Below are 55,420 nucleotides of genomic sequence, written 5' to 3'. Positions count from 1 at the left end.
GCCTCGACGCGGCGCATGACTCCACGCGACACACGCCTCGCCCGCGGCGCCTTCCTTCACGCGACCTTTCTCGAACGGGGAGTTCAACCATGCAGGCTATGCAAGCCATGCGGGATATGCGCGACATGCGCGAGGAAACCGGTGGCCACCTCAAGTCGCCGCGCGACACCTGGCAGCACCGGACCCACCGCGATATCCCGCCCCGAAATGCCGAAGGGCGGCGGGGCCCAGAGCCCCGCCGCCCTCGGACAGGCGGGCTGTTACGCGTCGCCCCCGGCCGCGCCCGGGTCGGCGGACGCGACGTCGAGCAACTGGTAGTGGTCGATGGCCTGCTTGAGGACCGAGCGGTCGACCTTGCCCTCCCGCGCCAGTTCCGTGAGGACGGCGACGACGATCGACTGGGCGTCGATGTGGAAGAAGCGGCGCGCGGCGCCCCGGGTGTCCGCGAAGCCGAACCCATCGGCACCGAGCGACTGGTAGGTACCGGGAACCCAGCGGGAGATCTGGTCGGGCACGGACCGCATCCAGTCGGAGACCGCGACGAACGGGCCTTGCGCGCCGGACAGCTTCTGTGTGACGTAGGGCGTGCGCTGCTCCTCTTCGGGGTGCAGCAGATTGTGGCGCTCTACTTCCACTGCCTCGCGGCGCAGTTCGTTCCACGAGGTCGCGGACCACACATCGGCCCGTACGTCCCACTCCTGCGCCAGGATCCGCTGGGCCTCCAGCGCCCAGGGGACGCCGACGCCCGAGGCCATGATCTGCGCCGGGAACGTGCCCGACGTCCCGGTGCTGATGCGGTGGATGCCCTTGAGGATGCCCTCGACGTCGACGTCGGCCGGCTCCGCGGGGTGCTGGATGGGCTCGTTGTAGACGGTGAGGTAGTAGAAGACGTTCTCGCCGGGCTTGCCGTCGTCGGTGGGGCCGTACATCCGGCGCAGGCCGTCCTTGACGATGTGCGCGATCTCGTAGGCGTAGGCCGGGTCGTAGGCGACGCAGCCGGGGTTCGTCGAGGCCAGCAGCTGCGAGTGGCCGTCGGCGTGCTGGAGACCCTCACCGGTCAGGGTGGTGCGGCCGGCGGTCGCGCCGAGGACGAAGCCCCGGGCCAACTGGTCGGCCATCTGCCAGAACTGGTCGCCGGTGCGCTGGAAACCGAACATCGAATAGAAGACGTAGACCGGGATCAGCGGCTCGCCGTGCGTCGCGTAAGCGGAACCCGCGGCGATCAGCGACGCCGTGCACCCGGCCTCCGAGATGCCGTCGTGCAGCATCTGGCCGGTCGGCGACTCCTTGTAGGCGAGCAGGAGTTCACGGTCGACGGACTCGTACTGCTGGCCGAGCGGGTTGTAGATCTTCGCACTCGGGAAGAAGGAGTCCATGCCGAAGGTGCGGTACTCGTCGGGGGCGATCAGCACGAAGCGCTTGCCGATCTCCTTGTCCCGCATGAGGTCCTTGAGGAGCCGGACGAACGCCATGGTGGTGGCGATCGACTGCTGACCGGAGCCCCGCTTCACACCCGCGTACGCCTTGTCGTCCGGGAGTTGCAGCGGCTTCGCGCGCACGACACGGGTGGGGACGTAACCGCCGAGCGACTTGCGGCGGTCGTGCATGTACTGGATCTCTTCGGAGTCGCGGCCGGGGTGGTAGTACGGCGGGGCGCCGCCCTCCAGCTGCGCGTCGGAGATCGGGATGTGCAGCCGGTCGCGGAAGCCCTTCAGGTCGTCGACCGTCAGCTTCTTCATCTGGTGCGTGGCGTTGCGGCCCTCGAAGTTCGGGCCGAGGGTCCAGCCCTTGACCGTCTGCGCGAGGATGACCGTCGGCTGGCCCTTGTGCTCCTTGGCCGCCGTGAACGCCGCGAAGATCTTCTTGTGGTCGTGACCGCCGCGTCCCAGGTGCAGGATCTGGTCGTCGGTCATGTTCTCGACCATGGCGCGCAGGCGGTGGTCGTCGCCGAAGAAGTGCTGACGGATGTACGAGCCGGGCTCGGTGGCGTAGGTCTGGAACTGGCCGTCGGGCGTGGTGTTCAACCTGTTGACCAGGACGCCGTCGCGGTCCTGCGCGAGCAGCGGGTCCCAACTGCGGTCCCAGACAAGCTTGATGACGTTCCAGCCGGCGCCGCGGAACTGGGACTCCAGCTCCTGGATGATCTTGCCGTTGCCGCGCACCGGGCCGTCGAGGCGCTGCAGGTTGCAGTTGACGACGAAGGTGAGGTTGTCGAGGCCTTCCCGGGCGGCGATGGAGAGCTGGCCGAGGGACTCGGGCTCGTCCATCTCGCCGTCGCCGAGAAAGGCCCACACGTGCGACTTGGAGGTCTCCGCGATGCTGCGGGCCTCCATGTAGCGGTTCATCCGGGCCTGGAAGATCGCGCCGAGAGGACCGAGCCCCATGGAGACGGTGGGGAACTCCCAGAAGTCCGGCATGAGGCGCGGATGCGGGTACGAGGAAAGGCCGTTGGGCGCCTTCGACTTCTCCTGGCGGAAGGCGTCGAGCTGGCCCTCGCTGAGGCGGTCCAGGAGGTACGCGCGGGCGTAGATGCCGGGCGAGGCGTGCCCCTGGAAGAAGATCTGGTCGCCGCCGTCGCCCTCGTCCTTGCCGCGGAAGAAGTGGTTGAAGCCCACGTCGTAGAGCGACGCGGAGGAGGCGAACGTGGCGATGTGCCCGCCGACGCCGATGCCGGGGCGCTGGGCGCGGGACACCATCACCGCGGCGTTCCACCGCGTGGCGTTGAGGACCTTGCGCTCGATCTCCTCGTTGCCGGGGAAGAACGGTTCGTCCTTGGTGGCGATCGTGTTGATGTAGTCCGTGCTGCGCATCTCGGGCACGGCCACGCGCTTCTCGCGGGCCCGCTCGATCAGTCGGAGCATCAGGTAGCGGGCTCGCTCACGGCCGCGTTCGTCGACTGCGGCGTCAAGGGAGTCGAGCCATTCCTGGGTCTCTTCTGGATCGAAGTCCGGGACCTGACTGGGAAGACCGCCAATGATGATCGGGTTGCGATCGGATCCGGAAGCCACGCTGTTCCTTCACTGTCGGTGATGCCACTGTTCCACTGTCGGATACGCCGTCGGGTACGCCGTTGTCCATCGTGTACCTCGGAATCGGAATCGTCATCTCTACCGAGAGGTAAACCGGAGGACCGGCGCGTGACCCTTTGGGCAGCGGTGAACGAATCGCAACGATACGCGCAGGTCGTTCACGTGTTCCGTGGGGCGGTGTGCGGGGCTGTTCGGCCCTGGTTACGCTCTGTGTCGGGGCAGGGCGGGCAAACCCGGCACAATGCTGTGGCGTACATCACCGGCCTGCGGGAATCCTTGACAGGAGTTGTGGTGGCACGGCCTGGAACGTCACCGTTTCGGCGGTCTCGACGGCCGGGTACTTGCGCGATCCGTCGCGCACGTGTGGACTACGGCCAACGCTTCGCGCGTGCGCGATGCTGCAGACAACTTCGTAAACATGATCAGGAGGCAATCCGTGAGCGCGACCGCGGACCACGCGGAGACGAACCTTGCCGTAAGGCTTGGTTTCCAGACCGACATGGTGGTCCAGGAGATCGGCTACGACGAGGACGTCGATCAGGAGCTCCGTGAGGCCATCGAGGCCACAACCACCACAGAGCTCGTCGACGAGGACTATGACGACGTGGCTGATGCCGTGGTGCTCTGGTTCCGTGAGGACGACGGGGACCTTACTGATGCGCTGGTGGACACCACCACGTACATCGAAGACGGCGGTTACATCCTGCTTCTGACGCCGAAGACCGGGCGGGACGGGTACGTCGAGCCGAGTGAGATCGGTGAGGCCGCCACGACCGCCGGGCTCTCGCAGACCAAGGGCGTCAGCGTGGGCAAGGACTGGACCGGGAGCAGGCTGGTGACGCCGAAGACGGCAGCCAAGAAGCGGTAGCCGTCCGGAGGATCGGGAACCCCACGTGAGGCCCCGCGGGCACGAGAGTGCGCCCGCGGGGCCTCACGCATGGGCCCGGCCGACGGGCGGTGGCCGGCGCTTTCACGCCGCCAACTAGGCTGAAGCCACCCGAACAGCCCCACCGAAGGGAAGCTTCACCATGGCGATCGAGGTCGGCACCAAGGCTCCGGAGTTCGAGCTCAAGAATCAGCACGGTGAGACCGTGAAGCTCTCGGACTACCGCGGTGAGAAGAACGTGGTGCTGCTCTTCTACCCGTTCGCTTTCACCGGGGTCTGCACCGGCGAGCTGTGCGCGCTCCGCGACGAGCTCCCGAAGTTCGTCAACGACGATGTGCAGCTGCTCGCCGTCTCGAACGATTCGCCGTTCACGCTGCGCGTATTCGCCGAGCAGGAGGGTCTTGAGTACCCGCTGCTGAGCGACTTCTGGCCGCATGGCGAGGCGTCGCGCGCGTACGGCGTCTTTGATGAGGAGAAGGGCTGCGCGGTGCGCGGCACCTTCATCATCGACAAGGAGGGCGTGGTCCGCTGGACTGTCGTCAACGGTCTGCCGGACGCCCGTGACCTGAACGAGTACGCCAAGGCGCTCGACGCCCTGTAAGCACTCCTCAGGGACGACACCCTGCTGGAAGCCTCGCGGGGGGCGGGAACCCCTCACTAGGATCCAGACGTTGATCCGGTACCAGACGCACTACGGGGCTCCCCGCCCCCAGACCATAGGGAGGACTCGTGGGAGTCAGCCTCAGCAAGGGCGGCAACGTATCGCTGAGCAAGGAGGCCCCTGGCCTCACGGCGGTCGTCGTGGGCCTGGGTTGGGACGTCCGTACCACCACCGGTACGGACTTCGACCTCGATGCCAGCGCCATCCTGACCAACGCGGAGGGCAAGGTCCGCAACGACCAGGACTTCGTGTTCTTCAACAATCTGAAGAGCGCGGACGGCTCGGTCGAGCACACCGGTGACAACACCACCGGTGAGGGCGAGGGCGACGACGAGCAGGTCAAGGTCAACCTCGCGACGGTTCCGGCCGACGTCGACAAGATCGTGTTCCCGGTCTCGATCTACGACGCCGAGAACCGCCAGCAGTCCTTCGGCCAGGTGCGCAACGCGTTCATTCGCGTCGTGAACCAGACGGGCGGCACGGAGATCGCCCGCTACGACCTCTCCGAGGACGCCTCCACCGAGACCGCCATGGTCTTCGGTGAGCTGTACCGGAACGGGGCGGAGTGGAAGTTCCGCGCCGTCGGTCAGGGCTACGCGTCGGGCCTGCGCGGCATCGCGCAGGACTTCGGCGTCAACGTCTGACCGCAGTACAGCACTACGTTCACCCGTCCGGCGCCGCACTCCCAGTGCGGCGCCGGACGCGCTCGATCACAGAAAACGCCGTACACGCCGTACACCGGGGAGGACCAGGATCATGGGCGTCACGCTCGCCAAGGGAGGCAATGTCTCCCTCTCCAAGGCCGCACCGAACCTCACGCAGGTCCTAGTCGGGCTCGGCTGGGACGCACGCTCCACCACCGGAGCCGACTTCGACCTGGACGCCAGCGCGCTGCTGTGCAGCGGCGGCCGGGTCATGGGCGACGAGTGGTTCATCTTCTACAACCAGCTGACGAGCCCCGACGGCTCGGTCGAGCACACCGGTGACAACCTCACCGGTGAGGGCGAAGGTGACGACGAGTCGCTCATCGTCGACCTCTCCAAGGTGCCGGCCACCTGCGACAAGATCATCTTCCCGGTGTCGATCCACGACGCGGACAACCGCGGCCAGACCTTCGGCCAGGTCAGCAACGCGTTCATCCGGGTGGTGAACCAGGCCGACGGCCAGGAGCTCGCTCGCTACGACCTCTCCGAGGATGCCTCCACCGAGACCGCGATGATCTTCGGGGAGCTTTACAGGTATGGCGGGGAGTGGAAGTTCCGTGCCGTCGGGCAGGGGTACGCGTCCGGACTCCGCGGCATCGCTCTAGACTTCGGAGTCAACGTTTCTTAAAGCGTTGCTAAAGCCGTGCACGGAGCGGGGGAGCCCCGTACAACCAGCACGGGGAAACCCGTACACACAATGGGGTAGCCAGTGGTTCTGAAAACCTTCGGCTGGTCGTTCGCGATCACCGTGCTCGGATTGATCGCGGCGGTGTTCTACGACGGATGGACCGCGCTCGGGGTCGTCGCGATCCTCGCCATCATGGAGATCTCGCTGTCGTTCGACAACGCGGTGGTCAACGCCGGGATCCTGAAGAAGATGAATGCCTTCTGGCAGAAGATCTTCCTCACGATCGGCGTGCTGATCGCCGTGTTCGGTATGCGCCTGGTCTTTCCTGTCGTGATCGTCGCGATCAGCGCCAAGATGGGGCCGGTCGAGGCGGTGGACCTCGCGTTCAACCAGCCCGACCGCTACCAGCAACTGGTCACGGACGCGCACCCGTCCATCGCCGCCTTCGGTGGCATGTTCCTGTTGATGATCTTCCTCGACTTCATTTTCGAGGACCGGGACATCAAGTGGCTCGGCTGGCTGGAGCGCCCGCTCGCCAAGCTCGGCAAGGTCGACATGCTGTCGGTCTGCATCGCGCTGATCGTGCTCCTCGTCTGCGCCCTCACCTTCGCCGTCCACGCGCACCAGCACGGTGGTGTGCACGCGGACAAGCAGTCGACGGTGCTCATCTCCGGCGTCGCGGGTCTGATCACGTACCTCGTGGTCGGCGGGCTCTCCGGCTTCTTCGAGAACCGTCTCGAAGAAGAGGAGGAACGCGAGCACGAGGCCGAGGAGAAGGCCGCCCGCGAGGGCAAGCCGAAGTCGGCCGTGGTGCTGGCCGGGCAGGCCGCGTTCTTCATGTTCCTCTACCTCGAGGTCCTGGACGCGTCGTTCTCCTTCGACGGTGTGATCGGCGCCTTCGCCATCACCAACGACATCGTCCTGATGGCGCTCGGCCTCGGTATCGGCGCCATGTACGTCAGGTCGCTCACGGTCTACCTGGTCCGCCAGGGCACCCTGGACGACTACGTGTACCTGGAGCACGGCGCGCACTACGCGATCGGCGCGCTCGCCGTGATCCTGCTGGTCACCATTCGCTACGAGATCAACGAGATCATCACGGGTCTCATCGGCGTCGTCCTGATCGCCTGGTCGTTCTGGTCGTCGGTGCGCCGCAACAAGCGGATCGCGGCCGAAGAGGGCAACTCGGGAAGCCCGGACAAGAGTGAGGTCACGTCCGGGGTCTGACCGGAACATGGGACCCGGTGTTTGACCCGGGGCCCATTTTTGGAACCCTCTGAACGGGGCGGTCGTGCGAGGAAGACTCCTCCCGCGGCCGCCCCGTTCGGCATGAGCGGGGACGAGCGGGGACAAACGCGCAGGAACGCGCAGTACGGGAACAGCACTTGGGGGCGGCATGTCCTTCTGGGACAACTTCTGGCACGGGCGCTCCGCGCAGTCCGAGTTCGATTCGGGCAGCGCGGCGACCAACTCCATCGAACTCACCAAGCGACATCCGGTCGTCTCGCTCTCCAAGCAGGGAGCGGCCACCGGGAACCTGCGGGTCAATCTGTCGTGGCGGATGCGGACTTCGGACATAGGCGGGTTCGAGAAGAGCAGCCTGGTGCGGCATCCGTTCAGCATGTTCAAACCGGACGTCGTCCAGGCGCACACCCAGTCCATGGTCAATGTCGACCTGGACCTCGGCTGCCTGTACGAGCTGGCGGACGGCGAGAAGGGCGTCGTGCAGCCGCTCGGCAGCTTCCTCGGCGCGCTCAACGAGCCGCCGTACGTGAAGCTCAGCGGTGACGACCGCTTCGGTTCGGCCTCCGGCGAGACCATATACATCAATCTCGACCATCGCGATGCCATCAAGCGGCTGCTGGTGTTCGTCTACATCTACGACCAGACGCCGGCGTTCGACCGCACGCACGCGATCGTGACGCTGTACCCGAGCAATGGCCCGCGGATCGAGATCAGTTTGGACGAGCGCGCACCGCAGGCACGCTCCTGCGCCGTCATCTCCATCGAGAACATCAAGGGCGACCTGGTGGTGCGGCGCGAGGTGAAGTTCGTCTACGGGTTCCAGGCCGAGCTGGACCGGTTGTACGGCTGGGGGCTGCAGTGGGGCCGGGGCTACAAGACCAAGGTGGGCGAGGGGTAGCCGCCGGCGGGCCTCATCGTCCGATGAACTGCGGCCCCTGCGGCGGGAGCCGGAACGTCGGGTCGGGGTACACCGTGGCCGCCACCGGCTGCGGATAGCCGTACGCGGGCTGGGACGGCGGGGCCGGCTGCGTCGCGGGCTGCGGCGGGTAGCCGTACGACGGCGGCTGCTGGGGCGGCAGCGGGAACGACGGGGCCGGGACCGGGACGGGCGGCGCCGCCGCCGCGGGCTCCGCCGAGGCGGAGTCGTCGACGGAGATGCCGAAGTCCATGGCGAGGCCGACCAGGCCGTTCGAGTAGCCCTCGCCGACCGCGCGCAGCCGCCAGCCGTCGCCGCGCCGGTACAGCTCGCCGCAGATCAACGCGGTCTCGGCGCCGGTCTCCGGCTTGATGTCGAAGTGCGCGATCGGCTCGGCGGCGTCCGACGTGGCGTCGTAGACGAACATGCGCAGTGCCTGCACGTGCTCGAAGGCGACCTCGTCGGCGGAGGCCGTGAACAGGATCCGGGTGATCTCCTGCGGGACGCCCGCCAGATCCGCCTGGAGCGTGTCCGTCATGCCCTCGGCCACCCGCTTCTGGCCGAGCCGCCAGACCTTGCCCGACGGGTGCCGGGGCTGGTTGTAGAAGACGAAGTCCTCGTCGGAGCGGACCTTGCCGTCCGCGCCGAGCAGCAGTGCGGAGGCGTCCACCGCCGGCACACCCTGCCCCGGGGACCAGCGGAGCACGGCGCGCACCGCCGTGGCGTCGAGCGGGACGTTCGCCCCCTTGAGCATCGCGTGCGTCATGCGGTCATCCTGCCTTCCCGCCATGGCCCGGGACAACGCGGGTCGGATCAGGGGCCGGAACGCATCTCCCGACATCCATGGGTTACCAGGATTTCATTGCGGCCGGGAACTCTTGACACAGGTTTGTACGTACTATTACCGGCCACATCATGTCGGACGGCCTGGCAGTACGGGGGAAACTTATGCGTCATTTCGGGCACGTTGCCCCTGAGGTACGGGCGCGCCTGTTCCATCGGGAGCCACAGACCTTCCATACGGACTCGGCGCCCCGCATGCTCGCGGCGGCGCTGGGAGCGACTCTCTACAGTCCCGCGACCCGTCCGCACCTGGCGGACGACGTCCTCAAGCAGGCCGGGCGCGGTGTCGTGTCCATGGTGCTGTGCTTGGAGGACTCGATCGACGACTCCGAGGTGAGCGGCGCCGAGGACAATCTCGTGCGCCAGTTCGCGGATCTCGCCGGCCGCGGGGCCGAGGTCCCGCTGCTCTTCGTCCGGGTGCGGGCGCCGGAGCAGATCACGGACCTTGTGCACCGCCTCGGGCCGACCGTCGCGTTGCTGTCCGGATTTGTGTTGCCGAAGTTCACGGAGGAGCGGGGTGTTCCGTTCCTGGAGGCGCTCACCGCCGCCGAAGCGGCCGCCGGGCGTCGACTTTTCGCCATGCCCGTCCTGGAGTCGCCCGAGCTGATGCACCTGGAGACGCGCACCGAGACCCTCGCCGGGATCTCCCGCACGGTCGACAAGTACCGCGACCGCGTCCTCGCGCTGCGGCTCGGCGTCACCGACTTCTGCTCGGCGTACGGGCTGCGCAGGCCGCCGGACATGACGGCGTACGACGTGCAGATAGTCGCCTCCGTCATCGCCGACGTGGTCAACCGGCTGGGCCGGGCCGACGGCACCGGCTTCACGGTCACCGGACCGGTCTGGGAGTACTTCCGCCACCAGGAGCGGATGTTCAAGCCGCAGCTGCGCCGCAGCCCCTTCCTGGAGGAGGGCGCCGAGCCGCTGCGCGAGGCGCTGATCCAGCACGACATGGACGGCCTCTTGCGCGAGATCGAGCTGGACCGGGCCAATGGCCTGCTCGGCAAGACCTGCATCCACCCCTCGCACGTGCTGCCCGTGCACGCCCTTTCCGTGGTCAGCCACGAGGAGTACAGCGACGCCCGGGACATCCTGCGGCCCGAGCGGGGCGGCGGCGGAGTCCTCAGGTCCGCGTACACGAACAAGATGAACGAGGTGAAGCCGCACCGGGCCTGGGCCGAGCGGACCCTGCAGCGCGCGGAGGCGTTCGGGGTGGCCCACGAGGACGTCGGCTTCGTGGAACTGCTCACCGCCGGGCTGCCCGCATGACCATGGCCCGCATGACCGAGTCCGCATGACCGAGGCCCGTGTGACCGAGGTCCGGGCAACCGAAGCGACGAGAGACGAGAAAAGCAACGTGGTGTGGTCGGGTACATGGGTTTCCGAGCGGCTCGGGGTCGAGCTGGCCGGAGACCAGGAGCTGTCCGGGCTCCTCGGGCTCGCACTGCGGCGCAACCCCAAGCGCGCGCATCTGCTCGTGTCGAACGTGCTGGGCAAGCACGTGCCGCAGCGCCCGTCCGTGGTCTGGCGCGCCGGACACGAACTGGGCGTACGCGTTCGGGAGCTGCTCGGCGACGAAGCGGCGGCGCGGTCCGTCGTCCTGGGCTATGCCGAGACCGCGACCGGCCTCGGCCACTCGGTCGCCGACGGCCTCGCGCTCGCGCCGTATCTGCACTCCACGCGCCGGCCCGTCGAGGGCGTGGCCGGCGCGGGCGGCTTCGAGGAGTCCCACTCGCACGCCACCTCCCACCTCCTGCTGCCGCAGGACCCGGAGCTGCTCGCCGGGGACGGACCCCTGGTCCTGGTCGACGACGAGTTCTCCACGGGGAACACCGTCCTGAACACCATCCGCGCGCTGCACGACCTGCACGCCCGCGATCACTACGTCATCGTCGCGCTCGTCGACATGCGCTCACCCGGCGACCAGGGCCGCCTCGAAGATTTCGCGCGGGAGATGGGCGCCCGGGTCGACCTGGTCGTGAGGGCGCGCGGCTCGGTGCGGCTGCCGGACGGGGTTCTGGAGAAGGGGCAGGCGCTCGTCGCCGCGCACGAGGCGGGCGCCGTGCCCGCCGCCCGGCGCGAGCGTGGCGAGGTCACCCGGATCGGCGACCTCGGCTGGCCGGGCGGTCTGCCGGACGGCGGGCGGCACGGCTTCACCCCGGCCCACCGCGCGCGCCTCGAAGCGGCCCTGCCCGGCATGGCCGAGCGGCTCGCGCCGCACGTCCGCGGCCGGGTACTCGTCCTGGGCAACGAGGAGTTGATGTACGCGCCGCTGCGCCTCGCCACCGCGCTGGAGGCCGCCGGCGCCGACGTCGCCTACTCCACCACCACCCGCTCGCCCGTCCTCGCCGTCGACGATCCGGGCTACGCGATCCGTACCCGGCTCGTCTTCCCCGCGCACGACGCACCGGCCGACGGGCCCGGCGAGCGGTACGCGTACAACGTGGCGGGCGGTGGCTTCGACACGGTCGTCGTCGTCCTCGACTCCGTCGGCGACAGCGACGAACTTGCCGCGCCCGGCGGCCTGTTGGAGCGGGCCGCCGAACACGCGGCGCACGTGGTCGTGGTCGCGATCCCCTCGTACGTGCCTCAGGAAAGGCCCTCCATGTCGTTGCCCGAGCCGTTGCGCGGCCCCGCCTTCTCCTCGTACGCGCCCGACGAGGTCGGCTGGCTGTTGCAGGACCTCTCGGATGTATCCCTCGAGGCGCCGACCGAGGAGCGCGAGGAGGCCGTCCAGAGCGGCGGCGCGCACTACGCCGAGTCGCTGCCGGTCGAGTACCAGCCCAGCGCGCAGTACCAGGAGTTGTTCCACGCGGCGCTCGACGCGTCGGCCGACCGGATCGCGCGGGCGGTGGGTGTCGTCACGGAGACGGTGCTCGCGGAGCGTTCACCCCGGCCGGTCCTGGTGTCCCTCGCGCGCGCCGGGACGCCGGTCGGGGTGCTGATGCGGCGCTGGGCCCAGCGCCGGCACGGTCTGGAACTGCCCCACTACGCGGTCTCCATCGTGCGCGGCCGGGGCATCGACGCGAACGCGCTGCGCTGGCTCGCCGCGCACCACGACCCGGCGGATGTCGTCTTCGTCGACGGGTGGACGGGCAAGGGAGCCATCACGCGTGAACTGGCCGCGGCCGTCGCCGAGTTCGAGGGGTTCAATCCGGAGATCGCCGTGCTCGCCGACCCCGGGTCGTGCGTGCGGACGTACGGGACGCGCGAGGACTTCCTCATTCCGTCCGCCTGCCTCAACTCCACCGTCTCCGGGCTGATTTCGCGCACCGTGCTCCGGTCCGACCTGGTCGGTCCCGAGGACTTCCATGGGGCCAAGTTCTATGCCGAACTGGCCGGTTCGGATGTGTCGCGGCACTTCCTCGACGTCGTGGAGGACCGCTTCGAGGGCGTCCGCGACGCGGTCGACGCGAACGTCAAGGAGCTGCTCGGGACCGATCGCGCGCCGACGTGGGAGGGCTGGGCCGCCGTCGAGCGGATCAGCGAGGAGTACGGGATCCACGACGTGAACCTCGTCAAGCCCGGGGTCGGCGAGACGACCCGGGTGCTGCTGCGGCGCGTGCCGTGGAAGATCCTGGCGCGGGCCGGCGCCGGGGCCGACCTCGACCATGTCCGCCTGCTCGCGGAGCATCGCGGGGTCCCGGTCGAAGAGGTGGCCGAACTCCCTTACAGCTGCGTCGGGTTGATCCATCCGCGTTTCACGCGCGGGGCGACGGGTGTGGACGGCAAGGCGGTGGCGGCGAAGTGAGTTCCGTTGCGGTGAGTTCTGATGCCGTGGGTTCCGGTGCGGTGACCGTCGTCGCGAGCGATCTCGACCGCACGCTCATCTACTCGGCCGGGGCGCTCGGGCTGACCATGCCCGACGCGCAGGCGCCGCGACTGCTCTGCGTCGAGGTGTACGAAAGCAGACCCCTGTCGTACGTCACCGAGGACGCGGCCGCGCTGCTGGCGGAGCTGGGGCGGCGCGCGGTGTTCGTGCCGACGACGACGCGGACGCGGGAGCAGTACGGGCGGGTGCGGTTGCCCGGCCCGGCGCCGCGGTACGCGATCTGTGCCAACGGCGGGCATCTGCTCGTCGACGGGGTCTCGGACCCCGGGTGGAGTGCGGCGGTGGCCGCTCGGCTGGAGGCGGAGTGCGCGCCGCTCGGGGAGGTGCGGGAGCGGATGGTCGCGGCCGCGGACCCGGCGTGGTTGCTGAAGGAGCGGGTCGCCGAGGACCTGTTCGCGTACCTCGTGGTGGACCGGGCGCTGTTGCCGGAGGGGTGGGTCAAGGAACTCGGCGAGTGGGCTGAGGGCGTCGGCTGGGGCGTCTCGCTGCAGGGCCGGAAGGTGTACGCCGTGCCGAAGCCGCTGACCAAGGGAGCGGCGGTCCACGAGGTGGCCCGGCGGGCCGGGGCCGCCCGGACGCTGGGGGCCGGGGACTCGCTGCTGGACGCGGACCTGCTGGAGGCCGTGGACCGCGGCTGGCGCCCCGGCCACGGAGAGCTGGCGGACGCGGGCTGGACGGCCCCGACGGTGACGGTGCTCGCGGAGCGCGGGGTGCTGGCGGGGGAGGCGGTCCTGCGGGGGTTCCTCGGGGAGGTGCGGGCCCAGGTCTGACCTGGCCCGGCCCGGCCCGGCCCGGCCCGGCGCGGGGCTGTGCCCGGGGCATGGGGCCACCACACACCCGGGGCTTGATCCGGCCGCCCTCAGCCGCAGCAGCCGCCCCCGCAGCAACCACCACCGCCGCCGCCCGACGAGGGCGCGGGGGACCGTGAGGTCGAGGCCGCGCCGGTCATGGCCACCGTCGACAGGAGTTTCACCGTGTCCGGGTGGCCTGCGGGGCAGCTCGCCGGGGAGGCGGAGTCGGCCATGGGGCGGCTGAGTTCGAACGTGTCGCCGCAGGTACGGCAGCGGTATTCGTAGCGAGGCATGGGCCAAGGTTACGGGTCGTCGCGCAGCGAGAGGTCCAGGAGTTCCAGCATCGCCGTGTACGCGCCGTCGGCGTCCATCTCGCGCACCCGCGCGGCGACTTCGGCGTGGGAGGGCAGCGGATGGTGGTGCGGGCCCGCGTGCACCCGCTCATCGCGCGCGGCGAGGGTCGGGACGAGGACGCGGGGCAGCTGTGCGTAGAACCGGTTGCCGGAGGCCATGAGCAGGGTCGAGTGGAAGGCGATGTCGGCGCGGGCGGCGAGCGCCGGGTCGGTCCGCGGGTGGCGCTCGGCCGCGGCCATCGCCGCGAGCGCCTCGTCCAGCGCGGCGAGATCGGACGAGGTGCGGAACTGTGCGGCGAGCGCGGCGGCCGAGGGTTCGACGGCGCGGCGCAGCTCGTGCAGATCGGGGAAGAAGCCGACGGGCCCGGGGACCGTGGCGGCCAGGGTCCAGCGCAGGACGTCGGTGTCCAGGACGTTCCACTCGTCCTGGGGGCGGACACGGTGCGCGGGGCCCACGACACCCTTCGCCACGAGCACCCGCACCGCCTCGGCGAGCACCGACGCCGCCATGCCCAATTCAGCTGCGAGGAGCGGCGGTTGCAGGTGACTGCCGACGTCGTACGTGCCGTCCGTGATGCCGCGCGCCAGCCGCTCCACCGCGGTGCGGTGCACGTCGTGCCCGCCGTGCGGCACCGGCGGAGAGCTGGCCATGCGGAGCAGGCTCGCACGGCTCCCTGTGCAATATCAATTCGCCCTGGAACTCGACGGGTTGGACGGCCCATCGCCGTGCCGGGCCTTCCAGTACGGGTTGTCGTACGGCAGGGTGCCGCTGACCCTCCCGTACATCCCGAAGACCATCAGCAGCAGCCCGACGGCGAAGCTGAACAGGACGTTCTGCATGCGGAAGGCCAGGAAGTTGGCGCCGGTGCCGAGCAGGGCGAGGTTCACGAAACCACTGAGGATGAACAGGATGCCGAGCACCATGTTCAGCGTCGAGGCGACGTTGCCGCCGATCACCATGCCGACGAACAGGAGTACCCCGACGCAGATGGACAGGACGCTGAGCGCGCCGTTCGTGCTCAGACCCGCGACCGAGTCCCCGCGTGTGTCGAAGAAGCCGATCTTGTCGATGAGCCCGAGGATGCCGAAGGCGAGCAGCACCAGGCCCATCAGGCCCGCGCCGGTGCGGTACACCTTGCTGAGGCCGTGGTCGACGGGCAGATGCTCGTCGAGCGTGACGCGCCCGCGGTAGCGCGGGTGGAGTGCTTGTGTGTGCGTGGCCATGACTGCCTCGCTTCCTTGCGGGTACGTGCGAAAAGGACCCAAACGTCCTCCCGTACGTCCTCCCAGGATCCGCCCGTCACCACGTGAGTGGCAACCCCGTCAGGCGCCGCCGCGCTCCTCACGGATCTGCGACACGACCCGGCCCGCCGTCTGCCGCACGGCCTCCGTCTCCGTGAGGAAGTGCCAGTAGTCGGGGTGGCGGCCCTCCAGGCCCGCGACGGCACGGTCCAGGCGGGCCACGGCGTCGTCGAGGGGGCGGGCGTGGCGCGGCTCCGGGGTGCTGCGGCCGGCCATCGCGAGCCGCTGCGCGTCCCGGATGGCGAACCGGGTGCGGTCGATCTCCTGCTGCGGATCCTTCGCCACCGCGTTCAGCCGATGCAGCCGGTCGCCCGCGGCGGAGACCGACTCGTCCGTCGTGTTCAGCAGGGCGCGGGCCGTGGAGAGGAGCGAGGTGGCGTCGGGCCAGCGCTGGGCGTCGCGCGCGGCACGCGCCTCGGCGAGCTTGCTCTCGGCCTGCCGCACGTTCTCCTCGGCCAGGTCCGGTACGTGCTGCAGGTCCTGCCAGCACGCGGCGGCGAACCGGCGCCGCAGCTCGCTCAGGACCGGCTCGACCTGGCCCGCGCGGGTCGTCAGGGCCTGCGCCCGGGTGCGCAGCGAGACCAGGCGCCGGTCGATCTCGGCGGCCCGCTCGGGCAGCCGCTCGGCCTCGGCGCGGACGGACTCGGCGTCCCGTGCGACCCGCTCCGCGCGCTCCAGCGTCTCCGGGACGCCGTGCTGCCCCGCGCCCTGGTTCAGCTTGGTCAGCTCCGGGCCGAGGGCGGCGAGCCGGGCGGCGAGGTCGTCGGCCTTGAGATCGGATCTGCGTACGGCGTCGAGCGCGGTCGTCGCGGCGAGCAGGGCCTGCCGGGCGCGCTCCACGGACGGGGCGAGCCGGGCCAGCTGCGTCTCGGCCTTGCCGAGGAGCGGGCCGAGGCCCTGCGCGAACCGGTCCAGGTCCTGCTTGGTCCGGGTCAACTGGTCCTTGGCCTGCGTCAGTTCGGCCCGGGCGCGCGACGCGGCGCTCGCCTCCAGGTCGTCGCGGTCGAGGTCATGGGCGTCGACCGCGGTGATGTACTGGCCGCTGACCTCGTCGATGCGGGCGCCGAGCTGCTGGAAGTCGGTGACGGCGCGGCGGCCCGCGGGGGAGTCGTCCACCGCGGTGATGGTCTCTATCGAGATGCGCAGGTCCCGCTGGGCGGTGTCCAGCTCGTAGAACGCGGCGGCCGCGGCGTCCTTGGCCGCCTGTGCCTCGGCGCGCTGGGACTCGGCACGGCCGCCGAACCACTTTCTCGTACCGCCACCGGCGAAAGCGGACGTGAGCGTGGCCGCGAGCAGCGGGACGGGGAGCAGGGTGAGGGTGAGAACGTCACGCAGCGCACTGTGGCGGGCCGGGCACGCCCCGCGGCGGGCCCACGGACGGACGGGGCCCCGCGCCCCTTCGGGACGCTCATTCGTCGCCGTCGTCACCAACCACTCCCGTGCGCCGTCATCAGCCCTCGACCGGTGTCCATTCTCCCACCGATTACGACGAACACACGGGCCGGTTAGTTCGCGGTTCGCAGTGTGACTTTTCCGTCCTGCGAGCGGGCCGAGATCCGGTGCGTGCTGTGGGTGGCGCGGGGCACGTCGACATCGATGCCGCCGTCGTCGGTACGGGTGGCCACCTGGTACTTGGCGGTGCCGGGGAGCGTGAGGGTCAGGGAGCCGTCGTCGGTGGTCGCCTCGACGCGGTCGGGGACCGTGCGCAGGGCGAGGTGCACGGAGCCGTCCTTGCTGCGGACCGAGACCTGGCGGGCGTCCACGCCCGAGGCGTGCAGCGAGCCGTCGTCGCCGTGCAGACGCAGCGGTCCGGAGACGTTCTCCACGTGCACCGAGCCGTCCTGGGTCGAGATGTCGAGGCCCTTCTTGAAGCCGTTCGCGCGAACGCTGCCGTCGTCGTTGCGGACCACGACGGCGATGCCGCGCGGCACTTCGACGCGGTGCCGCGCCGAGCAGTCGACGACGAGGCCGCCGCAGTGCAGCCGCAGGGTCAGCCGGTCCTCGTCGGCCTGCCACTTCCACGTCACCTTGGGGTCGGAGCCGATCACGGTGGAGCCCTGGAACCAGCGGGTGACCTTCACCTGGTCGCTGTCGCCCGGGACCAGTTCGAGGGTCGAGTCGTCCGAGTCGACGGTGAGCGTCGTGCCGTGCAGGGCGAAGGAGCGGTGGTCGGGGTGGTCGTCGTCGGAGGCGTCGGCGCCGCACGCCGTGGCCGTCGCGGCGACTGCGACGACGGCCGCCGCGGCGGCCAGGCCACGGACGGCACGGGAACTGCGGGCGGTGCGGAACGGACGGACGGTCATGGTGGTTTCCCCCTGCGGCGGCTGGTGTCGCGGTGCCGGACCGGCGGCCGGCACTCCATGAACGTACGGCGGCGCAGGTGGTGTGCGGGATGTGGGCGGCCACCGGATCGCAGGTGGGGTTAACCCCACCTGCGGCCTGGGCCGTTACGGGTTTGCCGTGCACCGGCGCCGGCAAGGTACGCTGTCGGCTCGTCCCGGTCGCACAGGCCCGGGATTTTGGGTGCGTAGCTCAGGGGTAGAGCGCCTGCCTTACAAGCAGGATGTCGGCGGTTCGAAACCGTCCGCGCCCACCACCGAAGTGGACCGAAGGCCCTCGGGCGATCGCGATGACGATCATGCCCGGGGGTCTTCGTCGTTCTCCGCGCGGGCGGTATCCGCTCCGTAGGCGTGCTTGAGGCGGGCGCGGGCCCGCACGGTGTCGGGGCCCGTCAGCTCGGCCCAGTAGCGGTGGCACGTCACGAAGACCGCCAGCTCCAGCTCGCGTCTGCGCAGCTTCTCGACCTCGGCCTGCTCGTCCTCGGTCCAGCCCGGTGACGCGGGGCGCTCCAGCTTGCGCCAGCCCTGGGTGTCGCTGACCGCGTCGCGGGGCGCGACCGACCAGGGGAGCCGCTTGAGGAGGTCCAGGAGCTCGGCCCGGATCTGGTGCAGCTCCTCCTGACCTGCGCGGAGGTCGCTCGGGAAATCGAAGTCGGAATCATCGGTCGCTGCCACCCGGCAATGGTACGTCTGTTCGAATTACGGGGGCGAGCATCTTCGGGGAGTTCACGCGAACGTGTGGTCGAAGGCAGGGCGGCTCCGGTCCGGTCGCGGCAGACTGGAGGCATGTGCCGCAGCATCAAGACCCTTCGCCCGCCCACGCTCCCCGAAGAGGCCACCGAGGAGGAGATCAGGGCCGCTGCCCTGCAGTACGTGCGCAAGGTGTCCGGGTTCCGGGCGCCGGCCGCGCACAACCGGGAGGTGTTCGAGCAGGCCGTGGACGAGATCGCCCGCGCCACCGCGGCCCTCCTCGACAGCCTGGAGGTACGGGGCGCGGCCGGTAGGGCTCAGGCTTCCTGAGTCTCCGGGACCGGGCGGCGCATCACGTACGCCGCCACCACGCCCGCGCCGATCAGCGCGAGCAGTGAGACCACGGTGGACAGCCAGCTCGCGCCGAGCCACTGCGCGCCGAAGTAGCCGAGCGCCACGCTGTACGCGGCCCAGGCCACGCCCGCCAGGGCGGACCAGGGGAGGAACTCGCGGACCCGGCGGTGCGCGGAGCCGGCCGCGAAGGAGACGACCGAGCGGCCGGCGGGCGCGAACCGGGCGATGATCACGAGCAGGCCGCCGCTGGAGCGGGCGAGCGCCGCGCCGAGACGTTCCTGCGCGGTCGTCAGGCGCCGGGAGCGGGCGATGGCGCGGTCCAGGCGCTCCCCGCCGCGCCAGGCGAGGCGATAGGCGACCAGGTCGCCCAGGACGGAGGCCGTGGCGGCGCTGAGGGTGAGCACGAGGAGGTCCGGCACGCCGTGCGGGACCGAGCCCGTGGCGGCGCCCGAGCCGGCCGCGGCGGCGGTGGCCGCGGTGATCACGAGGACCCCGCTGGGCAGCACCGGCACGAAGACGTCGAAGAGCACGGAAAGCGCCACGATCGCGTAGATCCACGGGCTTCCGGTCAGTGACCCCACGCTCTCCAGCACTGCAAGCCAACTCCTGTACGGACGATCCCCCGACCGATCCCTCCAGACAGGAGCGGCTTCATGACAGCTGTACAGCGTACGCCCGGAGTGTCGCTCGCGTGACGCAAGGGGTACAGATGTTCCCCATCTCACGTTCACCCGAGTGCCGCGTTCCGGGCTGCGCCGGGCCGCCGGGTCCCGTACGAACGAGCAAGCACTGACGAGACCGGAGGAACTGACGATGGTGGCAGGAATGGTGACCGGCGCTCTCGCGGCGGCCGTACTGGCGGCGGGCGGCGGCGGGGCCGACGTCACCGGGCAGAGTTACTGGGTGCGGGCCGTGGCGACCTTCTCGCCGCCGACGGCGTTCATGGCGTCGCCCGCGATCACGTACGACATGAAGCTGGTGCCCGCGGCGTCGTCGATCGAGGTCGAGCAGAGCGGCTCCGGGTCCGTGATGACCGTGGGCCTGAGTGTGAAGGGCCTCGTTCCCGGTCACGCCTATGGCGCGCACGTGCACCAGAAGCCGTGCGGCGCCGACCCGGCCGCGGCGGGCGGCCACTACCAGCACGTGGTCGACCCGGCGCGGGCGAACGCCGGGAACGAGGTGTGGCTCGACTTCACCACCGACGCCACCGGCAAGGGCACGGCCACGGTCCGCAAGGCGTGGGGGCTGCGGTCCGGCGAGGCGCGGTCCGTCGTGATCCATGACGTGCCCGGCGGGGCGGGGGCGCGCGTGGCGTGCTTCACGGTGCCGTTCGGGCCGGCCGGGCCGCTCCGTTAGGCCGCTCCGTTAGGCCGGCCCGCCAGGCGTACGACGGCGCCCGCCCTCCGTGTGGAGAGCGGGCGCCGTGGTGTGCGGGGTGCGTACGGGGTCAGGCGGCGACCGTCGCGCGCTCCGGCTGTGCTTCCTCCGCCCGCTCGCCGCGCGCGGCGAACAGCCGGTCCAGGCCGAACGCGCCCGATCCGGTGAAGACGAGCAGCAGCATGGTCCAGCAGAACATCGCCGAGGCCTCGCCGCCGTTCTGGATCGGCCACAGGGCGCCCGGCTGGTGGACGTGGAAGTACGCGTAGGCCATCGACCCGGACGAGATGAGCGCCGCGGCGCGGGTGCCGAGGCCGAGCAGCACCAGGCCGCCGCCGACGAGCTGGATGACGGCGGCGTACCAGCCGGGCCAGGTGCCGGCCTCGACGGTGTTGCCGTTCATACCGCCGAGGACGCCGAAGAGCGAGGCGGCGCCGTGGCAGGCGAAGAGCAGGCCGACGACTATGCGGAACAGTCCGAGGACATAGGGCTGGCCGCTGTTGAGACGTCCAGTCATGTGGGGACTCCTTCGGTCGGTGGGGGACGTAACCGAGTTCACCGATGTAGTCGGCGCCGACGCTGCCGCCGTTGCCACCGGCTTGGGAGATCCACAGGTTAGGAGAACCTAACCAATGCTTGCAAGTTCAACATTCGGCCATGGTCGTCTTCCGTTTCGGGGCCCGCGTCCGGCCCCGCGGCGGTGCGCAGAGCGGCGCGCGCCACCGCGTCCGCGTCCGACAGGGTCACCGAGTCGACCCCCGGGCGGGCCCCCGCGGCGGTCACCCAGTGCACCCCCTCGGTGGGCACGCCGAACGCGAACCGCCGCGCGTGAAAAGCACCTTGACGGTCGATCAGCCGGTAGGGGCGCGGTGTCACGTCCAGCCCTCCGGTCTCGTAACCGTCGACCGTGTGCGGCCGGGCCTGGCCGGTCTTCAGGAGTCGCGCGAGCAGTTCGTCGGCGGTCCTGCGCACGTCCGGTTCGGGCAGCCGGGCCTCGACGAGTGTGGTGGCCGTCACGGTCGAACCCGGCACGTCGGGGGAGTGCGCCACGAAGCAGCCGTCCCGCACGGCCACTTCGAGGCGGGGTCCGACGGCGGTCAGTACGCCCGCCTCGACGAGCGCGGCCAGTTCCTCGATGCGGCGCCGGGGCGGGCCGATGGAGAGGAACGCGTTCAGCGGGGTGTACCAGCGGTCGAGGTGGTCGCGGCGCGAGGCGCCGGACAGGCCACCGTGGTCGACGATCAGGCGCAGTTCGTTGCGCAGATCGCGCAGGACGTCCAGGGCGGCCTTCACGGGTCCGTCGACGTTGCCGAGCGCGGCGTGGTCCGCGTCCTCGCGCAGATGGGCGAGGAGCCAGGAGTGCCAGGCGGTGGGGGAGGGGTAGGTGTGGCCGGAATGCGGCCGTGAGACGCGGTCCCAGGACCAGTGGCGGTCGTCGGGTATCCCGAACTCCCCAAGGACGGCGGCCTCTTGCGGGGAGCGGTGCGCGGTGGCGAGGAAGCGTTCACGGAAGTGCGAGGAGGGCAGGCCGGTGGTTCTCAGCAACGCCTCGTAGTAGACCGTCTCGACCTCTTTCGCGACCAACGGCCATATCTCGGCGAGGAAGTCGGGTGCCTCGCCCGAGCCGGCTCTCTTGCGGAAGTGGGCGATCGACTCGGCGGTGAGGACGGCGGGCCGATGCCGTCCGTAAGGCCCCTTGGCGTTGTCGCCGCGCGCCTGGTACGGGATGCCGCGGCGCGAACCGGCGTACAGGCGCGGCTCGTTGCCCGACGGCAGGTAGCGCAGGCCGCCGCCGGGGGCGGGCGCGTACCGGCCGCCGCGTCCCTCGGTCAGCCGGGCCATGTGGTCGAAGAAGTTGAGACCGAGGCCGCGCAGCAGAACCGCCTCGCCCGGGCGTACGGCGCTCAGGTCGACGTCGGCCGGGTTGGCCGGCGGGACGTGCCGCAGGCCGTGCCGCCGGGCGTCCTCGGTGAGCAGGCGCTCGGCCGGGGTGCCGACGGTGGGCAGATGGCCCTGGGTGAGGACGACCGCGTGCAGCCCGGCGAGTTCGCGGCCGTCGGAGAGGGCGAGGGTCTGCCGCCCGTCGGGACCGTCGTCGAGGCGGACGGCGCGGGCGGCGTGCGGGACTACCGTGACGTGGGGCGGGGCCGCGTCGACGGTCGTGGCGAAGACCTGGCGCAGGTAACGGCCGTACTGGGCGCGGCTCGGGTAGTCGTCGGGGCCGAGCGGGGCGTCGTGCCGCTCGGCCCACTCGTAGAGGCTCGGGCCCGGGCGGATCGGGCCCGAGCACGCCACCGACTCGTCCGTGTAGAGCGTCACCTGCGAGGCGACCGTGTTCATCAGGAGCTCGGGCGCCTGGTCCGTGCGCCAGACGGCACCCGCGCCCGGCGGGTGCGGGTCGATCACATGGACGGTGAGCCGGGAGCCCGCCGGGAGCAGCTCGTCGGCGGAGGCGGTGAGCCGCTCCAGGACGCTGGTGCCGCGGGGGCCCGCGCCGACGATCGCCAGACTGAACTCGTGGTGAGGGGCGGGCAACACGGGACTCCCGGGGCATGTGGGGCTGCTGGGGTGGTCCGCCTCATCATGCCGTTTCGCCGTCAACTACGGCGAGAGGGAATCCAGCTGTGAAATGGATCACGCGCCGGCGGCTACGTGATCGTGCGCCCGTCCGCCCGCACCAGGCCGCCCTGCGGGTCGGCCTGGTCGAGAGTGAGGCTCGCCGAGCGGCCGCGCAGGGTCAGTGTCATCAGGTGGTTCCCGTACCAGGGGCCGCCCGTCTTGCGCCACTTGAAGCGGGGCGCCGCCGCGCGTGCGTGCCGGGCGAGGCCGCGGCCGATGGCCCGTCCGGTACGGCTCCAGCCGAAGCGGAAGCCGACGCGCATGTACCTGGGGATGGAGTTGTGGACGGGGGAGCAGGTGAGCTGCAGGACACGCGCGGTGGGCGCGGGGCCGCTCGCCGGCCAGGACGGCTCGGCGACGTACGCGTGGTGCACGTCGCCCCCGAGGACCGAGACGGTCGCGGGCGCCGCGGGGCCCGAACCGGCTTCGGCGACCAGGTCCGTGAGCGTGTCGAACGACGTCGGGAACGCCGCCCAGTGCTCCAGGTCGGCCCGCCTGCGCAGCTTCTCGCCGCGCCGCGCCCAGCGGGCTCCGCGCTCGCCCCGGCTCATCGCCGCGTTCCACGTCTCCGCGTCGTGGATGAGATGGGGGAGCAGCCACGGCAGGGACGAACCGATGAGGAGGTGGTCGTAGGCGCCGGTGCCGGAGTCCTGCCCCTCGAGGGCCTGCTCGCGCACCCAGCGTGCCTCGTCCGGGTCGAGCATCGCCCTGTTCTGTTCGTCCAGTACGCGGGCGGCCCGGGTGTCGACCATCACCAGGCGCACGCGGCCGAAGTCGCGGCGGTAGCTCCAGCGGGCGCCGGTGGGGTCGGAGTCGGCCCGGGCGGCGAAATCGCGCAGGACGTCCGTGCCGTCGGGGGCCGCGCACACCTGCGCGTACACCGGGTCGGCGGCGAGTTCGGAGGGGTGCAGATTGCCTATGTGCTGGTGCACCCAGTACGACATGAGGCCGCTCAGGATGCGCTCCTGCCACCAGGGCGTGGCGCGCATGTCCCGGAGCCAGGCGGCGCTGGTGTTCCAGTCGTCTATGACGTCGTGATCGTCGAAGATCATGCAGCTGGGGACGGTGGAGAGCAGCCAGCGGATCTCCGGGTCGAGCCAGGACTCGTAGTAGAGGTGCGTGTACTCCTGGTAGTCCGCGACCTGGGTGCCCGGGGGGTCCTTGAGGTCGCGGCGGTGGGCCAGCCATTCCTGGGTCGCCGGTGACGTCTCGTCCGCGTACACCTGGTCGCCGAGGAGCAGCAGGACGTCGGGGCGCTCGGCCGCCGGGTCGGCGGCGAGGCGGGCGGCGAGCGTGTCGAGCGCGTCCGGGCCCACGGGGTCGTGCTCGCCCCCGAGCTCGCGGCCCCGCTCGCGCCAGGACGAACCCGAGGCGGGCGGGGCGGCCCAGCGGCAGGAGCCGAAGGTGACGCGGACGGGTTCGTCGTCGGCGTACCGCGGAGCGCGGATGGTGCTGGCCGGGAAGGCGGAGTCCGGCTCGGGCCAGACCATGGCGTCGTCCAGGGTCACCTCGTACGCCGTCTCGGTGCCCGGGGTGAGCCCGGTGACCGGGACCAGCGCGTAGTGGTGGCCGTCGATCTGGAAGGTGTGCGCACTGCCCTTCGCGCCGTCCGCGCAGCGCACCTCGGCGACGCAGGGCCGGCTCGCCTCGACCCAGATCGTCGCCGCCTCCCCGTCCACGTACCTCAGCAGTGGTCCCAGGCGCAGGCTCGCCACGTTGTCTCCTCCGCTCCGCCGACGTCCGGACCGTCGGGCCGTTGTCGGGCTTCGTCGTGCCCGGTCCGTCCGTACGGTACGGAACGCCGGGGGCGGGGGCCAGGAGCGGGTCCCGGGTGCGGGCGGGGGTGCGGGCCGGGGGTCAGCAGCCGCTCAGCAGCCGCTCAGCTTGGACTGGATCGCCGACTTCTCCGCCGAGTCCACCGAGAGGTCGTAGTAGTGCTTCACCTGGACGTACATCCTCAGGTACGTGCAGGCGTACGCGGCGCGCGGCGGCATCCACTCGGCCGGGTCCTGGTCGCCCTTGGACTGGTTGACGTTGTCGGTGACGGCGATCAGCTGGGGGCGGGTGAGGTCGTTGGCGAACGACTGGCGCTGGGCCGTCGTCCAGGAACCGGCGCCCGACTTCCACGCCTCCGAGAGCGGCACGACGTGGTCGATGTCGACGTCGCCCGACGCGGTCCAGGTGGCGCCGTCGTACGCGGAGTACCAACTGCCCGACGTGGCCGCGCAGTCGGAGCCGGTCTGCACGTTCGTGCCGTCGCGCTTGAGGACGACCTCGCGGGTGTTGCACGTGCCGGACTGGGTGATCCAGTGCGGGAACTTGTCGCGGCTGTAGCCGTCGGAGCTTCCCTCGGTCTTGACGGTCAGTTCGGAGAGGTAGGTGCGGGCCGTGGCGGCGGTCACCGGGGTGGGCGGGGCCGCCTGGGCGGCGGGTGCCGTGAGGAGGGTGAGTGCGGTGAGGGTGGTGGCCAGGGCCGCGGTGGCCGTGGCTATGCGGGTGCGGGGTCGACGCGCGTAGAGGTTCGGCGTGCGGGGGGTGCGGCGGGGCATGTGAACTCCCTTGTGATGGGGGGTTGTTGGCCGGGTGGGGCGTGCGGCCATGGTGGGGGGAGGGGGTTGCGGGGAGGTGTGCGGGTGGTGACAGGGTCGCGTCAAGTTGGGGTGCGGGGCAAGGGGGTGGGCGGGTAACTCTGTTGGGCCGGGCCTGATTTGGGGCGGGTTGTCCGTGCGGGTCCGCCTCGTTGCGGTGGATGGCGGTGCTGGTGCTCAAGTCGCTCGGCGGCGCTTGCGCCCAGGTTGCGGGGCCCCGCCCCGGACCCCGCTCCTCAAGCGCCGGAGGGGCTTGACCGGGGCTGCCCGGAGGGCTTGACCGGGGCCGGGTGGCGATCACCCCGACGCTTTTTGTATCGTGGTGAAACAAAGTGGTTCCCGCCCGCGTACCCTGACCGGCGGGCGGGGCCGCCTTGTCTTCTTCTCGTCTCCGTTCTCTGGAGCCTGCCGATGACGGCCACGCCCACCGTTCTCTCCGCGCGCGCCCTCCTGCTCGACATGGACGGCACGCTCGTCAACTCCGACGCCGTCGTCGAGCGGATCTGGCGGCGCTGGGCCGTCGAGCACGGACTCGACGCCGACGAGGTCATGCGCGTCGCGCACGGCCGGCAGGGGCACGCCACGATGGCCGTGCTGCTGCCCGAACGCCCCGTGGCGGAGAACCTCGCCGACAACGCGCGCATGCTCGCCGCGGAGACCGCCGACATGGACGGCGTCGTGCCCGTGCCGGGCGCGGCCGGGTTCCTCGAAGCGCTGATCTCGGGCGGGCTGCCGCACGCCCTGGTCACCTCGGCCGACGTGGCGCTGTCCACCGGACGGATGGCCGCCGCCGGACTGCCGTACCCGGCGGTGCGCGTGACGGCGGAGAACGTCGGCGCCAGCAAGCCGGACCCCGAGGGTTTCCTGAAGGGCGCCGCCGAACTCGGCGTCGACCCGGCGGACTGCGTGGTGTTCGAGGACTCCGGGGCCGGGATCTCGGCCGGGCTCGCCGCGGGCATGCGGGTGGTGGGGGTCGGGCCCCGCGCGGGGGCGCACGGACCCACCGTTCAGGTGGCCGACCTGACGGCCGTACGCGTCGAAGCCGCCGTCGACGGGGAAATCCTGCTGCACATCGGCTGAGGGGCCGCCGGTCTCAGCGGGTCTCCGACTCCAGGGCCCTGCGGGTTGCCGGGCCGTACGTTCCCGGCGTGTCCCCATGGACGCCGCGGGCCATCTGGAACGCGCCGACCGCGTACTCCGTCCGGCTGTCGTAACGCCCGTCGGGGCGGCCCCGGTAGAGGTTCAACTGCCCCAGACGGCGCTGGAGTTCGGCGACCTCCGGGCCGCGGTCCCCCCGGCGCAGGGCCGTCCCCCGCGGCGGGCGTATCTGCCGCGTGGCGGTCGCGGTCGCGGACGGAGCGGACGCCGAAGGCGTCGGGGACGGAGTGCGTCCGGGCGTCGGTGTGGGCGACGCGGCGGCCGAGGCCGGGCGGGACGCCGGGGCCGACGAAGGCGGCGGCGTCGTGGGGCGCACCGACACGGACGGGGTCGGAGCCGGGTCGTGCGGCGCCGATGTCGTGGGCAGCGGGGCGGCGGCCTCCTGCGCGGTGGCGGGCGTGTCGCCGTCGCCCGACGAGATCAGGACCGTCACCAGCGCCGCCACACTCAGCACACCCGCGACCGCGGCCAGCAGCAGCACCGGGGTGCGGCGCGTCCTGTCCGCCGGGTGGTCGTGGCCGGTGTCGTCGGACTCCGTCACGGCCGGCGGCTGCTCGGGCGGCAGAGGGGGGTGCGCGTACGGGTCCGGGACGCGCGGTGGCGGGGGCTGGGACGGCTCCGGGAGCGTCACGTAAGGGCGGACGCGCAGCGGACTGAAGCCCTCCACCTCGCAGGCGCACGTCGGACCGCCGTCCGGCCCCACCCCTGCCCCGCACTCCGGACACTTACGCGGCTCACCACTCACTGTGGTCCCCCTCCCCGAGAACTGCAGCGCATTATGCAGACCCCGAGGCCCTGCCCGCAGCGCCGGGTCCGAACTCAACAGGCCAAACCGGGGCGCACCGACCAGGATGGTAGGTATCAAGCCCCCCCCCGCCGACCGGACCGGGCCCGGGGTGCCTGTGGAGGTGTTCATGAGCAGCCAGGACCTCGGCACCGCGGGTGCCGGCGGCAGCGGCCGCGGTCACCAGGCCCTGCCCGGCGACGCGGCCAAGAGCGGCGGCGTCCTCGTCTCCATCGGGGCGCTGCTCCTCGGCATGCTGCTCGCCGCGCTCGACCAGACCATCGTCTCCACGGCGCTGCCCACCATCGTCAGCGATCTGGGCGGCCTGGAGCATCTGTCCTGGGTCGTCACCGCGTACATGCTCGCCGCGACGGCCGCGACGCCCCTGTGGGGCAAGCTCGGCGACCAGTACGGGCGCAAGAAGCTCTTCCAGCTCGCGATCGTGATCTTCCTGATCGGCTCGGCGCTGTGCGGCATGGCGCAGAACATGCCCGAGCTGATCGGCTTCCGCGCCCTGCAAGGTCTGGGCGGCGGCGGCCTGATGGTGCTGTCCATGGCGATCGTCGGCGACCTCGTCCCGCCGCGCGAACGAGGCAAGTACCAGGGCCTGTTCGGCGCCGTGTTCGGCGCGACGAGCGTGCTCGGACCGCTGCTCGGCGGGCTGTTCACCGAGCACCTCAGCTGGCGCTGGGTCTTCTACATCAACCTGCCCATCGGTGTCGTCGCGCTCGCCGTCATCGCCGCGGCCCTGCACATCCCGGCCCGCTCGACGAAGCACCGCATCGACTACCTCGGCACCTTCCTCATCGCGTCCGTCGCCACCTGCCTCGTCCTCGTCGCCTCGCTCGGCGGCACGACCTGGGGCTGGAGCTCGCCGCAGATCATCGGCCTCGCCGTGCTGGGCGTGGCGCTCGGCGTGGTGTTCGTGTTCGTGGAGTTCCGGGCGGCCGAGCCGGTGCTGCCGATGAAACTGTTCCGGGTCCGCACCTTCACCCTCGCCGCCGTCATCAGCTTCGTCATCGGCTTCGCGATGTTCGGCGCGATGACCTATCTGCCGACGTTCCTCCAGGTCGTGCAGGGTGTCTCGCCGACCATGTCGGGTGTCCACATGCTGCCGATGGTGATCGGCCTGCTGCTCTCCTCCACCGTCTCCGGGCAGATCGTCAGCCGCACCGGCCGCTGGAAGGTCTTCCCCGTCGCGGGCACCGCCGTCACCACGATCGGCCTGCTGCTCCTGCACAACCTCGACGAGACCAGCTCGACCGTCGAGATGAGCGCCTACTTCTTCGTCTTCGGTCTCGGCCTCGGACTCGTCATGCAGGTGCTCGTCCTCATCGTGCAGAACGCGGTGCCGTACGAGGATCTGGGCGTCGCCACCTCGGGCGCCACGTTCTTCCGCTCCATCGGCGCCTCCTTCGGCGTCGCGATCTTCGGCACGATCTTCGCCAACCGCCTTGCCACGAAGCTGACTTCGGCCCTGAGCGGACAGCAGCTGCCGCCCGGCGTCAACCCGAACTCGCTCAAGGCCGACCCGCGCGGCATCGGCGACCTCCCGCCCGCGGTCCGCCAGCCGGTGCTCCACGCGTACGCCACGTCCATCACCGACGTCTTCGTCTACGCGGTCCCGGTCGCCCTGCTCGCCTTCGTCCTCTCCTGGTTCCTGCGCGAGGACAAACTGCGCGGCGCGGTGACCGCGCCCGACCCGACGCAGACGCTCGCCTCCAACCCGGTGGAGCGCTCCTCGCGCGACGAGGTGGCACGGGCCCTGTCGACGCTCGGGACGCGCGAGGGGCGGCGCGAGATCTACGAGAAGATCACCGCGCGGGCGGGCTACGACCTGCTGCCCGCGGCGAGCTGGCTCCTCCTGCGCATCAACCGGTACGGCTGGGCCGAGCCGGCCGTCCTCGCCGAGCGCAGCGCCGTGCCCCTGACGGTGATCATCGAGGCGGCGCGGCAGGTGGAGGAGCGCCGTCTCGCGGTGCGGGACGGCGTCGACCTGGTCCTCACCGACGAGGGGCGGACGGTCGCCGCCCGCCTCGGCAAGGCCCGGGAGGACTCGCTGGCGGAGCTGCTCGGCGACTGGTGGGGCCCCGAACGGCCCACGGATCTCTTCCGGTTGGTGTCCGAGCTGAACGCCGAGATGTGCGGATCGGACGCGGAGCGGCCGCACGACGGTGGCGGCCGGACGGGGCTGGCGGCCTGACGCCGGGGTTCAGGGGGCCAGCCGCTTGCTGAACCAGTGCTCGGCGTAGGTGTCGTCGTTGTGCGGCTCTGTCTCCTCGTAGCCGAGCCGTGCGTACAGGGTGCGGGCCTCGATCAGGTCGCCGCGGGTGTCGAGGCGCACGCGCTCGGCGCCCAGGGAACGGGCCGCGTCCTCGGCCGCCGCCACGAGCAGCGGCGCCCCGCCCGTGCCGCGCAGCTCCTTGCGGACGAAGACGCGGGTCAGCTCGGCCGTGACCGGGTCCACCAGCCGCACCCCCGCGCTCCCGGCGGGCTCCCCGTCGTACCGGCCGACGATCAACTGCCCGTGTGGCGGCGCCAGTTGCTCGCCCGCCTCGGCGGCGATCCCGCGCTCCAGCTCCGCCGGATCGGTGGCGTGCCCCTGGTGCAGCGCGTACCAGCGGTCGCTCACCTCTGTGTAGTACGCGCGCCACAGGGCGGCTGCGGCGGGCGAGTCGTACGGCTCGGCGGCGAGTGTCCAAGGGGTGCGCATGGCGCATTGTGGGGGCGGTGGGGCGAAGTGGCGCAACCGGATTTCGCCATAGGGCGCCGCGTGACGCGTGACCTGTTTGAGCCGGGCGGGGCGGGCAACCCGGGTCTGGGTAAGCACGGTTGACCCTTATACGACGGATACCGGGAAGGTCGGGAAGACACCCATGTCCACAGGCATGATCATCGTTCTGATCGTGGTGGGGCTCGTGGTCGTCATCGCGGCGGGCGTCTTCGCCGCGCGGACCACGCCCCGCGGCGGACGCGGCCTGAAGCGGCGCTTCGGACCCGAGTACGAGCGGGTCGTCGCCCGGCACGACGGCGACACGAAGGCCGCCGAGCAGGAGCTGACGGAGCGGGTGCGGCGGCACGGTTCGCTGCGCATGCACGACCTGCAGCCCGCCGCGCGCGAGCGGTACCTGGCGCGCTGGACCAGCGCCCAGGAGCGCTTCGTCGAGTCGCCCGCGGAGGCGGTCGCCGAGGCCGAACTGCTCCTCGCCGACCTCGCGAAGGAGCGCGGTTTCCCCGACGGCGGCGGCTTCGAGGAACGGCTGGAGGCGCTCTCCGTCCACCACGGCGCCCATGTGCACGGCTACCGGCGCGTCCACCGGGCGGTGAACGCCCGCGCGGGCGGCGCCGACGAGAGCCGGGCCGGTACGGAGGAGCTGCGCGCGTCGATGGTCGAGGCCCGGGCCCTCTTCGAGGACCTGGTCGGCGTCGACGGCCACTCCGGGCGCCGGACCACCGGGACGGACAAGGTGACGGACGGCGCGGCGACCCACGACAAGCGGACGAGCACCCTCAAGGGGCGCCTGGCGAAGGAGAGTTGATCGAGGATGACGGACATCGACCGAGCACGGCACGACGGTTCGGCCCCGAACTCCGACCCGCTGCGCGACCCGGCGGCCCGGACCACGCCCGAGCCTCTGCGGGAGCCCCACGAGCCCCACGAGCCCCACGAGCCCCGTGAGCCCCGTGAGCGGATTCCGGGTGCGGGCGTCGACGGCGACCGCACCGACCCGCTCGCGCCGGACGCGGGCGGCACCGGCCACCACCTCGGGGACCACGGGGCCGGCGGTGACCACCTCGGTGACCATCACGGGAAGCGTCACGCCGGCCTTGAGGAGCCGGGCCACGGCCTGCGCACCGCCCTGGTCGCCCAGGAGGCCCGCGAGGACCTGACGACCCGCCTGCGGCACGCCGTCGCCGGTTTCGTCGACGAGCCCAGGGCCGCCGTGCAGGAGGCCGACCTCGTCCTGGAGGACCTGACGACCCGCCTCACCGAGACCCTCGCCGGGCACCGCGAGACGCTGCGCACGTCCTGGCAGGGCTCCGAGGAGGACACGGAGCGGCTGCGTCTCGCCCTGCGCGACTACCGGGAGACGGCGGAGCGCCTGCTGAACATCTGAGCAGGCCCCGGCTACTCGCTCGTGGCCAGGGACGCGGCTTCCCAGGCGAAACCGTCCGGGTCGGTGAACGGCCCGGCGGTGCTGCCGAGCACGATCCGGTGCGATCCCGCACCGTCGGCGGGAACACCGGCGTCCTTGGCCAGGGCGGCGCGCTTGTACAGCGCCAGCTTGACGGGCCCCGCCCCGTCCTCGAACTCGACGTACTTGCCGCCGAAGCTCTTTCCCACGGTCAGGCCCTGCCCGACGTAGAACTGCTTGCTCGCCTTCACGTCCTCGGCGCCCAGCAGGAGCACGATCGCGTCGATGTCGCGGGTGGCCGGGCCGCTGTTCTTCTTCGCGGAGGTGGCGACCTTCCAGATCGTCCCGTCCGGGGCCTGGACGACACCGCCGTAACCCCACAGCGACTTCGCGACCGGTTTCAGCGAGGTGGCGCCGGCCGCGAGGGCCGAGCCGACCAGCCCCTCGACGTCGGCGGGCTGCGAGACCGTGAGCGACAGCGTGAATCCGCGGAAGCCGCTCGTCTCCGCGTCGGAGGCGCGCAGACGCAGCTTCGGGCCCAGCCCGAAAGCGGCGTCGTAGAAGCGTTCGGCGGCCGCGGGGTCGGCCACCTCGAGGGTGACGGATGCGATGGAAGTCATGCGGATCACGCTAGTTCCGCCCCGGCCGCCGACGCTTCTTCATTCCTGACCGGTCTGCGCGACCGGCCGGGAACACCGTTCTACGCGCCCTTCGGCGCCGCCTGCTGCACCACCTCGAAGGACCACACCGAGGAGCTGCTCGAAGCGGGCTTCGGGCGGTCGCCGCCGCCCTGGTGCGCGGCCTTCATCGGCCCTTCCATCCACGCCTGGAACGACTCCTCGTCACGCCACCGCGTGTACACCAGGTAGTCGTCGGTGCCCTCGACAGGACGCAGCAGCTCGAACCACTCGAAGCCGTCCGAATTCTCGACGGCGCCCGCGCGGGACGCGAACCGCTTCTCCAGGACCTCGCGCTGTTCGGCCGGGACGGCCAGGACATTGATCTTGACGATGCTCATGGGTTCATCCTGCCGCACCGTCGGCCGCGGAAGACCGGCCCTCCCGCCACTGGCGGACGATCCCCTCCACGTCGTACGGCTTCAGGCCCAGGGGCGGGCCCGGTGGCGGCTTGAACATCATGTCGCTGATCTTGGCGTTGATCTCGGTGACGATCCGGCGCACCGCCTGTTCCGAGGGGGCCTTCGAGGCTGCCTCCAGGGCGTCCTCGGCCTCCTTGCGCAGGGCCAGGGTGGGAGGCAGGACGGACAGGCCCTCGCGGGCCATCTTCCGCTTGATCCACCAGTTCTCGTCGTACGTGGTGTCGCTCGTGGGGTCCAGGGGCCGGCCGGCGCCGGGCAGGGCGGCGAAGTCGCCGCGGCGCTCGGCCTCGCGGATCTGCTTGTCGACGAATGACTCGAAGCTGACGCCCGGTGGTTTGCGTTCGGTCATGGAGTCATTGTCGCGCAGGCCCCGTGCGACGGGCCGGGGAGCCATAGGATTCGGCCGCTGAGTAAGGAAGCGAACACTGGGGGAGTGCGGTGCTCGAACTGACCATGGCCACGATGTCCGGCGGCGACGCGGGGGCCACAGCCGGGATGGCGATGGCCGAGGAGGCCAGTGAGCCGGGGGCCGTGCTGCGGGTGGGGCGGGACGGCAGCGTGTGCCGGCTCGCGACGCCGGAGGACTGGCTGTTCGTGTCGCGGGTGCATCTGGAGTTCCGGTGCGGGCCCGACGGGGAGTGGAGCGTGTTCTGGCTGCGGGGGTCGCAGGACGATCCCGCCTCGGAGGTGCGGGTGCGGCTCGGGGGCGCGCAGGGGCCCGGCCAACCGCTCGCGTACGGCGGGGCGTTGCTGCTGCCGCGCGGCGGCTCCGGCGAGGTCGTCGTCCTCGACCGGAGCGGGCCGCGCAGCGTGAACGTGGGGTTCTACCACGAAGGGTGAGCCGCGGGACGGACAGTACGGCCGCTGTTCGGCTCAGTCCTGTACGTAGGCCAGGGCGAAGCCGTCGTACCCCTTGGCGCCCACTGTCTGGATCGCCGTCGCGTCCAACTTCGGGTGATCGGCGAGGAGTCGGAGCGCGGCGCGGGTGCCCGTGACATCCGGCTGGGTGTTGTCCGGGTTCGCGACGCGGCCTTCGCGCACCACGTTGTCGACGACGATGACACTGCCCGGCCGGGTCAGACGCACCGCCCAGTCGAGGTAGTTGGGGTTGTTCGCCTTGTCCGCGTCGATGAAGACGAGGTCGAACTCGCTTCCCTCACCGCACTCCTCGGCGAGCCGGGGCAGTGAGTCGAGTGCGGCGCCCACCCGGACCTCGACCACCTTGTCCAGGCCCGCGCGGGCGATGTTGGCGCGGGCGACCTCGGCGTGCCGCGCGCTGTACTCCAGGGTGATGAGCGTCCCGTCGGCGGGCAGTGCGCGGGCCAGCCAGATGGTGCTGTAGCCGCCGAGCGTGCCGATCTCCAGGATGCGGCGGGCGCCCTGGATCCGCGCGATCAGGTGCAGCAGTTTCCCGTTGGTGGCGGAGACGCTGATGCTGGGCAGGCCCGCCGCCTCGCTGTCCGCGAGGGCGGCGGCCAGTGCCTCGTCGGCCGGGGCGAGCAGATCGCTGAGGTAGGCGTCGACGGCGGCCGCGGGGCCGGGCTGCTGGGGCTCGGGGTGAGAGGTCATGCCCGTCACCCTAGGACCGGACCCTATGACGGGCCGGGTCCCAGGCCGGGTTCAGACCGCCGGCGGCGATCCCGGGAGCGGGCGTCCCGCGGACTCGCGCATGCGCCAGGCCGCGATGCCGCCGATGAGGGCCGCGGCCATCATGTAGTAGGCCGGGATCATCAGGTTGCCGGTGGCCGCGATGAGGGCCGCAGCGACGAGCGGGGTGGTGCCGCCGAAGAGGGACACCGAGAGGTTGAAGCCGACGGACAGCGAGCCGTAGCGGACCTTCGTCGGGAACAGGGCCGGGAGCGTCGAGGGCATCGACGACGTGAAGCCGACCAGGAGCAGGCCGAGGGCCGCGAGGCCCAGCGCGATGGCCCAGGTGGAGCCCGCGCGGATCAGCAGGACCGCGGGGACGGAGAGCAGGACGAAGCCCGCGCACGCCGCACCGATCACGACACGGTGGCCGAAGCGGTCGTTGGCCCGGCCCATCGGGAGCTGCACGCACATCATCAGGAGCATCACGCCGATGAGGATGAGCGTGCCGTGCGTGGCGTCGTAGTTCAGTTCCTCGCTGAGGAACGTCGGCATGTACGACAGCAGCATGTAGTCGGTGACGTTGAAGACGAGGACCAGGGCGATGCACAGCGCCATCGCGTTGCCGTTGCCGACGAACATGTCCTTGAACTTCGGCTTGGGGTGCGCCTTCTGCTTGTTCTCGGCCTCTTCGGCGAGCTTCTGGAAGGCCGGGGTCTCCTCCAGCTTCATCCGCACGTACAGGCCGACGATGCCGATCGGGCCGGCGATCAGGAACGGGATGCGCCAGCCCCAGCTGTACAGGTCGCCGTCCGAGAGCGTGGTGGTGAGGAGGGTGGCCAGGCCCGCGCCGGCCACGTAGCCGGCGTTCGTGCCGAGCTCCAGGAACGAGCCGAAGAAGCCGCGGCGCTTGTCCGGCGCGTACTCGGCGATGAAGGTGCACGCGCCGCCGTACTCACCACCGGTCGAGAAGCCCTGCAGCATGCGCGCCGCGATCAGCAGCACCGGCGCCCACACGCCGATGGAGGCGTGCGAGGGGATCAGGCCGATCGCGAACGTGCCCGCCGCCATCATGATCATGGTGATGGCGAGGACGCGCTGGCGGCCGATGCGGTCGCCGAGCGGGCCGAAGAAGGCGCCGCCGATGGGGCGCACGAGGAAGGCGGCGGCGAACGTGCCGAGCGTGGACAGCACCTGGGCCGTGCTCGACGCCGTGGGGAAGAAGACGTGGCCGAGCGTCGCGGTCAGGTAGCCGTAGACGCCGAAGTCGAACCACTCCATCGCGTTGCCGAGCGCCGCCGCCTTGACCGCGCGCTTGACCAGCGACGGGTCGGTGACGGTGACGTCGGAGGAGCTGGCCGGCCCGTCGTCCCGCACGGGTGCGGAGACCTTGCCGGTACTGACTGCGATGGACGTGGCACTGGCCAAGGGTCCGCTCGCCTGCCTTTCGTGGGGGACAAGGGCAGAGGCCGTCCACGGGGAACGGCCTCAAAACGACCATAGGGGCGTTCGCGAGTGTTACGGGTAGTGTTCCTTCCGTCACGTTCCGCGTGGAAACCCTCTCCGGCCTGGGAAGACTCCGAGCCGCCCGCGCACCGCAAATGGGCAATTCTGTGATCTTTGTCGCGGAACCAGGCCCGTGTAGTGCACAACCAAGCAGCGACAAGCAGCCTCCCGACGCCGTCTTCCGGTCAAAACCGAGTGGACAGGCAGGTGAAGTAGGGGTTGCGTGCGTCTCATACCGGGGGCGGTGCGAACCTCTAGGGACGAGTAGGGACGACATGGGGCATCCAGCGGGTGCCGACACGGGCGGGAGGGCCGGGAGCGCGTGGCGAACGTGGAGCACAGAGGGCCGATGACAGGACCGGCGGACACGGCGACAGGGCGGATGAGCGCCGTGCGCGTCGGCCTGTGGCTGATCGCCGCCGTGCTCGCGGCGCGTCAGCTCGTCGCCGTCCTGAGCACGCCGCGGGGCGAGCGTCTCACCGACCTGGAGACCTGGATCGGGCCGAACGGGGTGCTGCACGTCAAGGGCTCCCTGTACGCAGCACCCGACCGGTTCACCGGCACGCCCTTCGCGGGACTCGTCCTCAAACCGTTCTCCCGCGCCGCCGAGCAGGCGCTCGGCTGGGGCTGGACGTTCGGCTCGCTCGCCCTCGTCGTGGCGCTCGGCGTGGTCGCCGCGCGCGCCCTGCCGGGCCCCGTCTCCCGCCGTACGTCCCTGTTCGCCGCGCCGGTCGCGATCAGCCTGCTCATGCTGTCGCTGCCCGTGCGCAACGCGTTCACCCTGGGCCAGACCAGCATCCTCCCGGTCCTCCTCGTCCTCCTCGGCTGCTTCGCCGTACGCGGGGAGAAGGCATCCGGCGTGCTCATCGGCGTCGGCGCGGCCCTCCAGCCGACCGTGCTGCTGTTCGCGCCGCTGCTCTGGTTCACCGGACGCAGACGCGCGGCCGTCACGTCGGGCGGCACCTTCGTCGCCGCGACCGGCCTCGCCTGGGCCGCGATGCCGCACGACTCATGGACGTACTGGGTGCACCACCTGGCCGGCGCGGGCCTGGCCACCGACCCGGCGGCCAACGCCAACCAGTCGCTGCACGGCATGCTGCTCCGCTTCGGCCTTCAGGGGCCGCTGGAGAAGGTGCTGTTCCTCGTCCTCGGCGCGGCCGTCGCCGTCATCGGGGTGCGCCGCGCGGTCACGTACGCGCGCGACGGCCAGCTGCTGCTCGCCGTCGCCATCACGGGCTGCGTCGCCGTCGCGGTCTCCCCGACGACCTGGCAGCACCAGCTCCTGTGGGTGCTCCTCGCCGTCGTCGGCCGCGTCGGCAAGCGCGCCTCCGACCGCTACATGTGGCCGGTCCTCGTCATCCTCGCGCTGACGCTGCCGTCGAAGATGCTGCTGCCGAACATGACGTCGCTCGACCCGATCCGGGACAACGTCGTGCTGATCGCGGCCCTTGCCGCGGCCTGCGTCGTCCCCTTCCTCTCCCGTACGTCACCGCTGTACCGGACGCCGATCCCGACCGAGTACGCCGAGCCCGTGCCCGCCCGCTGGACGTGGGTGCCGCTCGTCCCCGTCTGGCGCCGGGTCCTGGCCCGCCCGAACCTGATCCTCGAACTGCTCCTCATCCGCGTCGGCTACTCCGCCTACCAGCAGGTCCGCCTCGCCGCGACGGGCGGCACGATCTCCGGCGGCCGGGCCACCGCCGAGCACCACGGGCAGCAGATCCACTCGATCGAGCAGTTCCTGCACATCGACATCGAGCACTGGGTCAACCACACGGTCTTCCACCACGCCACCTGGCTGAAGGACTTCTTCAACTTCTACTACACGTCGTTCCACTTCGTGGTGCCGCTGAGCCTGCTCGCGATCATGTACGTGCGCCGCCCCGCCGAGTACCGCTGGGCCCGCTCGGCCCTCGGCTTCGCGACGCTGCTCGCCCTCATCGGCTTCTGGGCGTACCCGCTCGCCCCGCCGCGCCTGATGCCAGGCCTCGGCTTCATCGACACGGTGCACGGCGCCCAGGACTTCTCCAAGCCCAACTACGGCACACTCACCGAACTCACGAACCAGTACGCGGCGATGCCCTCGCTGCACTTCGGCTGGTCCCTGTGGTGCGGCATCGTCATCGTGGTCCTGGCGCGCAGGAAGTGGGTGAAGGCCCTCGGGGTCATCCACCCCCTGTGCACGGTTTCCGCGATCGTCGGCACCGGCAACCACTGGATCCTCGACGCGGTGGGCGGCGCGACCGTCGTCGGCGCCGGGTTCTTCCTCACGTACGCACTCCAGGGCCCGCGCGCGCGAGCGACAACGGAACAACCACTCGCACAGGTGGATTCGAACCGTAACTCGGGCACATCTGTGGCTAGTTGATTACGCTGTGCAGCCGACCTGAGGGGGCTGCATGGCCAACGTCAACGTCCTCGACCCGAGCGCTTCACCGCTCGACTACTACGGCTTCGAGCTGCGCCGACACCGGGAGGCGGCGGGCCTGACGCAGGACAAGCTCGGCGCGATCCTCAACTACACGGGCTCCCTGGTGGGCCAGATCGAGACGGCGCGGAAGCTGCCGACACCGGAGTTCAGTGAGCGCGTCGACGCGGGGCTCGGCACGGACGGCTTCTTCTCCCGCCTGGTGGGTCTTGTACTGAGGTCCCAACTGCCCGCCTGGTTCCAGCAGGTCGCCGAGCTGGAGGCGCGGGCCGTCGAGATCTGCGCCTTCCACACGCACCTCGTGCACGGGCTGCTCCAGACCCGGGAGTACGCGCGGGCCGTGCTCGGCGCGCTCGACCAGGAGAACCTCGACGACCGCACGGAGGTCCGGCTCGCGCGACAGCGAATTCTGGACAAGGAGGAGCCGCCGGTGGTGTGGCTGATCCTGGGCGAGGCGGTGCTGTATCAGGACATGGGGGTGGGGGAACGCGGCGTGATGCGGGGCCAGTTGGAGCGGCTGTTGTCGTACGAGAATGACCCTCGGGTGAATGTGCAGGTGCTGCCGTTCCCGGCGGGGCCGCATGCGGGATTGCAGGGTTCGTTTGACCTGTTCCGCTTCCCGTCCGATCCGGCCATCGTCTACACCGAGGGGTACGGGCAGGGGCATCCGACGGCCAATCCGAGCACGGTGAAGGACTGTTCGCTCCGTTACGATCATTTGCAGGCCACTGCTCTGTCCGTGCGGGACTCGGCGGAGCTGATCAGGTACGTGATGGAGGAGCACTATGCCGAAGTCGACCAACGTCCAGTGGCGTAAGTCCAGTTACAGCGGCGCCCAGGGCGGCGAGTGCGTGGAGTGCGCGCCGATCGGACCGCTCGCCTGGCGCACGTCCTCCTACAGCAGCGATCAGGGCGGTGATTGCGTCGAGTGTGCCCCCGTCGGCGCGCTCGCCTGGCAGAAGTCCACCTACAGCGGCGACCAGGGCGGGTCCTGCGTCGAGGTCGCCGGGACGCCCTGCGCCGCTGTCGCCGTTCGCGACTCGAAGGACCCGGCCGGCCCGAGTCTCACGTTCACGCCGGAGGCGTTCGGCCTGTTCGTCGCGGAGTGTGCGGGCTCCTCGGCGTACTAGTCCGTACTAGTCGCCGTCGTGGAGGTGCATCGCCCGTAGCGCCGCTTCCATGGCGAAGCGGTGTGCGGGGTCCTCCAGGCGGTCGCCGAAGTGGGCGTCGAGATTGCGCAGGCGGTAGCGGACCGTCTGGGCGTGCACGCCGAGGACCTCACCGACCTGCTCGGCGGTGCCCCGGGTGGTCAGCCAGGCGTGCAGGGTCTCGACGAGACGGGCGCGGCGGGCGCCGGAGGACTTGTCGAGCGGGGCCAGTTCGCGGGCGGTGATCTCCGCGACGAGCGCGGGGTCGGATACCAACCAGAGGGTCACCAAATGGTCTGCCGCGTCGATGACTTGGGAATCGGCAACGATGTCGTCGTCGACGAGCTGAAGCACCTTGCGGGCCCAGCGCAGCGAATCGGCTGCCTGCTCGGTCGGCACGGTCAGGCCGATCGCGTACGAGCTGCCGGGGGCGGCGGCGGCGAGCATGGCGCGGCGCTCCGGCGTGAGCGGGCCGGGGATCAGGAGGTGCGGCTGTGGTGCGCCGAGGTCCGCGAGGACGTCGATGGCCAGACCCGCCTGGACGTACTCGGCCGGGGTCCGTAACGCGACCAGGGTCACTTCGGAGGGAAGCTGCCAACCAGCCTGCTCGCACAGGTTGTTGACGGTGATGTGCGCCAACGGGGTTCCGGCGAGCAGCAGATGCAGTAAGCGTCTTCGCAGCACCTCTCCCGCCGCGCCCGCTCTCGACTGCACCTCCATGTACCCCTCGTGGGACAGGGTTTCGAGCTCACCCACGTACGCGAAGAGGGCCTCCGCGAAGGTCAGCAGGAGGGTCGGGGAGAGGTCGAAGCGGCGGCCCAGATCCTTTGCCCGGCGCAGGGCGACCCGGGCGCCGAGACGGTAGGCGCCCTGGAGCGTGTTGAGGTCCCGGCCCTCGTACGCCTCGACCCGGCCGAACTTGCGGAGCAGCTCGTCACGGGTCGCGGTGGAGGCGTCGGGATCGGCGACGCGGTCCACGAAGGCGTTCAGGCTCTGCTCGACACCCTGCCGGATGGCCGCCTCGTTCGGTCCGTCCAACAGCGCGGCGTACTCCGGGAACGCGCGCGTGACCTCGACCTTGATCTCCTTGATCAGGCCGGGGAGTTCGGGCCGCATGATGCGGGCGAACTCCCGGGGCAGAGGGCCCAGCGGGTCCTCCGCGTCCTTCGCGTGCGCTGGCAGGGGCATGGCCGCTTCCTCGCTTGTCCGAGCGCCGGGTGGGGGGCCGGGCCGGGCGACGCAGGGGTGTGCGGTCCCGCCCGTCAGGTGCGTACCAATGGGGCCTATGAAGTTAGAGCAACTACTGTGGGTTGTACATCTGTTGCGCAGGGATTGATCACGGTGTGGGGGATGTGGCTGAGAAGTGATGGGGCGGTGGGGTGGTCACGGGGTCTTGGTCGGGGGGAGGGTCGCCATGGCCGGCGGGCAGCCGAATCCGTACTCCGGAGCGCAGACCGGGGCCTGGTTCATGGCGATCTGGTTGTCGGGTCCGCTGATGGACGCGGTGAACAAGGGGTTGAGGTTCTCGCCGCCGGTGCCACAGCCGGTGAACGCGGGGATGTCGACCTTGCCGGTGAGGAGGCCGCCAAAGAGGACGTTCGTGTAGGTGCCGGTGCCGTCGTCCTTGAAGGAGCCGCGCAGGGTGATACGGAAGGGCTTCTCGGTCCTGCAGTTGGCGCCGAGGGGGAGAGGGACGCCGTTCACCTTGGCCGACCGGATGTGGATGGTCTGGAAGAAGGTGACAACGGCGTAGGCGCCTTCCCCGTAGTAGGTGTTGCCGGTGGAGATGCTGACGAGACCGTTGTCGAAGGCGACCTTCGCGGACACTGGAGCGAAGCCGAAGCTGAGGAAGGTCGAATCGGAGTCCGGCAGAGTCAGCTCTCCGATGGAGTCGATGCGGTTCCAGAAGAAGGCGCCGGTGTCCGGATCGGCGACGTTGGCGCCCTTTATGCCGCCGCTGATGTTCATGAGTGCGGGAGTTCTGGACGGGTCGTTGATGATCATCGATCCGTTCTGTTTGCGTACCGTTGCCAAGCCCACGGCATAGGCGCATCCGCCGAAGCCGTCCGCTTGGGTGATCTCCGGAGGAAACGGCGGTGTCGGGGCCTGGCTGACGTCGGGCTCACCGGTTGGCCTGGGCCCGCAGGTGACCTCATCCGCCTTCGGCTCGTCCTTGGGAGTGACGGTGACGCCGTCGCGGGACTCATCACTGCCTTCGTCCGGCCCTGCCGACGAGGACGGTGAGCCACCCGGCTCGGTCTCGTCCCCTCCCGGTACGGCTACGCGGGCCAGCAGCGGATCAGTGTCCTTGCCCGGAGAGCAGGTGAGGGTGACCGGCGCACCGGACGACGGTGTCACGGTCAGGGCGAGATCACCGGCGAGCAGCTCAATGTCACCCGGCGAGTTGACCGTGACGGAAGGGACGTCTCCGTTGTACGGCAGGACCACATGCTCGCCTTCCATGGGCATGGTGGCCCGCCCGTCGAGGCTGGACCACGTCGCGTTCGCCTTGTCTTCGTTCTGCCGAACCTCCACGCCGAGAGTCGCCTGGCTCGTCAACTCGTCACCGGCGGGCAGCAGATCTGCGAGCCCTGCGCGCGGCAGTACGGCTTCCATCTGGACAGGGCCGGCCTGAATCGGCTTGCCCGTCACAGCCGTCCGCGGCAGCTGCGTGGTCACCTTCACGGCTGTAGCCAGTTTCTGGGGCGCCGCCGTGGCGTCCGCGTCCGCCGCCGGAGGAATGAGGCATTCGTACGCCAACTCAGCGGCAGAGGGCGGCTGTTCATCGGCCTGTGAACCGGAGCCGGACAACAATCCGGCGACCAGTGCGGCCGAGGCGACCGACGCCACCCGCACCGAGCGCCGTGCGCGCAGCCCGGTCCGCTTTCCGATCGCATTCATCCGGTCCCTGCCTCCTGAAGTCGTGTGGCCTCACCCGGTGTCGTTCTGCTCTGGAAACACGCGCACGCCCGCCGCCGAGCGGAAGCTCGACGGCGGGCACAGCGCAGCTACCGGATCACGGGGAGGTGATCGTCTGCTGGGCGGTCATCACGTAGTTGCCCACGAAGTCGGCGTGCGAGCCGGCCGTGAACAGGCCGAGGCAGCTGGCGCCGGCCTGCGCGGCGAGGGTTCCGCCACCGGTCACGTGCAGGGTCTTCGTGGTGTTCTCGTACCAGCCGTTCGTGGTGCCCGCGAAGGTCGCGTTGCAACCGATACCGCTGATGGTGGCACTGATGTTGCTGATGTTGCCGTCGATGTGGTTCGCCGTCGTGCCCGTGGCGTTGACGTAGAAGGGGTTGGCGACCGAAGCGGTGGTGGTGACCGTGAACGGGATACCGGCAACGGTGCACGTGGTGAAGGACAGGCTGGTGATGGAGCCGAGCTGGGCCCCGGCCAGGCCGGACCCGGACTTCAGGGTGCCCTTCGCCTGTGAGGACGCACAGGAGAGTGTGGCGGAACCCACCTTCATCGTGGGCTTCGTGGCGTTGGCCGTGAACGCCCCACCGGGCGTGACCGTGTACGTGGCCAGCGCACCGGCCGAGGCCGAGGAGACCGAGAGGCCGAAGGCCGAGGCGAGCGCGGCAGCGGCGATGGCGGTGTTACGGGCGAATCTGCGCACAGTGGTTCCTCCGCGTGAACGAGGGTGAATTGAGGGAGCGTGACCGCTTCGCGGTGACGCGACCGTGTCGCAACTTCCGGCAACCTCAACGGATCGGCCGCAGGCCAACCTTCGGCGCCTTCAGGACGGACGTTACGAGCTGGTAACCAGAAGCCGCAATAAGAAAGCCCGAGGTTCCTCGGAAGGATCGGAATGCGCAGTTTTTCTTGTCTCTCCGGATACAGGTCGCGTGACTTTCCTTGTCGGTGAGTGACGAGTTTGCGGCTCGCTCCGAGAAACACTCACTCGGTGAGCAAGTAGAAGCCACGAATGCTCACTTGCCGCTAAACCCGCGAGTAGTGGAAGAACTGTCAGCAAGGCCATTGTGCGAAAGGTTTCCCGTGAGTAACGTCCGGGCTCGCATTCCCCTACGAGAAGGGAAAACCGGCATGGCCACTCTCAGACGTATGTCCGTCCTCGGCGCGACGGCGGCCCTGGCCACGATCGCCTCCATCGGCACGTCCTCCGCGGCCGGCACCCAGCTGAACGGAAACTGGGCGCCGTTCAACCGCTGCCCGGTCGACAACGCAGCCATGCTGGGCGCCGACGGCGTCACCGACCAGGCGACGTGCATCTCCTCCAGTTCGGCCAGCGGTGTCATCAAGATCGGCAGCTCGGTCGTCCCGACGGGGAAGACCGACCTTCAGGTAGGCATCGTCACCCACTCCGACGGCACCAACTCGGTGGTCGCGCCGTCGGACGGCGCGCTCATCGCCGACCCCGCCGATCTGCCCGGCGGCCTGCTCGGGCTGATGTGTCCCAGCTCCGTGCCCGTCGTCAGCGCCGTCTGCGGGCAGATCACCAACAGCACGGTCAACCGGATCGTCGCGACGGTCGAATCCGTGGGCACCCCCTCCGACTTCCAGTTGCTCGCCGGGGTCTCCGAAGGTGTGCCGATCATCTCGATCCCGGTCCGCATCCACCTCAGCAACCCGCTCATCGGCAGCAACTGCTACATCGGCACCAAGTCCGCGCCGGTCATCCTGCGCCCGGGGAACGCGGCGGCGCCGAACGTCGCCGCGGACAGCGCCACGTCCAACGGCACGCCCGCCTCGGAGGGCCCGTTCGGCCGGCTCGCGCTGACCGGCTCGACCCAGCAGGACCTCACCTTCGCGGCGCCGGGTGCGAGCGGCTGCGGTCCCCTCGGGCTCGGCGCCTTCAACTGGGCGGTCAACCTCAAGTCCGGCCTCCCCGCCGCCTCGGGCACCAACAGCGTGAAGCTCAACAACACCTCGACCTACCTGGGCACCCTGAACGACCCGGGCGCTACCGCGCCGAACCAGGGCAAGGTCTTCTCCCAGTACTGGCACTCGGCGGTCAAGTGATGCGGTTGCCGCTGCGCAGGGCGGTGATGGGCGGGCTCGCGCTCGTCGCCGCGCTGGGGGCGTCGGTGACGTCGGCGTCCGCCACGGGGAGTGGGGTGTGGACGGTCGGTCCTGGTGGGAGCTATGCGGGGGACACGGTTACCCCTTACCCCCTCTTTCGGGTCGGCTCCGCTTCGATCTCCTGCGCCACTTCGCACATCTCGGGATCGCTGGCGACCAGCGATGCCGACGGACTGGCCGCCGGAACTGTCGCTCCGACCTACTCGAACTGCCGCGTCGCGGGCATCCCCTTCAGCTTCACCTCGGGCACGGCTCCCTGGAAGATCAACCTGTTGCGGCGCAACGCCGTCAACCCCGCCGTAATCGACGTGTCCATCAGCGGGATCACGCTCAACTGGTCCGCGACCGGCTGTGCCGTGAAGTGGACGGGCACTCTTTACGGCCAGTACGACAACGCCACCGGCAAGCTGAGCAGCAGCCCCGACGGCGTGCCCGCCAGTCAACTCGTGGCCGGCGCGGATGCGTACTGCCTCGGGCTGCTCAAGCCCGGCAGCACGCTCGACATCAAGGCCAACTACACCCTCACCCCCAAGCAACAAATCACCCCGCCCGCCTGACCATCTTGTCGCCGGCTGATAAATCCACGGGCGGTCCGGAATTCGTACCGGAAACTTGGCGAACCACTATTGCTAGGCAAGGTTACTCGGCCGTAACGTCGGCAAAAGTTCCTTCGCTCCTGGTCGACGGCCCCCCGTCGGCCAGGAGTTGCAGGAGATCCGGTCGTAACCCTCCTTCTCGGCCGGTGTCTCCGTGACGGGGCCCCGACTTTCGCCGTACCCCCGGTGAGGTGGGGCCCCGCCTCGAACTATGAGGCGGCCCTCGGGACTCAGAAGTTCTACTCATCTTCCGACAGGAGAGAACCGCTCCTTTGTCACCGGATGACAAGTTTTCAGAAAGATTCGGGGCGGCCGCTCCGAGATCTTGTCCGGCACGTACAAAGCGAATTACCGTGCGCTGCCGAGTTCGCTCGCTGAAGGTGAGAAGGCGATGGGAATCGAAGTGAAGGTCGAGGGGCTTACCAAGTCCTTCGGCAAGCAGCAGATCTGGCAGGACGTCAGTCTCACGCTGCCCGCCGGCGAGGTGAGCGTCATGCTCGGGCCGTCAGGCACCGGCAAGACCGTCTTCCTGAAGTCGCTGATCGGTCTGCTCAAGCCCGAGCGGGGCCGCGTTCTCGTCGACGGCGTCGACATGGCGCGCAGCCCGGAGCGGGACATCATGGAGGCCCGGAAGCTGTTCGGGCTGATGTTCCAGGACGGCGCCATGTTCGGGTCGATGAACCTCTTCGACAACATCGCCTTCCCGCTGCGCGAGCACACCAAGAAGAAGGAATCGGAGATCCGCCGCATCGTCATGGAGCGGATCGAGGTCGTCGGACTCCTCGGCGCAGAGGGGAAGTTGCCCGGCGAGATCAGCGGCGGCATGCGCAAGCGGGCCGGTCTCGCGCGGGCTCTCGTGCTCGACCCGCAGATCATCCTCTGCGACGAACCCGACTCCGGGCTCGACCCCGTCCGTACCGCGTTCATCTCGCAGCTGCTCATCGACCTGAACACCAAGATCGACGCGACGATGCTCATCGTCACCCACAACCTCGACATCGCGGCGACCGTGCCGGACAACATGGGGATGCTGTTCCGGCGGAACCTGGTGACGTTCGGGCCCCGGGAAGTCCTGCTGACCAGCAGGGAGCCGGTCGTGGCGCAGTTCCTCACCGCCAGCAAGACGGGGCCGATCGGGATGTCGGAGGAGAAGGACGCGGCGACGCTGGCCGCTGAGGCTGCCAGTGCGCCGGGTGGGGCGGTGATTTCGCCCCGGGAGATCGTGCCGCAGCTTGAGCCCTCGCCGGGCTTGGGGGAGCGGGCCGCCGTTGCTCGGCGCCGGGCGCGGGTGCTGGGGATGCTGGACACCCTGCCGGAGTCGGCGCGGAGGGCGATCTTGGCCACGTACGGGTCCGACCCGATGGCGCCGACCGCCGTGCTGCCGCGCGCCGGGGGTGCGTCTTGATCGGCTGCCGACGTCTTCGCGCCCCGCGCCGGCGCACAGGTCACGGGGCTCTGCCCCGGACCCCGCTCCTCAATCGCCGGAGGGGCTTGATTGTGGCGGTGACCCAATGAGCGTCGACAACAAGGTTCCGGGCCCCGCGCCGCAGGCACCCCCCGCGCCGGTCAGCACCGGCAAGCGGGCCGCCCCCCGTACCCCCAACCCTCTCCTCGGCCCCCTCCGCCAGACCGGCAAACTCTTCGCGCTCGGCCTCGAAGTCGCGCGGGCAGTCTTCCGACGCCCCTTCCAGTTCCGCGAGTTCGTCGAGCAGTTCTGGTTCATCGCCAGTGTCACCATCCTGCCGGCGGCGCTCGTGTCGATCCCGTTCGGCGCTGTCATCGCGCTCCAAGTCGGGTCGCTGACACAGCAGTTGGGCGCTCAGTCGTTCACCGGTGGCGCCAGCGTGCTGGCCGTCATCCAGCAGGCCAGCCCCCTCATCGTCGCGCTGCTCATCGCGGGCGCGGGCGGCTCCGCCATCTGTGCCGATCTCGGGTCCCGCAAGATCCGCGAAGAGCTGGACGCGATGACGGTCATGGGCGTCTCGCCTGTGCAGCGGCTCGTCGTGCCGCGCGTGCTGGCCACCATGACGGTCGCGCTGCTGCTGAACGGCATGGTGTCCGTCGTCGGCACCCTCGGCGGCTACTTCTTCAACGTCGTCCTGCAACACGGCACCCCAGGCGCGTACTTGCAGAGTTTCAGCGCGCTCGCTCAGCTCCCCGACCTCTACATCAGTGAGCTGAAAGCGCTCATCTTCGGGTTCATCGCCGGGATCGTCGCCGCGTACCGCGGGCTCAATCCGCGCGGCGGCCCGAAGGGCGTCGGCGACGCCGTCAATCAGTCCGTCGTCATCACCTTCATCCTGCTCTTCTTCGTGAACATGGTGATGACCGGCATCTACCTCCAGATCGTTCCGCCGAAGGGAGGCTGAACCCGTCATGACCTCCCCCCTCGTCTGGCTCGATCGCGGTGGCGATCAACTCATGTTCTACATACGGGCGTTGCTGTGGATACCGCGCACACTGGTCCGGTACACGAAGGAAGTGCAGCGGCTGCTCGCCGAGGTCGCCTTCGGGTCCGGCGGGCTCGGTGTCATCGGCGGCACCATCGGCGTGATGATCGCGATGACCGCCGCGACCGGCACCGTCGTGGGCCTCCAGGGGTACGCCGCCCTGGACCAGATCGGCACCGCCGCCTTCACCGGCTTCGTCTCCGCGTACTTCAACACCCGTGAGATCGCCCCGCTGGTGGCCGGGCTCGCGCTGTCCGCCACCGTCGGCGCCGGGTTCACCGCCCAGCTCGGCGCCATGCGGATCAACGAAGAGGTCGACGCGCTGGAGGGGATGGGTGTGCGGTCGATGCCGTACCTCGTCACCACCCGCATCATCGCCGGCGTCGTCGCCATCATCCCGCTCTACGCGATCGGGCTGCTGTCCTCGTACCTCGCCTCACGCCTGGTCACCGTCGTCTTCAACGGGCAGTCGCAAGGCACGTACGACCACTACTTCAATCTCTTCCTGTCACCGACGGACGTCCTGCTGTCCGTGCTGAAAGTGCTCATCTTCAGCGTCATGGTGATCGTGGCCCATTGCTATTACGGGTTCCGGGCGAGCGGCGGACCGGCCGGTGTGGGGATCGCCGTCGGGCGGTCCGTGCGCAACGCCATTGTGCTCATCTCCGTCACCGACTTCTTCCTGTCCCTCGCTCTGTGGGGCGCCACCACGACCGTGAAGGTGGCGGGGTGACGATGACAAGCACGGAGATCATCCGCCGCAGACTCGCGGGGCTCGTGTTCCTCGTCGTGCCCGCGTTGCTGATCTGGCTCGCCGTCGCCGTCTACAACAAGGACTTCGTCTCCTCCGACGACGTCGTCGTGGAGACCGGCAGCGTGGGCAACGAGATGCACCTCGGCGCCGAGGTGAAGCTGCGCGGCGTCGTCCTCGGCGAGGTCAGGGACATCGACGCCACGCCCACCGGGGCCCGCCTCACGCTCGCGCTGAAGCCCGGCGCCCTCGACAGCGTCCCCGACGACGTCCGCGCCCAGATGCTGCCGACCACCCTCTTCGGCGAGCGCTACGTCGCCCTCGTACCGCCGAGCGACCCGAGTACGCGGATGCTGTCGGCCGGGGCCACCATCCCGCAGGACCGCTCCGCCAACGCCATCGAACTGCAGCAGGTCCTCGACGACGTCCTGCCCATGCTCACCGCCGTCCAGCCGCAGAAACTGTCGTCCACGCTGTCGGCCGTCTCGCAGGCGCTGGAGGGGAGGGGCAGCCGACTCGGTGACACGCTCACCCAACTCGACTCCCACCTGCGGAAGTTCAACCCGGAACTGCCGGCCCTGAACGAGGACCTGAAGCAGCTCGTCAAGGTCTCCCAGGTGTACGCCGACGCCGCGCCCGGCATCATCGACGCGCTCACCGACTTCACCACCACCAGCGGCACGATCGCCGAGAAGGAGAGCGACCTCGCCGGCGCCTACGGCAGCACCACCCAGGCCGCCGACGACCTCGACGCCTTCCTGCGCGCCAACCAGGACAACATCATCCGGCTGTCCGACACCTCACGCCCCACCCTCGAACTGCTCGCCAAGTACTCGTCCTCCTTCCCGTGCACCCTGCGCACCCTCGCCGACTTCGTGCCGCGCATGGACAAGGTGCTGGGCAAGGGGACCGATCAGCCCGGACTGCACGTGAACGTCACCACCGTTCCCTCCAGAGGGGCCTACACCGCCGGGTCCGACACTCCCGCGTACAACTCCGGTGGCGGGCCGCACTGCTACCCGGTGCCCTACCTCGGCGCGTCGACCGCGAAAGCGCCCGTCACCGCCACCGCCTCCGCCGCGCAGGATCTCGGGCCCGCCAACTCGCCGCAGGAGAACGACCTGGTGAACGAGCTCATCGCGCCCGCCGCCAAGACCTCGCCCGACGACCTGCCCGACTGGTCGAGCCTGCTCGTCGGGCCGCTGTACCGGGGGACCGAGGTGAAGCTCAAGTGAGCACAAAAGAAACGGAGTTCGCGCACATCAAGCGGCGGTCCCTCGCCGGGCCGCTCGTCAAGTCCCTCATCTTCGTCGTCGTCACCGCGCTGGCCACCACCGTGCTCGGCCTGAGCATCGCCAACACCGGCGTGGCCAACAACACCGCAACGTACAAAGCCCTGTTCACCGACGTCACCGGGCTCATCGACGGCGACGGCGTACGGATCTCCGGCGTCAAGGTCGGTGAAGTGACCGACGTGCGCGTCGTCGACCGGCGCACCGCCCAGGTCACCTTCACCGTCACCGACGACCGGCACCTGCCGGGCACCACCACGGCCGCCGTGAAGTACCTCAACATGGTCGGCCAGCGGTACGTGTCCCTGGAGCGCGGCACCGGGAGCGGCGCGCCGGAGCTCACCCACGGTGCCACCATCCCGCTCACCCGCACCACCCCCGCCCTCGACCTGACCCTCCTCTTCAACGGCTTCAAGCCGCTGTTCGAGGGCCTGTCCCCGAACGACGTCAACGATCTCGCCGGGTCCATCGTGAAAGTCCTGCAAGGCGAGGGCGGCACCGTCGACAGTCTCATCGAGCACGTCGGCTCGCTGTCGACGACCGTCGCCGCCAAGGACAAGGTGATCGGTGAGGTCATCGGGAACCTTACGGACGTCCTGACCACCATCAACGACCGCGAGGACCAGTTCGACGACCTCGTCACCACCCTCAAGGAGCTCGTCTCCGGGTTCAACGAGGACCGCAAACCGCTCGGTGAAGCCGTTCAGGCGATGGGGGACCTGACGACGGTCACCGCCGGATTCCTCCAGGACGCGCGGCAGCCGCTGAAGGACGACATCCACCAGCTGGGCCGCCTGTCCAACTCGCTCGGCGACGGCATCCCGCAGATCCAGAACTTCCTCGACAAGACCCCCGCCAAGCTGACCGCCCTGTCCCGTCTGTCGTCGTACGGGTCCTGGTTCAACCTCTATCTCTGCGAGGCGAAGGTCGGCGGCGTGAAGATGTCCGACGGGTCGAAGCCGCCCACCGGCATCTCCGTCACCGAAGCGAGGTGCCAGTGATGCGCAATCCGGACCGGAGACGGCCCCGGCTCAAGCCGATCAAAGAGCGCAACCCCGTCGCCGTCGCCGTCGTCGGCCTGGTGGTGCTCGCCCTGCTCGCGCTCGCCGCGGTCAACGTGAGCAGCCTGCCCGTCGTCGGCGGCGGCACCACCTACACCGCCGACTTCACCGAGGCCGCCGGGCTCGGCGACGGCGACGAGGTGCGGATCGCCGGCGTGAAGGTCGGCGAGGTCACCGGCGTCGCCCTCGACGGGAACAAGGTGAAGGTCTCCTTCGACATCAAGGACGACTCCACCTGGATCGGCGACCGGACGACCGCCGCCATCGCCATCAAGACGCTGCTCGGCGACAAGTACGTCGCCCTCGACCCCGTCGGCGGCGAACGGCAGAACCCGGACACCCGCATCCCGACGTCCCGCACCACCTCCCCGTACGACGTCACGCAGGCCTTCGAAGACCTCAGCGGCACCATCGACGACATCGACACGAAGCAGCTCGCCACGAGCTTCGAGACGATCTCCGAGACCTTCAAGGACTCGCCGCCCGACGTGAAGGCCGCCGTGAAGGGCCTGTCCGCGCTGTCGAAGACCGTGTCGTCGCGTGACACCGAACTCGCTCAACTCCTCGCGGGCAGCAAGAAGTTGACGAAGACGCTGCAGACGAAGAAGTCGAGCTTCGAGACGCTCATTGACGACGGCGGCTCGCTGCTCGGCGAACTGAAGAAGCGACGGACCGCCATCAAGGCGCTGCTCAGCGGCAGCGAAGCGCTCGGCAAGGAACTCGGCGGGCTCGTCGACGACAACGAGAAGCAGCTCGGGCCGACCCTCACGGCGCTCGGCCGGGTCACGGACGTCCTGGAGAAGAACCAGGGCAAGCTCGACAAGACCCTCGCGCTCGTCGGCCCCTACTACCGGCTCATCGGCAACACGCTCGGCAACGGCCGCTGGTTCGACAGCTACCTGTGCGGCGTCGTGCCCCGCGACTACCTGCCCGCGTCCTCGCTGCCCAAGACCTCCTGCATGCCGCCGAAGAGCGGGACGTACGACGTGAAGGCCGGTGGTTGACATGGCGACGATGACCGTACGCCGCAAACTCCTCGTCGGCGGGCTAGCACTCGCCGTGCTGATCGCCGCCGGGGTCGTCGGTGTCAGCGCCACCACCCCGAGCGGCACCCGCGTCACCGCCTACTTCGACCGGGCCGTCGGCATCTACGCCGGGTCCGACCTGCGGATCCTCGGCGTGCGCGTGGGCAAGGTCGGATCCGTGCGGCCCGAGGGCACACAGGTGAAGGTCACCCTCGACCTCGACGACGGGGTGAAGGTGCCGGCCGGGGCGCGGGCCGTCGCCGTCGCGCCCAGCGTCGTCGCCGACCGGTACGTGCAGCTCACCCCCGCCTACACGTCAGGGCCCACCCTGCACGACGGCGCGAAGCTGCCCGCGTCCCGCAACCGCACCCCCGTCGAGGTCGACCAGCTCTACGACAGCGTCACCGAGCTGAGCAAGGCGCTCGGTCCCGGCGGCGCCAACGCCGAAGGCGCGCTGTCCGACCTGCTCGACACCGGCGCGAAGAACCTCAAGGGCAACGGGACCGCGATGGGCGACAGCATCGAGCAGTTCGGCAAGGCAGCGAAGACCCTGAACGGCAGCAGCGACGACCTGTTCACCACCCTCGCCCAACTCCAGTCCTTCACCACCATGTTGAAGGACAAGGACGGCGGGGTGCGCACCGCGCAGGAGAACCTCGACGACGTCACGAACTACTTCGCCGACAACAAGGACGACCTCGCGGGCGCCCTGAAAGAACTCGGCGCCGCCCTCGGACAGGTCAAGACCTTCATCAAGGACAACCGGGGCGAGCTGAAGAAGAACGTCGACCGGCTCGTCCCCCTCACCCAGACACTCGTCGACCAACGGGCGTCACTGGCCGAAGCGTTGGATGTCGCCCCGCTCGCCGCGGGCAACGTCGTGAGCGCCTATGACCCGAAGACCCGCACCTTGGACGGGCGGGCCAACCTCAACGAGCTGAGCATGGGCGGCCCGCTGCTGCCACTGCCCGCGGTCGGCGGTGACCAGTGACGCAACAGTCGAGAATCCGCGTCGGCGCGGCGGCCGCGGCCGCCCTCGCCATCACCACGGCCTTCCTCCTGACCATCGGCGTCATCAGCGTGCCGACACCGTCGTTCGGCGGCGTCGAGGAACTGCCGCTGCCCGGCGGCGCCGACCTGGGCTCCCACCCGTACACGATCACCGCCGACATGAAGGACGTCCTGAGCCTCGTCCCGCAGTCCGCGGTGAAGGTGAACGACGTCGCGGTGGGCCGTGTGAGCAGCATCTCCCTCTCGGGCAGGGACAGTTGGTCCGCACGCGTGACGATGCGGATCAACGGCGACGTGCGCCTGCCGGCGGACACCAGCGCCCAACTCGAACAGTCCAGCCTGCTCGGCGAGAAGTACGTCCAGCTCGTCGCGCCGAAGGACGGCACCGGATCGCTGGGCGCGGGCGACCGCATCCCGCTAACGCGCACCGGCCGCAACACCGAGGTCGAAGAGGTCTTCGGCGCCCTGTCACTGCTCCTCAACGGCGGCGGCGTCAACCAGCTCAAGACCATCACCACCGAACTCAACTCCGCCATCGGCGGCCGCGAGACCGAGGTCCGCTCCACCCTGCGCCGCGTCAACACCCTCGTCACCGACCTCGACGACCACCGCGGCGACATCACCGCCGCACTCGACGGCGTCAACCGTCTGTCGGCCACGCTCGCGCACCGCAAGGAGGACGTCGGGACCGTGCTCACCGATCTCTCGCCCGGCCTCAAAACCCTGGAGCAGCAGCGGGGTTCGCTGATGACGATGCTGCGCTCCCTCGACCGGCTCAGCGGCGTCGCCGTCGACACCATCGACACCGGCAAGGCCGACATGGTCGCCGACCTCAAGGCGATCGCCCCCACCCTCAAGACGCTCGCCGACTCCGGCAAGGACCTCCCCGACTCGCTCCAGGTGCTGCTCACGTACCCGTTCACCGACGAGGTGCTGCGCGGCGTCAAGGGCGACTACCTCAACACGTACCTCGACCTCACGGCCGTGCCCGGTACGACCCTGATCCCGCCGCTGACCGAGGCCTCGTCCTCCCCTTCGCCGTCGCCGACTCCCACGGAGCCCGCGCCGGAGGGGGCCGCGAAGAAGGGGACCGTGCAGAAGTCGTCGCCGCTGCCCCTGCCGTCGAGCGGAGGCACCCGGTGATCACGCTCGCCGTCCGGCTCAAGAACATCGCGTTCCTCGTCATCGCCGTCCTCGTCCTGGCCTTCCTCGGTATCCGCTACGCCGACCTCGGCCGGTACGTCGGAGCCGCCGACTACTACACCGTCAAGGTCGAACTCCCGCGTACAGGCGGCCTGTTCACGCACTCCGATGTCACCTACCGGGGCGTCTCGGTGGGCCGCGTCGGAGCGATCGACCTCACCGCGGACGGGGTCGAGGCCGACCTGCGCATCAAGAAGTCCGCACCTCGCATCCCCGACGACGCCAAGGCCGTCGTGGCGAGCCTGTCGGCGGTCGGCGAGCAGTACATCGACCTGCGCCCCGACCGGTCCGGCGGGCCCTACCTCGCCGACGGGGCACACATCGACCCGACCGCGACGAGCGTCCCGCGGCCCGTCACGGACGTCCTCGCCGGCGTCGACGACCTGACGACGTCGGTGCCGCTCGACTCGCTGCGCACGGTCGTCGACGAATTCGGCAAGGCCTTCGAAGGACGCGGCGAGGACCTTCAACTCCTCCTGGACAACGGCTCCGACTTCGTCGAGGCCGCCGACCGGGCGCTGCCGCAGACCACGAAACTCATCGACGACGGCCAGGTCGTGCTGCGCACGCAAGCCGAAGAGGGCGCGGCGATACGGGACTTCGCGTCCGGCGCGAAAGACCTCGCGGCGACGCTGAAGGGTTCCGACGCGGATCTGCGCCGCCTGATCATGGCGGCGCCCGAGGCGTCCACCCAGCTCAGCGGCGTGCTCCGGGACATGAACCCAGAACTCGGCGTCGTCCTGGCCAACCTCCTCACCACCTCCGAGGTCGCCGTGACCCGGCAGCGCGGCACCGAGGAACTCCTCGTGAAGCTCCCGCAGGCCGTCGCCGCGGGCGCCACGGCCGTCGACGGAAAGAAGGTCAACCTCGGCATGGCGGTCACCTTCTTCAAACCCCTTCCCTGCACGGCCGGTTACTCCGGTACGGAGTACCGCCTCGGTACGGATCTGAGCCCCGCGCCCGCCCTCAACACGGGCGCCCGTTGTACGGCGCCGTCGTCGAGCGGCGTCGGCGTACGCGGCTCGGCGAACGCGCCGCGCGGTGGCGCGGTGCCGACGCCGGCCCGGCCCGGAGCACTGTCGCTGCCCTCGATCTCCGAGTCCGGGACGGCATCCTCGTCCTCCGGCATGTCGGACCTCCTCGGCCTGAACTCCCGTACCGGGAGCGGCTCGTGATACGGCGGGCCCTCGCGGGGGTGGGGCTCGCCGCGGCGGTCGCCCTGTGCGGGACCGGTGCCTGGTCGTACGCGCAGGCGCGGGGCGACGACGACCTCGCGTACGGCCGGGCCCGGGACGCGGCACTCGCCGACGGGCGCGCTGCCGTCGCCACGCTGTCCACCCTGGACGCGTCGACGGCGGCCCACGCCAAGGCAGGCGTGACCACCTGGAAGACGGTCACCTCGGGCCCGCTCCGCACCCAGCTGGGCCGCCTCTCCCCGGCCGCCGGGGCGTCCTCGCGCGGCGTCGTCACGGACGCGGCGGTCACCGCCCTCGACGACCGGGCCGGCACGGCGAAGCTCATCGCGACGGTCCGCGTGGAGACGACCCCGAAGGACGCCAAGTCGCCGACGACGGACCGCAAACGCCTGGAGGCGGTCCTGTCCCGGGACCCCGATGGCACCTGGAAAGTGAAGACGCTGAGCGCGGTGCCGGTGACGGAGGTGTCCGGATGACGGTGACGGACGAGGCCCGGGAGCACGACACGGAGGCGCCGCGGGGGGCCCGTGGGTGGTGGCGCCGGTTGCGCGGCGGCGCGGCTCCGGATGCGGATGCGGATGCTGTCGCTGATGCGGGACAGGGAGCGGAATCCCGCGATGCCGACGCCGATGCTGCCGACGGGGACCGGGCCGCCGAAGCGGGGGTCGAGGTCGAAGCCTCAGCCGATGCCGATGCTGCCGACGGGGACCGGGCCGTCGAAGCGGAGGTCGATGCCGAAGCCTCAGCCGATGCCGATGCTGCCGACGGGGACCGGGTCGCCGAAGGGGAGGT

53 protein-coding genes, 1 tRNA gene and 2 pseudogenes are annotated in these 55,420 nt (G+C 70.2%); 33 read left to right on the top strand and 23 right to left on the bottom strand.

What is annotated here, in order from left to right; genetic code table 11:
* Window positions 1-260: 260 nt before the first annotated feature.
* Complete coding sequence (gene aceE, locus AB0J02_RS01380; RefSeq protein WP_363191442.1) at window positions 261-3,008, bottom strand: pyruvate dehydrogenase (acetyl-transferring), homodimeric type; 2,748 nt, start codon at window positions 3,006-3,008, stop codon at window positions 261-263.
* 457 nt (window positions 3,009-3,465) lie between these two features.
* On the opposite strand from aceE, the gene AB0J02_RS01375 reads away from it, so the two are divergent.
* The 6 genes from AB0J02_RS01375 to AB0J02_RS01350 all read left to right on the top strand — a co-directional run bounded on the left by AB0J02_RS01375 (window position 3,466) and on the right by AB0J02_RS01350 (window position 8,051).
* A complete protein-coding gene (locus AB0J02_RS01375) occupies window positions 3,466-3,897 on the top strand; it encodes a DUF3052 domain-containing protein (RefSeq protein ID WP_324776036.1) in 432 nt (143 codons plus the stop codon).
* A gap of 160 nt (window positions 3,898-4,057) precedes the next feature.
* A complete protein-coding gene (locus tag AB0J02_RS01370) occupies window positions 4,058-4,516 on the top strand; it encodes a peroxiredoxin (protein WP_363191441.1) in 459 nt (152 codons plus the stop codon).
* Window positions 4,517-4,644: 128 nt separating this feature from the next.
* Entirely contained in the window at window positions 4,645-5,220 is a 576-nt protein-coding gene (locus AB0J02_RS01365) for a TerD family protein (protein ID WP_164302946.1), read from the top strand.
* Between the two features lie 112 nt (window positions 5,221-5,332).
* Entirely contained in the window at window positions 5,333-5,908 is a 576-nt protein-coding gene (locus AB0J02_RS01360; RefSeq protein WP_363191440.1) for a TerD family protein, read from the top strand.
* Window positions 5,909-5,989: 81 nt separating this feature from the next.
* Window positions 5,990-7,135: a DUF475 domain-containing protein gene (locus AB0J02_RS01355; protein ID WP_363191439.1), complete on the top strand. Its 1,146-nt coding sequence runs from the start codon at window positions 5,990-5,992 to the stop codon at window positions 7,133-7,135.
* A gap of 169 nt (window positions 7,136-7,304) precedes the next feature.
* Window positions 7,305-8,051, top strand: coding sequence for a Tellurium resistance (locus AB0J02_RS01350; RefSeq protein WP_363191438.1), 747 nt, complete (start codon window positions 7,305-7,307; stop codon window positions 8,049-8,051).
* 13 nt (window positions 8,052-8,064) lie between these two features.
* Here the strand turns inward: AB0J02_RS01350 and AB0J02_RS01345 are convergent, their stop codons facing one another.
* Window positions 8,065-8,835 (bottom strand): TerD family protein, encoded by a 771-nt coding sequence (locus AB0J02_RS01345; RefSeq protein WP_363191437.1) that lies wholly within the window; start codon window positions 8,833-8,835, stop codon window positions 8,065-8,067.
* Window positions 8,836-9,017: 182 nt separating this feature from the next.
* On the opposite strand from AB0J02_RS01345, the gene AB0J02_RS01340 reads away from it, so the two are divergent.
* The 3 genes from AB0J02_RS01340 (at window position 9,018) to AB0J02_RS01330 (ending at window position 13,514) form a co-directional block, all read left to right on the top strand.
* Window positions 9,018-10,181 (top strand): HpcH/HpaI aldolase/citrate lyase family protein, encoded by a 1,164-nt coding sequence (locus tag AB0J02_RS01340; RefSeq protein WP_363191436.1) that lies wholly within the window; start codon window positions 9,018-9,020, stop codon window positions 10,179-10,181.
* Between the two features lie 25 nt (window positions 10,182-10,206).
* Window positions 10,207-12,663, top strand: coding sequence for a phosphoribosyltransferase (locus AB0J02_RS01335; RefSeq protein ID WP_363191435.1), 2,457 nt, complete (start codon window positions 10,207-10,209; stop codon window positions 12,661-12,663).
* A gap of 107 nt (window positions 12,664-12,770) precedes the next feature.
* Entirely contained in the window at window positions 12,771-13,514 is a 744-nt protein-coding gene (locus tag AB0J02_RS01330) for an HAD family hydrolase (RefSeq protein ID WP_363191758.1), read from the top strand.
* Between the two features lie 89 nt (window positions 13,515-13,603).
* On the opposite strand, the gene AB0J02_RS01325 is transcribed toward AB0J02_RS01330, so the two are convergent.
* The 5 genes from AB0J02_RS01325 to AB0J02_RS01305 all read right to left on the bottom strand — a co-directional run bounded on the left by AB0J02_RS01325 (window position 13,604) and on the right by AB0J02_RS01305 (window position 17,493).
* Window positions 13,604-13,828 carry a zinc ribbon domain-containing protein gene (locus AB0J02_RS01325; protein ID WP_363191434.1) on the bottom strand — a complete coding sequence of 75 codons (225 nt, stop codon included), beginning with the start codon at window positions 13,826-13,828 and terminating at the stop codon, window positions 13,604-13,606.
* A gap of 9 nt (window positions 13,829-13,837) precedes the next feature.
* On the bottom strand, window positions 13,838-14,539 hold the full coding sequence (locus AB0J02_RS01320; RefSeq protein WP_363191433.1) for an FCD domain-containing protein: 702 nt from the start codon (window positions 14,537-14,539) through the stop codon (window positions 13,838-13,840).
* A 33-nt stretch (window positions 14,540-14,572) separates the two neighbouring features.
* On the bottom strand, window positions 14,573-15,112 hold the full coding sequence (locus tag AB0J02_RS01315) for a DUF4383 domain-containing protein (RefSeq protein WP_363191432.1): 540 nt from the start codon (window positions 15,110-15,112) through the stop codon (window positions 14,573-14,575).
* Between the two features lie 99 nt (window positions 15,113-15,211).
* Window positions 15,212-16,525 (bottom strand): hypothetical protein, encoded by a 1,314-nt coding sequence (locus AB0J02_RS01310; protein WP_363191757.1) that lies wholly within the window; start codon window positions 16,523-16,525, stop codon window positions 15,212-15,214.
* A 170-nt stretch (window positions 16,526-16,695) separates the two neighbouring features.
* Window positions 16,696-17,493 (bottom strand): DUF4097 family beta strand repeat-containing protein, encoded by a 798-nt coding sequence (locus tag AB0J02_RS01305; protein WP_363191431.1) that lies wholly within the window; start codon window positions 17,491-17,493, stop codon window positions 16,696-16,698.
* A gap of 218 nt (window positions 17,494-17,711) precedes the next feature.
* Between AB0J02_RS01305 and AB0J02_RS01300 the strand changes: the two genes are divergently transcribed.
* Window positions 17,712-17,786 (top strand) — tRNA-Val (locus AB0J02_RS01300).
* Window positions 17,787-17,826: 40 nt separating this feature from the next.
* Here AB0J02_RS01300 and AB0J02_RS01295 read toward each other — a convergent pair.
* On the bottom strand, window positions 17,827-18,204 hold the full coding sequence (locus tag AB0J02_RS01295; RefSeq protein ID WP_363191430.1) for a hypothetical protein: 378 nt from the start codon (window positions 18,202-18,204) through the stop codon (window positions 17,827-17,829).
* Between the two features lie 111 nt (window positions 18,205-18,315).
* Between AB0J02_RS01295 and AB0J02_RS01290 the strand changes: the two genes are divergently transcribed.
* Window positions 18,316-18,549, top strand: a complete 234-nt coding sequence (locus AB0J02_RS01290) for a DUF2277 domain-containing protein (protein ID WP_363191429.1) — start codon at window positions 18,316-18,318, stop codon at window positions 18,547-18,549.
* Here AB0J02_RS01290 and AB0J02_RS01285 read toward each other — a convergent pair.
* Entirely contained in the window at window positions 18,537-19,166 is a 630-nt protein-coding gene (locus AB0J02_RS01285; protein ID WP_363191428.1) for a VTT domain-containing protein, read from the bottom strand. The genes AB0J02_RS01290 and AB0J02_RS01285 overlap by 13 nt on opposite strands.
* A 220-nt stretch (window positions 19,167-19,386) precedes the next feature.
* Between AB0J02_RS01285 and AB0J02_RS01280 the strand changes: the two genes are divergently transcribed.
* Complete coding sequence (locus AB0J02_RS01280) at window positions 19,387-19,929, top strand: superoxide dismutase family protein (RefSeq protein ID WP_363191755.1); 543 nt, start codon at window positions 19,387-19,389, stop codon at window positions 19,927-19,929.
* A gap of 91 nt (window positions 19,930-20,020) precedes the next feature.
* On the opposite strand, the gene AB0J02_RS01275 is transcribed toward AB0J02_RS01280, so the two are convergent.
* The 4 genes from AB0J02_RS01275 to AB0J02_RS01260 all read right to left on the bottom strand — a co-directional run bounded on the left by AB0J02_RS01275 (window position 20,021) and on the right by AB0J02_RS01260 (window position 25,118).
* A complete protein-coding gene (locus tag AB0J02_RS01275) occupies window positions 20,021-20,467 on the bottom strand; it encodes a DoxX family protein (RefSeq protein ID WP_363191427.1) in 447 nt (148 codons plus the stop codon).
* A 98-nt stretch (window positions 20,468-20,565) separates the two neighbouring features.
* Window positions 20,566-22,485: an FAD/NAD(P)-binding protein gene (locus tag AB0J02_RS01270; protein ID WP_363191426.1), complete on the bottom strand. Its 1,920-nt coding sequence runs from the start codon at window positions 22,483-22,485 to the stop codon at window positions 20,566-20,568.
* 113 nt (window positions 22,486-22,598) lie between these two features.
* Complete coding sequence (locus AB0J02_RS01265; protein ID WP_363191425.1) at window positions 22,599-24,284, bottom strand: alkaline phosphatase D family protein; 1,686 nt, start codon at window positions 24,282-24,284, stop codon at window positions 22,599-22,601.
* Between the two features lie 153 nt (window positions 24,285-24,437).
* Window positions 24,438-25,118: an HNH endonuclease family protein gene (locus AB0J02_RS01260; protein WP_363191424.1), complete on the bottom strand. Its 681-nt coding sequence runs from the start codon at window positions 25,116-25,118 to the stop codon at window positions 24,438-24,440.
* 450 nt (window positions 25,119-25,568) lie between these two features.
* Here AB0J02_RS01260 and AB0J02_RS01255 point away from each other — a divergent pair, with 450 nt between their 5' ends.
* Window positions 25,569-26,237, top strand: a complete 669-nt coding sequence (locus tag AB0J02_RS01255; protein WP_363191423.1) for an HAD-IA family hydrolase — start codon at window positions 25,569-25,571, stop codon at window positions 26,235-26,237.
* A gap of 13 nt (window positions 26,238-26,250) precedes the next feature.
* Here AB0J02_RS01255 and AB0J02_RS01250 read toward each other — a convergent pair whose 3' ends face one another.
* Entirely contained in the window at window positions 26,251-26,982 is a 732-nt protein-coding gene (locus AB0J02_RS01250) for a peptidoglycan-binding domain-containing protein (RefSeq protein WP_363191422.1), read from the bottom strand.
* Between the two features lie 247 nt (window positions 26,983-27,229).
* Here AB0J02_RS01250 and AB0J02_RS01245 point away from each other — a divergent pair, with 247 nt between their 5' ends.
* On the top strand, window positions 27,230-29,302 hold the full coding sequence (locus AB0J02_RS01245; RefSeq protein WP_363191421.1) for an MFS transporter: 2,073 nt from the start codon (window positions 27,230-27,232) through the stop codon (window positions 29,300-29,302).
* Between the two features lie 9 nt (window positions 29,303-29,311).
* On the opposite strand, the gene AB0J02_RS01240 is transcribed toward AB0J02_RS01245, so the two are convergent.
* Entirely contained in the window at window positions 29,312-29,812 is a 501-nt protein-coding gene (locus AB0J02_RS01240) for a GNAT family N-acetyltransferase (RefSeq protein WP_363191420.1), read from the bottom strand.
* 163 nt (window positions 29,813-29,975) lie between these two features.
* Between AB0J02_RS01240 and AB0J02_RS01235 the strand changes: the two genes are divergently transcribed.
* Together AB0J02_RS01235 and AB0J02_RS01230 are read left to right on the top strand one after the other, a co-directional pair.
* The gene (locus AB0J02_RS01235; RefSeq protein ID WP_363191419.1) at window positions 29,976-30,638 is read left to right on the top strand and encodes a hypothetical protein; all 663 of its coding nucleotides are present in this window, start codon (window positions 29,976-29,978) and stop codon (window positions 30,636-30,638) included.
* Window positions 30,639-30,644: 6 nt separating this feature from the next.
* Window positions 30,645-31,217: a hypothetical protein gene (locus tag AB0J02_RS01230; protein ID WP_363191418.1), complete on the top strand. Its 573-nt coding sequence runs from the start codon at window positions 30,645-30,647 to the stop codon at window positions 31,215-31,217.
* 11 nt (window positions 31,218-31,228) lie between these two features.
* On the opposite strand, the gene AB0J02_RS01225 is transcribed toward AB0J02_RS01230, so the two are convergent.
* The 3 genes from AB0J02_RS01225 to AB0J02_RS01215 all read right to left on the bottom strand — a co-directional run bounded on the left by AB0J02_RS01225 (window position 31,229) and on the right by AB0J02_RS01215 (window position 32,683).
* Complete coding sequence (locus tag AB0J02_RS01225; RefSeq protein ID WP_363191417.1) at window positions 31,229-31,855, bottom strand: glyoxalase; 627 nt, start codon at window positions 31,853-31,855, stop codon at window positions 31,229-31,231.
* An 80-nt stretch (window positions 31,856-31,935) separates the two neighbouring features.
* A complete protein-coding gene (locus tag AB0J02_RS01220) occupies window positions 31,936-32,253 on the bottom strand; it encodes an antibiotic biosynthesis monooxygenase (RefSeq protein WP_363191416.1) in 318 nt (105 codons plus the stop codon).
* Window positions 32,254-32,257: 4 nt separating this feature from the next.
* Complete coding sequence (locus tag AB0J02_RS01215; protein WP_363191415.1) at window positions 32,258-32,683, bottom strand: DUF1992 domain-containing protein; 426 nt, start codon at window positions 32,681-32,683, stop codon at window positions 32,258-32,260.
* A gap of 89 nt (window positions 32,684-32,772) precedes the next feature.
* Between AB0J02_RS01215 and AB0J02_RS01210 the strand changes: the two genes are divergently transcribed.
* Window positions 32,773-33,174: a hypothetical protein gene (locus tag AB0J02_RS01210; RefSeq protein ID WP_363191414.1), complete on the top strand. Its 402-nt coding sequence runs from the start codon at window positions 32,773-32,775 to the stop codon at window positions 33,172-33,174.
* 33 nt (window positions 33,175-33,207) lie between these two features.
* Here the strand turns inward: AB0J02_RS01210 and AB0J02_RS01205 are convergent, their stop codons facing one another.
* Window positions 33,208-33,903 (bottom strand): O-methyltransferase, encoded by a 696-nt coding sequence (locus AB0J02_RS01205; protein WP_363191413.1) that lies wholly within the window; start codon window positions 33,901-33,903, stop codon window positions 33,208-33,210.
* Between the two features lie 51 nt (window positions 33,904-33,954).
* Window positions 33,955-35,298: an MFS transporter gene (locus AB0J02_RS01200; protein WP_363191754.1), complete on the bottom strand. Its 1,344-nt coding sequence runs from the start codon at window positions 35,296-35,298 to the stop codon at window positions 33,955-33,957.
* A 478-nt stretch (window positions 35,299-35,776) separates the two neighbouring features.
* Here AB0J02_RS01200 and AB0J02_RS01195 point away from each other — a divergent pair, with 478 nt between their 5' ends.
* The 3 genes from AB0J02_RS01195 to AB0J02_RS01185 are packed head-to-tail and all read left to right on the top strand — an operon-like array spanning window position 35,777 to window position 38,982.
* Window positions 35,777-37,792, top strand: coding sequence for a bifunctional glycosyltransferase 87/phosphatase PAP2 family protein (locus AB0J02_RS01195; protein ID WP_363191412.1), 2,016 nt, complete (start codon window positions 35,777-35,779; stop codon window positions 37,790-37,792).
* A 31-nt stretch (window positions 37,793-37,823) separates the two neighbouring features.
* Entirely contained in the window at window positions 37,824-38,669 is an 846-nt protein-coding gene (locus AB0J02_RS01190) for a helix-turn-helix transcriptional regulator (protein ID WP_363191411.1), read from the top strand.
* Window positions 38,638-38,982: a DUF397 domain-containing protein gene (locus tag AB0J02_RS01185; RefSeq protein WP_363191410.1), complete on the top strand. Its 345-nt coding sequence runs from the start codon at window positions 38,638-38,640 to the stop codon at window positions 38,980-38,982. Before AB0J02_RS01190 ends, AB0J02_RS01185 begins: the two co-directional genes overlap by 32 nt.
* A gap of 6 nt (window positions 38,983-38,988) precedes the next feature.
* On the opposite strand, the gene AB0J02_RS01180 is transcribed toward AB0J02_RS01185, so the two are convergent.
* From AB0J02_RS01180 to AB0J02_RS01170, 3 genes are all read right to left on the bottom strand, one after another.
* On the bottom strand, window positions 38,989-40,188 hold the full coding sequence (locus tag AB0J02_RS01180) for a helix-turn-helix domain-containing protein (protein ID WP_363191409.1): 1,200 nt from the start codon (window positions 40,186-40,188) through the stop codon (window positions 38,989-38,991).
* Window positions 40,189-40,383: 195 nt separating this feature from the next.
* Window positions 40,384-41,901 (bottom strand): DUF6801 domain-containing protein, encoded by a 1,518-nt coding sequence (locus tag AB0J02_RS01175; RefSeq protein ID WP_363191408.1) that lies wholly within the window; start codon window positions 41,899-41,901, stop codon window positions 40,384-40,386.
* A gap of 115 nt (window positions 41,902-42,016) precedes the next feature.
* Window positions 42,017-42,619 (bottom strand): hypothetical protein, encoded by a 603-nt coding sequence (locus AB0J02_RS01170; RefSeq protein ID WP_363191407.1) that lies wholly within the window; start codon window positions 42,617-42,619, stop codon window positions 42,017-42,019.
* A 428-nt stretch (window positions 42,620-43,047) separates the two neighbouring features.
* Between AB0J02_RS01170 and AB0J02_RS01165 the strand changes: the two genes are divergently transcribed.
* The 13 genes and pseudogenes from AB0J02_RS01165 to AB0J02_RS01105 form a co-directional block, all read left to right on the top strand.
* Complete coding sequence (locus AB0J02_RS01165) at window positions 43,048-43,983, top strand: hypothetical protein (protein ID WP_363191406.1); 936 nt, start codon at window positions 43,048-43,050, stop codon at window positions 43,981-43,983.
* Window positions 43,983-44,600 carry a hypothetical protein gene (locus AB0J02_RS01160; protein WP_363191405.1) on the top strand — a complete coding sequence of 206 codons (618 nt, stop codon included), beginning with the start codon at window positions 43,983-43,985 and terminating at the stop codon, window positions 44,598-44,600. The genes AB0J02_RS01165 and AB0J02_RS01160 overlap by 1 nt, the downstream gene beginning before the upstream one ends.
* A 430-nt stretch (window positions 44,601-45,030) precedes the next feature.
* On the top strand, window positions 45,031-46,044 hold the full coding sequence (locus AB0J02_RS01155) for an ATP-binding cassette domain-containing protein (protein WP_363191404.1): 1,014 nt from the start codon (window positions 45,031-45,033) through the stop codon (window positions 46,042-46,044).
* Window positions 46,045-46,150: 106 nt separating this feature from the next.
* Entirely contained in the window at window positions 46,151-47,008 is an 858-nt protein-coding gene (locus AB0J02_RS01150; RefSeq protein WP_363191403.1) for an ABC transporter permease, read from the top strand.
* Between the two features lie 7 nt (window positions 47,009-47,015).
* Entirely contained in the window at window positions 47,016-47,822 is an 807-nt protein-coding gene (locus AB0J02_RS01145; protein WP_363191402.1) for an ABC transporter permease, read from the top strand.
* Between the two features lie 2 nt (window positions 47,823-47,824).
* On the top strand, window positions 47,825-49,075 hold the full coding sequence (locus AB0J02_RS01140; RefSeq protein ID WP_363191401.1) for an MCE family protein: 1,251 nt from the start codon (window positions 47,825-47,827) through the stop codon (window positions 49,073-49,075).
* The gene (locus AB0J02_RS01135) at window positions 49,072-50,133 is read left to right on the top strand and encodes an MCE family protein (RefSeq protein WP_363191400.1); all 1,062 of its coding nucleotides are present in this window, start codon (window positions 49,072-49,074) and stop codon (window positions 50,131-50,133) included. Before AB0J02_RS01140 ends, AB0J02_RS01135 begins: the two co-directional genes overlap by 4 nt.
* On the top strand, window positions 50,133-51,197 hold the full coding sequence (locus AB0J02_RS01130; RefSeq protein ID WP_363191399.1) for an MCE family protein: 1,065 nt from the start codon (window positions 50,133-50,135) through the stop codon (window positions 51,195-51,197). Before AB0J02_RS01135 ends, AB0J02_RS01130 begins: the two co-directional genes overlap by 1 nt.
* Window positions 51,198-51,207: 10 nt before the next feature.
* Window positions 51,208-52,209 (top strand): MCE family protein, encoded by a 1,002-nt coding sequence (locus AB0J02_RS01125; protein ID WP_363191753.1) that lies wholly within the window; start codon window positions 51,208-51,210, stop codon window positions 52,207-52,209.
* A 14-nt stretch (window positions 52,210-52,223) separates the two neighbouring features.
* Window positions 52,224-53,243: pseudogene (locus AB0J02_RS01120) on the top strand (MCE family protein); the annotation flags it as partial.
* Between the two features lie 125 nt (window positions 53,244-53,368).
* Entirely contained in the window at window positions 53,369-54,607 is a 1,239-nt protein-coding gene (locus AB0J02_RS01115; protein ID WP_363191398.1) for an MlaD family protein, read from the top strand.
* A complete protein-coding gene (locus tag AB0J02_RS01110; RefSeq protein ID WP_363191751.1) occupies window positions 54,607-55,104 on the top strand; it encodes a hypothetical protein in 498 nt (165 codons plus the stop codon). Before AB0J02_RS01115 ends, AB0J02_RS01110 begins: the two co-directional genes overlap by 1 nt.
* A pseudogene (locus AB0J02_RS01105) lies at window positions 55,101-55,420 on the top strand (hypothetical protein); the annotation flags it as partial. The gene AB0J02_RS01110 and the pseudogene AB0J02_RS01105, both read left to right, overlap by 4 nt.

Source organism: Streptomyces sp. NPDC050264 (genome assembly GCF_040655895.1).
In the GTDB taxonomy this organism is placed as follows: Bacteria; Actinomycetota; Actinomycetes; order Streptomycetales; family Streptomycetaceae; genus Streptomyces.
This window is presented reverse-complemented; position numbering and strand designations above follow the sequence as displayed.

Bases quoted from the DNA above. Each gene is read 5' to 3' on its own strand.
- AB0J02_RS01370 (WP_363191441.1), top strand. From the start codon at position 4,058: ATGGCGATCGAGGTCGGCACCAAGGCTCCGGAGTTCGAGCTCAAGAAT.
- AB0J02_RS01360 (WP_363191440.1), top strand. From the start codon at position 5,333: ATGGGCGTCACGCTCGCCAAGGGAGGCAATGTCTCCCTCTCCAAGGCC.
- AB0J02_RS01350 (WP_363191438.1), top strand. From the start codon at position 7,305: ATGTCCTTCTGGGACAACTTCTGGCACGGGCGCTCCGCGCAGTCCGAG.
- AB0J02_RS01345 (WP_363191437.1), bottom strand. From the start codon at position 8,835: ATGACGCACGCGATGCTCAAGGGGGCGAACGTCCCGCTCGACGCCACG.
- AB0J02_RS01340 (WP_363191436.1), top strand. From the start codon at position 9,018: ATGCGTCATTTCGGGCACGTTGCCCCTGAGGTACGGGCGCGCCTGTTC.
- AB0J02_RS01335 (WP_363191435.1), top strand. From the start codon at position 10,207: ATGACCGAGGCCCGTGTGACCGAGGTCCGGGCAACCGAAGCGACGAGA.
- AB0J02_RS01330 (WP_363191758.1), top strand. From the start codon at position 12,771: ATGCCCGACGCGCAGGCGCCGCGACTGCTCTGCGTCGAGGTGTACGAA.
- AB0J02_RS01325 (WP_363191434.1), bottom strand. From the start codon at position 13,828: ATGCCTCGCTACGAATACCGCTGCCGTACCTGCGGCGACACGTTCGAA.
- AB0J02_RS01320 (WP_363191433.1), bottom strand. From the start codon at position 14,539: ATGGCCAGCTCTCCGCCGGTGCCGCACGGCGGGCACGACGTGCACCGC.
- AB0J02_RS01315 (WP_363191432.1), bottom strand. From the start codon at position 15,112: ATGGCCACGCACACACAAGCACTCCACCCGCGCTACCGCGGGCGCGTC.
- AB0J02_RS01305 (WP_363191431.1), bottom strand. From the start codon at position 17,493: ATGACCGTCCGTCCGTTCCGCACCGCCCGCAGTTCCCGTGCCGTCCGT.
- AB0J02_RS01290 (WP_363191429.1), top strand. From the start codon at position 18,316: ATGTGCCGCAGCATCAAGACCCTTCGCCCGCCCACGCTCCCCGAAGAG.
- AB0J02_RS01280 (WP_363191755.1), top strand. From the start codon at position 19,387: ATGGTGGCAGGAATGGTGACCGGCGCTCTCGCGGCGGCCGTACTGGCG.
- AB0J02_RS01275 (WP_363191427.1), bottom strand. From the start codon at position 20,467: ATGACTGGACGTCTCAACAGCGGCCAGCCCTATGTCCTCGGACTGTTC.
- AB0J02_RS01260 (WP_363191424.1), bottom strand. From the start codon at position 25,118: ATGCCCCGCCGCACCCCCCGCACGCCGAACCTCTACGCGCGTCGACCC.
- AB0J02_RS01255 (WP_363191423.1), top strand. From the start codon at position 25,569: ATGACGGCCACGCCCACCGTTCTCTCCGCGCGCGCCCTCCTGCTCGAC.
- AB0J02_RS01245 (WP_363191421.1), top strand. From the start codon at position 27,230: ATGAGCAGCCAGGACCTCGGCACCGCGGGTGCCGGCGGCAGCGGCCGC.
- AB0J02_RS01240 (WP_363191420.1), bottom strand. From the start codon at position 29,812: ATGCGCACCCCTTGGACACTCGCCGCCGAGCCGTACGACTCGCCCGCC.
- AB0J02_RS01235 (WP_363191419.1), top strand. From the start codon at position 29,976: ATGTCCACAGGCATGATCATCGTTCTGATCGTGGTGGGGCTCGTGGTC.
- AB0J02_RS01230 (WP_363191418.1), top strand. From the start codon at position 30,645: ATGACGGACATCGACCGAGCACGGCACGACGGTTCGGCCCCGAACTCC.
- AB0J02_RS01225 (WP_363191417.1), bottom strand. From the start codon at position 31,855: ATGACTTCCATCGCATCCGTCACCCTCGAGGTGGCCGACCCCGCGGCC.
- AB0J02_RS01220 (WP_363191416.1), bottom strand. From the start codon at position 32,253: ATGAGCATCGTCAAGATCAATGTCCTGGCCGTCCCGGCCGAACAGCGC.
- AB0J02_RS01215 (WP_363191415.1), bottom strand. From the start codon at position 32,683: ATGACCGAACGCAAACCACCGGGCGTCAGCTTCGAGTCATTCGTCGAC.
- AB0J02_RS01205 (WP_363191413.1), bottom strand. From the start codon at position 33,903: ATGACCTCTCACCCCGAGCCCCAGCAGCCCGGCCCCGCGGCCGCCGTC.
- AB0J02_RS01195 (WP_363191412.1), top strand. From the start codon at position 35,777: ATGACAGGACCGGCGGACACGGCGACAGGGCGGATGAGCGCCGTGCGC.
- AB0J02_RS01190 (WP_363191411.1), top strand. From the start codon at position 37,824: ATGGCCAACGTCAACGTCCTCGACCCGAGCGCTTCACCGCTCGACTAC.
- AB0J02_RS01185 (WP_363191410.1), top strand. From the start codon at position 38,638: ATGCCGAAGTCGACCAACGTCCAGTGGCGTAAGTCCAGTTACAGCGGC.
- AB0J02_RS01180 (WP_363191409.1), bottom strand. From the start codon at position 40,188: ATGCCCCTGCCAGCGCACGCGAAGGACGCGGAGGACCCGCTGGGCCCT.
- AB0J02_RS01175 (WP_363191408.1), bottom strand. From the start codon at position 41,901: ATGAATGCGATCGGAAAGCGGACCGGGCTGCGCGCACGGCGCTCGGTG.
- AB0J02_RS01165 (WP_363191406.1), top strand. From the start codon at position 43,048: ATGGCCACTCTCAGACGTATGTCCGTCCTCGGCGCGACGGCGGCCCTG.
- AB0J02_RS01160 (WP_363191405.1), top strand. From the start codon at position 43,983: ATGCGGTTGCCGCTGCGCAGGGCGGTGATGGGCGGGCTCGCGCTCGTC.
- AB0J02_RS01155 (WP_363191404.1), top strand. From the start codon at position 45,031: ATGGGAATCGAAGTGAAGGTCGAGGGGCTTACCAAGTCCTTCGGCAAG.
- AB0J02_RS01150 (WP_363191403.1), top strand. From the start codon at position 46,151: ATGAGCGTCGACAACAAGGTTCCGGGCCCCGCGCCGCAGGCACCCCCC.
- AB0J02_RS01145 (WP_363191402.1), top strand. From the start codon at position 47,016: ATGACCTCCCCCCTCGTCTGGCTCGATCGCGGTGGCGATCAACTCATG.
- AB0J02_RS01140 (WP_363191401.1), top strand. From the start codon at position 47,825: ATGACAAGCACGGAGATCATCCGCCGCAGACTCGCGGGGCTCGTGTTC.
- AB0J02_RS01130 (WP_363191399.1), top strand. From the start codon at position 50,133: ATGCGCAATCCGGACCGGAGACGGCCCCGGCTCAAGCCGATCAAAGAG.
- AB0J02_RS01125 (WP_363191753.1), top strand. From the start codon at position 51,208: ATGACCGTACGCCGCAAACTCCTCGTCGGCGGGCTAGCACTCGCCGTG.